Annotated in this window: 52 protein-coding genes and 1 pseudogene (1 of these 53 cut by a window edge); 35 read left to right on the forward strand and 18 right to left on the reverse strand. The window is 69.2% G+C overall.

The genetic code is table 11. The features are described 5' to 3' along the window. Positions 1–108 precede the first annotated feature (108 nt). From larC to ABZ796_RS01535, 3 genes are read right to left on the reverse strand one after another with little or no spacing between them, the layout of a single operon-like run. Positions 109–1,302 carry a nickel pincer cofactor biosynthesis protein LarC gene (gene larC / locus ABZ796_RS01525; RefSeq protein WP_357334017.1) on the reverse strand — a complete coding sequence of 398 codons (1,194 nt, stop codon included), beginning with the start codon at positions 1,300–1,302 and terminating at the stop codon, positions 109–111. After that, positions 1,299–1,976: a nickel pincer cofactor biosynthesis protein LarB gene (larB, locus tag ABZ796_RS01530; RefSeq protein WP_357334019.1), complete on the reverse strand. Its 678-nt coding sequence runs from the start codon at positions 1,974–1,976 to the stop codon at positions 1,299–1,301. The genes larC and larB overlap by 4 nt, the downstream gene beginning before the upstream one ends. 4 nt (positions 1,977–1,980) lie before the next feature. After that, positions 1,981–2,820: a prephenate dehydratase gene (locus ABZ796_RS01535; RefSeq protein WP_357334021.1), complete on the reverse strand. Its 840-nt coding sequence runs from the start codon at positions 2,818–2,820 to the stop codon at positions 1,981–1,983. Between the two features lie 24 nt (positions 2,821–2,844). Here ABZ796_RS01535 and ABZ796_RS01540 point away from each other — a divergent pair, with 24 nt between their 5' ends. Then, positions 2,845–3,255 (forward strand): DUF4446 family protein, encoded by a 411-nt coding sequence (locus ABZ796_RS01540; RefSeq protein ID WP_357334023.1) that lies wholly within the window; start codon positions 2,845–2,847, stop codon positions 3,253–3,255. A gap of 397 nt (positions 3,256–3,652) precedes the next feature. Here the strand turns inward: ABZ796_RS01540 and ABZ796_RS01545 are convergent, their stop codons facing one another. Continuing rightward, the gene (locus ABZ796_RS01545) at positions 3,653–5,224 is read right to left on the reverse strand and encodes a YegS/Rv2252/BmrU family lipid kinase (RefSeq protein WP_357334024.1); all 1,572 of its coding nucleotides are present in this window, start codon (positions 5,222–5,224) and stop codon (positions 3,653–3,655) included. 1 nt (position 5,225) lies between these two features. Here ABZ796_RS01545 and ABZ796_RS01550 point away from each other — a divergent pair, with 1 nt between their 5' ends. The 7 genes from ABZ796_RS01550 to ABZ796_RS01580 all read left to right on the forward strand — a co-directional run bounded on the left by ABZ796_RS01550 (position 5,226) and on the right by ABZ796_RS01580 (position 12,875). Beyond that, complete coding sequence (locus ABZ796_RS01550; protein WP_357334027.1) at positions 5,226–7,946, forward strand: hypothetical protein; 2,721 nt, start codon at positions 5,226–5,228, stop codon at positions 7,944–7,946. Positions 7,947–8,058: 112 nt separating this feature from the next. Next, the gene (locus ABZ796_RS01555) at positions 8,059–8,733 is read left to right on the forward strand and encodes a peptidoglycan-binding domain-containing protein (RefSeq protein ID WP_357334028.1); all 675 of its coding nucleotides are present in this window, start codon (positions 8,059–8,061) and stop codon (positions 8,731–8,733) included. A 52-nt stretch (positions 8,734–8,785) separates the two neighbouring features. Continuing rightward, positions 8,786–10,072 (forward strand): serine--tRNA ligase, encoded by a 1,287-nt coding sequence (gene serS / locus ABZ796_RS01560; RefSeq protein ID WP_357334030.1) that lies wholly within the window; start codon positions 8,786–8,788, stop codon positions 10,070–10,072. Then, positions 10,069–10,926 carry an HAD family hydrolase gene (locus ABZ796_RS01565; protein WP_357334032.1) on the forward strand — a complete coding sequence of 286 codons (858 nt, stop codon included), beginning with the start codon at positions 10,069–10,071 and terminating at the stop codon, positions 10,924–10,926. The genes serS and ABZ796_RS01565 overlap by 4 nt, the downstream gene beginning before the upstream one ends. A 28-nt stretch (positions 10,927–10,954) precedes the next feature. Continuing rightward, positions 10,955–11,467, forward strand: coding sequence for a GNAT family N-acetyltransferase (locus ABZ796_RS01570; RefSeq protein WP_357334034.1), 513 nt, complete (start codon positions 10,955–10,957; stop codon positions 11,465–11,467). Next, positions 11,464–12,264: an HAD family hydrolase gene (locus ABZ796_RS01575; RefSeq protein ID WP_357334036.1), complete on the forward strand. Its 801-nt coding sequence runs from the start codon at positions 11,464–11,466 to the stop codon at positions 12,262–12,264. Before ABZ796_RS01570 ends, ABZ796_RS01575 begins: the two co-directional genes overlap by 4 nt. Beyond that, complete coding sequence (locus tag ABZ796_RS01580) at positions 12,261–12,875, forward strand: hypothetical protein (protein WP_357334037.1); 615 nt, start codon at positions 12,261–12,263, stop codon at positions 12,873–12,875. Before ABZ796_RS01575 ends, ABZ796_RS01580 begins: the two co-directional genes overlap by 4 nt. Before the next feature lie 58 nt (positions 12,876–12,933). Here the strand turns inward: ABZ796_RS01580 and ABZ796_RS01585 are convergent, their stop codons facing one another. Then, the gene (locus tag ABZ796_RS01585; protein ID WP_357334039.1) at positions 12,934–13,824 is read right to left on the reverse strand and encodes a sterol desaturase family protein; all 891 of its coding nucleotides are present in this window, start codon (positions 13,822–13,824) and stop codon (positions 12,934–12,936) included. A 71-nt stretch (positions 13,825–13,895) separates the two neighbouring features. Between ABZ796_RS01585 and ABZ796_RS01590 the strand changes: the two genes are divergently transcribed. The 7 genes from ABZ796_RS01590 (at position 13,896) to ABZ796_RS01620 (ending at position 21,447) form a co-directional block, all read left to right on the forward strand. After that, on the forward strand, positions 13,896–14,570 hold the full coding sequence (locus ABZ796_RS01590; RefSeq protein WP_357334041.1) for a TetR/AcrR family transcriptional regulator: 675 nt from the start codon (positions 13,896–13,898) through the stop codon (positions 14,568–14,570). Between the two features lie 10 nt (positions 14,571–14,580). Continuing rightward, positions 14,581–15,849, forward strand: a complete 1,269-nt coding sequence (locus ABZ796_RS01595; protein ID WP_357334043.1) for an alpha-hydroxy-acid oxidizing protein — start codon at positions 14,581–14,583, stop codon at positions 15,847–15,849. A gap of 74 nt (positions 15,850–15,923) precedes the next feature. Further along, entirely contained in the window at positions 15,924–16,862 is a 939-nt protein-coding gene (locus ABZ796_RS01600; RefSeq protein WP_357334045.1) for a carbohydrate kinase family protein, read from the forward strand. Then, entirely contained in the window at positions 16,859–17,767 is a 909-nt protein-coding gene (locus ABZ796_RS01605; RefSeq protein ID WP_357334047.1) for a pseudouridine-5'-phosphate glycosidase, read from the forward strand. Before ABZ796_RS01600 ends, ABZ796_RS01605 begins: the two co-directional genes overlap by 4 nt. Before the next feature lie 74 nt (positions 17,768–17,841). Then, a complete protein-coding gene (locus tag ABZ796_RS01610; RefSeq protein ID WP_357334049.1) occupies positions 17,842–19,230 on the forward strand; it encodes a metallophosphoesterase family protein in 1,389 nt (462 codons plus the stop codon). 56 nt (positions 19,231–19,286) lie between these two features. Beyond that, complete coding sequence (locus ABZ796_RS01615) at positions 19,287–20,354, forward strand: glycosyltransferase family 2 protein (protein WP_357334050.1); 1,068 nt, start codon at positions 19,287–19,289, stop codon at positions 20,352–20,354. 196 nt (positions 20,355–20,550) lie between these two features. Continuing rightward, complete coding sequence (locus tag ABZ796_RS01620; protein WP_357334052.1) at positions 20,551–21,447, forward strand: alpha/beta hydrolase; 897 nt, start codon at positions 20,551–20,553, stop codon at positions 21,445–21,447. On the opposite strand, the gene ABZ796_RS01625 is transcribed toward ABZ796_RS01620, so the two are convergent. Next, the gene (locus ABZ796_RS01625; protein WP_357334054.1) at positions 21,361–22,683 is read right to left on the reverse strand and encodes an MFS transporter; all 1,323 of its coding nucleotides are present in this window, start codon (positions 22,681–22,683) and stop codon (positions 21,361–21,363) included. The genes ABZ796_RS01620 and ABZ796_RS01625 overlap by 87 nt on opposite strands. 150 nt (positions 22,684–22,833) lie before the next feature. Here ABZ796_RS01625 and ABZ796_RS01630 point away from each other — a divergent pair, with 150 nt between their 5' ends. From ABZ796_RS01630 to ABZ796_RS01655, 6 genes are all read left to right on the forward strand, one after another. Further along, a complete protein-coding gene (locus tag ABZ796_RS01630) occupies positions 22,834–23,208 on the forward strand; it encodes a YciI family protein (protein WP_357334056.1) in 375 nt (124 codons plus the stop codon). A gap of 7 nt (positions 23,209–23,215) precedes the next feature. Further along, positions 23,216–24,463 (forward strand): RNA polymerase sigma factor, encoded by a 1,248-nt coding sequence (locus ABZ796_RS01635; protein WP_357334057.1) that lies wholly within the window; start codon positions 23,216–23,218, stop codon positions 24,461–24,463. 100 nt (positions 24,464–24,563) lie between these two features. After that, positions 24,564–24,926, forward strand: a complete 363-nt coding sequence (locus ABZ796_RS01640) for a YciI family protein (protein WP_357334059.1) — start codon at positions 24,564–24,566, stop codon at positions 24,924–24,926. A 71-nt stretch (positions 24,927–24,997) separates the two neighbouring features. After that, entirely contained in the window at positions 24,998–26,926 is a 1,929-nt protein-coding gene (locus tag ABZ796_RS01645) for a M3 family metallopeptidase (protein WP_357334061.1), read from the forward strand. Positions 26,927–27,128: 202 nt separating this feature from the next. Continuing rightward, positions 27,129–28,397 carry a mechanosensitive ion channel gene (locus ABZ796_RS01650; RefSeq protein WP_357334063.1) on the forward strand — a complete coding sequence of 423 codons (1,269 nt, stop codon included), beginning with the start codon at positions 27,129–27,131 and terminating at the stop codon, positions 28,395–28,397. Between the two features lie 154 nt (positions 28,398–28,551). Continuing rightward, a complete protein-coding gene (locus ABZ796_RS01655; RefSeq protein ID WP_357334064.1) occupies positions 28,552–29,394 on the forward strand; it encodes a PadR family transcriptional regulator in 843 nt (280 codons plus the stop codon). On the opposite strand, the gene ABZ796_RS01660 is transcribed toward ABZ796_RS01655, so the two are convergent. Then, positions 29,395–30,627 carry a low temperature requirement protein A gene (locus ABZ796_RS01660; RefSeq protein WP_357334066.1) on the reverse strand — a complete coding sequence of 411 codons (1,233 nt, stop codon included), beginning with the start codon at positions 30,625–30,627 and terminating at the stop codon, positions 29,395–29,397. It abuts the gene before it with no gap. A gap of 39 nt (positions 30,628–30,666) precedes the next feature. Between ABZ796_RS01660 and ABZ796_RS01665 the strand changes: the two genes are divergently transcribed. After that, positions 30,667–31,341 (forward strand): SIMPL domain-containing protein, encoded by a 675-nt coding sequence (locus ABZ796_RS01665; protein ID WP_357334067.1) that lies wholly within the window; start codon positions 30,667–30,669, stop codon positions 31,339–31,341. On the opposite strand, the gene ABZ796_RS01670 is transcribed toward ABZ796_RS01665, so the two are convergent. After that, positions 31,299–32,489 (reverse strand): ROK family protein, encoded by a 1,191-nt coding sequence (locus ABZ796_RS01670; RefSeq protein ID WP_357334069.1) that lies wholly within the window; start codon positions 32,487–32,489, stop codon positions 31,299–31,301. The genes ABZ796_RS01665 and ABZ796_RS01670 overlap by 43 nt on opposite strands. Positions 32,490–32,596: 107 nt before the next feature. On the opposite strand from ABZ796_RS01670, the gene edd reads away from it, so the two are divergent. Then, entirely contained in the window at positions 32,597–34,477 is a 1,881-nt protein-coding gene (gene edd / locus ABZ796_RS01675; RefSeq protein WP_357334070.1) for a phosphogluconate dehydratase, read from the forward strand. Next, entirely contained in the window at positions 34,470–35,099 is a 630-nt protein-coding gene (gene eda / locus ABZ796_RS01680; protein WP_357334072.1) for a bifunctional 4-hydroxy-2-oxoglutarate aldolase/2-dehydro-3-deoxy-phosphogluconate aldolase, read from the forward strand. The genes edd and eda overlap by 8 nt, the downstream gene beginning before the upstream one ends. A 79-nt stretch (positions 35,100–35,178) precedes the next feature. Here eda and ABZ796_RS01685 read toward each other — a convergent pair whose 3' ends face one another. Continuing rightward, positions 35,179–36,492, reverse strand: a complete 1,314-nt coding sequence (locus ABZ796_RS01685; protein WP_357334074.1) for a DUF1343 domain-containing protein — start codon at positions 36,490–36,492, stop codon at positions 35,179–35,181. 181 nt (positions 36,493–36,673) lie between these two features. Here ABZ796_RS01685 and ABZ796_RS01690 point away from each other — a divergent pair. The 3 genes and pseudogenes from ABZ796_RS01690 to ABZ796_RS01700 all read left to right on the forward strand — a co-directional run. Continuing rightward, positions 36,674–37,447, forward strand: a pseudogene (locus ABZ796_RS01690) (hypothetical protein); the annotation flags it as partial. Between the two features lie 76 nt (positions 37,448–37,523). After that, positions 37,524–38,078 carry a hypothetical protein gene (locus tag ABZ796_RS01695; protein WP_357334151.1) on the forward strand — a complete coding sequence of 185 codons (555 nt, stop codon included), beginning with the start codon at positions 37,524–37,526 and terminating at the stop codon, positions 38,076–38,078. 373 nt (positions 38,079–38,451) lie between these two features. After that, positions 38,452–39,141 carry a hypothetical protein gene (locus ABZ796_RS01700; protein ID WP_357334076.1) on the forward strand — a complete coding sequence of 230 codons (690 nt, stop codon included), beginning with the start codon at positions 38,452–38,454 and terminating at the stop codon, positions 39,139–39,141. 80 nt (positions 39,142–39,221) lie between these two features. Here ABZ796_RS01700 and ABZ796_RS01705 read toward each other — a convergent pair whose 3' ends face one another. Next, complete coding sequence (locus tag ABZ796_RS01705) at positions 39,222–39,836, reverse strand: YceI family protein (protein WP_357334078.1); 615 nt, start codon at positions 39,834–39,836, stop codon at positions 39,222–39,224. 188 nt (positions 39,837–40,024) lie between these two features. Further along, positions 40,025–40,156, reverse strand: coding sequence for a hypothetical protein (locus tag ABZ796_RS01710; protein WP_357334080.1), 132 nt, complete (start codon positions 40,154–40,156; stop codon positions 40,025–40,027). A 214-nt stretch (positions 40,157–40,370) separates the two neighbouring features. Between ABZ796_RS01710 and ABZ796_RS01715 the strand changes: the two genes are divergently transcribed. From ABZ796_RS01715 to ABZ796_RS01730, 4 genes are all read left to right on the forward strand, one after another. Further along, a complete protein-coding gene (locus ABZ796_RS01715; RefSeq protein WP_357334082.1) occupies positions 40,371–40,634 on the forward strand; it encodes a hypothetical protein in 264 nt (87 codons plus the stop codon). A 14-nt stretch (positions 40,635–40,648) separates the two neighbouring features. Further along, on the forward strand, positions 40,649–42,472 hold the full coding sequence (gene glmS, locus ABZ796_RS01720) for a glutamine--fructose-6-phosphate transaminase (isomerizing) (RefSeq protein WP_357334083.1): 1,824 nt from the start codon (positions 40,649–40,651) through the stop codon (positions 42,470–42,472). A 23-nt stretch (positions 42,473–42,495) separates the two neighbouring features. Then, the gene (locus tag ABZ796_RS01725) at positions 42,496–43,308 is read left to right on the forward strand and encodes an MOSC N-terminal beta barrel domain-containing protein (protein ID WP_357334085.1); all 813 of its coding nucleotides are present in this window, start codon (positions 42,496–42,498) and stop codon (positions 43,306–43,308) included. 82 nt (positions 43,309–43,390) lie between these two features. Further along, a complete protein-coding gene (locus ABZ796_RS01730) occupies positions 43,391–45,247 on the forward strand; it encodes a DEAD/DEAH box helicase (RefSeq protein WP_357334086.1) in 1,857 nt (618 codons plus the stop codon). Positions 45,248–45,355: 108 nt separating this feature from the next. Here the strand turns inward: ABZ796_RS01730 and ABZ796_RS01735 are convergent, their stop codons facing one another. Continuing rightward, positions 45,356–45,994, reverse strand: coding sequence for a permease prefix domain 1-containing protein (locus ABZ796_RS01735; RefSeq protein WP_357334088.1), 639 nt, complete (start codon positions 45,992–45,994; stop codon positions 45,356–45,358). A gap of 122 nt (positions 45,995–46,116) precedes the next feature. Beyond that, positions 46,117–46,437: a helix-turn-helix transcriptional regulator gene (locus ABZ796_RS01740; RefSeq protein WP_357334090.1), complete on the reverse strand. Its 321-nt coding sequence runs from the start codon at positions 46,435–46,437 to the stop codon at positions 46,117–46,119. Positions 46,438–46,524: 87 nt separating this feature from the next. On the opposite strand from ABZ796_RS01740, the gene ABZ796_RS01745 reads away from it, so the two are divergent. The 3 genes from ABZ796_RS01745 to ABZ796_RS01755 all read left to right on the forward strand — a co-directional run bounded on the left by ABZ796_RS01745 (position 46,525) and on the right by ABZ796_RS01755 (position 51,788). Beyond that, positions 46,525–48,615, forward strand: coding sequence for an MMPL family transporter (locus tag ABZ796_RS01745; RefSeq protein WP_357334092.1), 2,091 nt, complete (start codon positions 46,525–46,527; stop codon positions 48,613–48,615). Between the two features lie 125 nt (positions 48,616–48,740). Beyond that, positions 48,741–49,793, forward strand: coding sequence for an SGNH/GDSL hydrolase family protein (locus ABZ796_RS01750; protein ID WP_357334094.1), 1,053 nt, complete (start codon positions 48,741–48,743; stop codon positions 49,791–49,793). 195 nt (positions 49,794–49,988) lie between these two features. Beyond that, on the forward strand, positions 49,989–51,788 hold the full coding sequence (locus ABZ796_RS01755; RefSeq protein WP_357334096.1) for a penicillin-binding transpeptidase domain-containing protein: 1,800 nt from the start codon (positions 49,989–49,991) through the stop codon (positions 51,786–51,788). Positions 51,789–52,061: 273 nt separating this feature from the next. Here ABZ796_RS01755 and ABZ796_RS01760 read toward each other — a convergent pair whose 3' ends face one another. The 3 genes from ABZ796_RS01760 to ABZ796_RS01770 form a co-directional block, all read right to left on the reverse strand. Further along, positions 52,062–53,564 (reverse strand): SPFH domain-containing protein, encoded by a 1,503-nt coding sequence (locus ABZ796_RS01760; RefSeq protein ID WP_357334098.1) that lies wholly within the window; start codon positions 53,562–53,564, stop codon positions 52,062–52,064. 15 nt (positions 53,565–53,579) lie between these two features. Then, the gene (locus ABZ796_RS01765) at positions 53,580–54,110 is read right to left on the reverse strand and encodes a hypothetical protein (RefSeq protein WP_357334100.1); all 531 of its coding nucleotides are present in this window, start codon (positions 54,108–54,110) and stop codon (positions 53,580–53,582) included. 79 nt (positions 54,111–54,189) lie between these two features. Then, positions 54,190–54,873, reverse strand: coding sequence for a pirin family protein (locus ABZ796_RS01770; RefSeq protein ID WP_357334101.1), 684 nt, complete (start codon positions 54,871–54,873; stop codon positions 54,190–54,192). Positions 54,874–54,918: 45 nt separating this feature from the next. Here ABZ796_RS01770 and ABZ796_RS01775 point away from each other — a divergent pair, with 45 nt between their 5' ends. Next, positions 54,919–56,139 (forward strand): family 1 glycosylhydrolase, encoded by a 1,221-nt coding sequence (locus ABZ796_RS01775; RefSeq protein WP_357334103.1) that lies wholly within the window; start codon positions 54,919–54,921, stop codon positions 56,137–56,139. Positions 56,140–56,141: 2 nt separating this feature from the next. On the opposite strand, the gene ABZ796_RS01780 is transcribed toward ABZ796_RS01775, so the two are convergent. Then, positions 56,142–56,561 (reverse strand): HIT family protein, encoded by a 420-nt coding sequence (locus ABZ796_RS01780; RefSeq protein WP_357334105.1) that lies wholly within the window; start codon positions 56,559–56,561, stop codon positions 56,142–56,144. A 97-nt stretch (positions 56,562–56,658) separates the two neighbouring features. After that, positions 56,659–56,759 carry the 3' portion of an NADPH-dependent 2,4-dienoyl-CoA reductase gene (locus ABZ796_RS01785; RefSeq protein WP_357334107.1) on the reverse strand. The gene runs 1,900 nt beyond the window's last position, so 101 of the gene's 2,001 nt are visible here — the last part of the coding sequence; the start codon falls outside the window, past its right edge; the stop codon is at positions 56,659–56,661.

The raw sequence follows: 56,759 nt of genomic DNA on the forward strand, positions 1-56,759 counted from the left end.
CCTTGTGGCCCCCCGGCGGCCCGCGGTGGGTGGTGGGTTCTCCACCCCCCCACGGCCCGGTCGCGCTCGATGGGGCTGTGTTGGTCTCGACACGGATTCGTTCGTACCTCACGAATCCGGCTCGACCAGCGGGCGGGTGAGGGCCGTGGCTTTCGCTTCGGTGAGTACGTCGATGGCGGGGCGGTCGAGGGCGGCGGCCGCGCGGGCGACGTCGTCCCACTCGGGCTGCAGGTTGACGACCTCGCCGTCGAGGCGGGCTGCCTTGACGGCGATCGGATGGCCGCCGACCGCGACCGTCAGCATCTCGCGGGGCAGGGCGTGCTTGAGGACCTCGTGCTCGCGTACGCCGATCGTCGAGGTCTCCCGGAAGAACACCCGCCGGACCGCGTCGGCGGCATCGGGACGGGTGAGAGCGTGGAGCGTGTGGGCCGGGCGGCCCTTCTTCATCAGGATCGGCGTGACCCAGGCGTCGCGCGCGCCGGCCGCCAGCAGCGCGTCGAGAGCCCCCGGGATCAGCCGCGGGTCGAGGTCGTCGATGTTCGCCTCGATGACGAGCTCAGCTGCGCCGGGCGTCGCAGCGGACTCACCGACCAGCAGCCGGATCGTGTTCGACCAGCCCTCGGGATCCCTACCGCCGGCCCCGACCCCGACCGCGCGGGTCATCATCGGCGGCTGGTCGCCCCACGAGGTGGCGAGGGTGGTGAGCAGGGCGGCCCCGGTCGGGGTACACATCTCCATCGGCGGATGTCCCGGAGGCCCCGCGAAGGAAGGTACGCCGGTCAGCAGCCGCGCCACGGCCGGCGGCGGCACCGGGAGGGTGCCGTGAGCGGCCCGGACAGAGCCTGACCCGACCGCGACGGGAGAGACCACGACCTCGTCGGCGCCGAGGTGCACGAAGCCGGCGCAGACCCCGACGACGTCGGCGATCGCGTCCAGTGCCCCGACCTCGTGGAAGTGGACTTCCTCGGGAGAGATCCCGTGGACGGTCCCCTCGGCGACGGCAAGGCGCTCGAAGACCCGCAGTGCCAGGTCGCGCACGCCGTCGTCCAGCGCGGCGCCGGTGAGCAGCGCGCGGACGTCGGTCCAGGTGCGGTTATGGACCGAGTCGGCGATCTCCACATGGCACCGGGTCGCGGCGAGGGCGCCCCGGGTCACCTGCTCAGCAGCGAGATCCACCGGCTCGGGGGCGACCGCAGCCACCGCGGAGGCGATCACTGAGATCGGGACGCCGACGCCGACGAGCGCCCCGAGCAGCATGTCCCCGGACGCTCCGGCCGACGCATCGACCCAGACGACACTCATCGAGCCCGCCGCGCGATCCGGGCGGCGGCGACCCCGGCACCGTAGCCGTTGTCGATGTTGACGACGGTCACGCCGGGAGCACACGAGTTGAGCATCGCCAGCAGCGCGGCGAGCCCGCCGAAGGACGCGCCGTAGCCGACGGAGGTCGGCACCCCGATCATCGGCACCCCCACCAGACCGCCGACGACCGAGGGCAACGCGCCCTCCATCCCGGCGACGACGATGAGGCAGTCGGCGGCATCGAGCTGCTCGCGTACGGCCAGAAGGCGGTGGATCCCGGCGACACCGACATCGGTGATCCGCTCGACCCCGGCACCGTGGACCCGACATGCCAGCGCCGCCTCGGCCGCGACCGGCCCGTCGGAGGTCCCGGCGGCGACGACGCACACCCGACCGTGCGGGGTCGGCAGCGGTCCGAGCGTGATCGCGCGGGCCTCGGCATCGTGGACGGCGCTCGGCAGCTCGGCCGCGACCCGGGCGGCCGCCTCGGCGGAGACCCGGGTGGCCAGGACCGCGCGCGAGGGATGCGCCTCGTGCAGTCGGCGGAGGATCGCGACGACCTGCTCGGGGGTCTTGCCGTCGGCGTACACGACCTCGGGGTCACCCGTGCGGCGCTCCCGGTCGAGGTCGACGCGGGCGAACCCGAGGTCGGCGGTCGGCTCGTCGTCCGGCATTCGCTCAGAGCCGGGCCGGGTCGGCGGGGTAGACCCCCAGCAGCTTCACGTCGGTGGTGAAGAAGGCCAGCTCCTCCAGGGCCCGCTTCAGCCCCGGCTGGTCCGGGTGACCGTCGACCTCGGCGAGGAACTGGGTGGCGGTGAACTTACCATCCACCATGTAGGACTCCAGCTTGGTCATGTTGACGCCGTTGGTCGCGAAACCGCCGAGCGCCTTGTAGAGGGCCGCCGGGAGGTTGCGTACGTTGAAGATGAACGAGGTCACCACCGGCCCCTGATCGGCGGGCGCCTGGATGAAGTCGGGTGAGAGCACGACGAAGCGGGTGGTGTTGTGGTCGGCGTCCTCGATGTCGGTGGCGAGGACGTCCAGCCCGTAGATCGAGGCGGCCAGCGGCGGGGAGATCGCGGCCATCGTCGGGTCGCCGGCCTCGACCACCTCGCGCGCGGCACCGGCGGTGTCGCCGGAGACGACCGGCGTGAACCCGTGCTCCCGGATGATGTTGCGGCACTGGCCCAGCGCGTGGACGTGGGAGTGGACCGTACGGATGTCGTCGAGATGGGCGCCCGGAAGGCCGAGCAGGTGGAACCGGATCCGCAGGTAGTGCTCGGCGATGATGTGCAGGTTGGACTCGGGCAGGAAGTGGTGGATGTCGGCCACCCGTCCGGCCAGGGAGTTGTCGATCGGGATCATCGCCAGCGACGCCTCACCCGCCTCGACGGCCGCAAAGACGTCCTCGAACGAGGCGCACGGCACCGACTCCAGCTCGGGGTAGTGCCGTTGGCAGACCATGTGTGAGTTGGACCCTGGTTCGCCCTGATAGGCGATGCGATGTGGCTCGGACACATCGACAGTCTAGATTCGCCCGTTGTGCTCGCTCTTGCCATTCTCAGTCTGCTGACAGCAATCGCCGCTCTGGTCCTCGCCGGAGCGGCCTGGCAGAAGACGAAGGACGTACGCCGCCCCGACCCTGCCGCCGTCGAGTCGCTGCCGACCGACGTCGCCGGTCTGCGCGCCGAGGTCGCGGCCCTGCGCGCCGAGTCGGCGATGGATCTGCGCCACCTCGCGGTGGTGCGCTTCGACGCCTTCGGAGACGCCGGCGGCCATCTGAGCTGGTGCCTCGCGCTGCTCGACGACAACGGCGACGGGGTCGTGCTCACCTCGATCCACGGCCGCACCGAGGCGAGGTCGTACGCGAAGAGCATCAGCGGCTGGAAGTCGTCCCAGCTGATGTCGCCCGAGGAGACCGAGGCCGTCCAGCAGGCGAAGCCCAAGGGCTGAGCGGGGCGAAAAACGACGCCGGCACGCTCGGGCGTGGCGGGGGAACCGTTCCGAGCGTGCCGGTTTCAACCCGGGCTGCGGGTGGGACGGCCCGGGAGTCGACCACTGGTCGCGGGGGATTTCCGACCAGTGTGTGGGTCATGCCACGTCATCCGCCGGAGTCAGGCTTGAGCCCAGCCGAAGACGCCGACTCGGCTGACGCCGAGTCGTGTCAGACACCTTATGAACATTTACTCGTCAACAAGACATCTGAATCGGCGAGTCGTCCTGGATCGACACGAGAATCGATGCCAAACGCGCTGAAAGGACGCGGAAACCGGGACTTTGGGCTCTGATTACCGGGACGTTCGGCCCCACCGCGTGTCGCGGGATTCGGGACCGAATCGGGACAGGGCCGTCAGCGTGGCACGCGGACGAGCAGACGCCCGGGAAGGCACTGCATCCGCAGCTCCCGGCCCTCGGAGATCGTGTCTCCGTCGAGCTGACGCGGCTGATCGTGGTTGGTCCGGATCACGACGCTGGCGCCGGTCATCCGGTTGATCAGATTGTCGGTGCGCGGCCGCTTGCTCAGCACCCGGACCGCGAGCGGGAGCCAGGACCAGAACCGCTGCGGATAGAGCAGCACCACGTCGATGAGGCCGTCGTCGAGCGCGGCCGCCGGCAGCAGCGGCATGTTGGCCTGGAGGTAGCCGACGTTGCCGACCACGACCGTGCGCGCCCGGTGCCGGGTGAACTCGCCGTCGTCGACGGAGATCTCCAGCCGCATCGCCGGGAACATCAGGCTCTTGAAGGCGGAGAGGACGTACGCCATCCAGCCGATCCGCTTCTTGATGTCCTCGTTGACGCCGCTCATGATCGCGGCGTCGAAGCCCATCCCGGCCATCACCAGGAAGTTGGTGTCCTCGAGGTTGTCGCCCGAGACCTCGACCAGGTCGATGGCCTGGTCCTGCCCGGTGAGCGCGACGTCGATCGCGGCGCGGATGTAGAGCGGGATCGACAGGTTGCGGGCGAGCAGGTTGCCGGTGCCGCCGGGGACGATCCCCACCGCGATGCCGGTGCCGGCGAGGGCGGAGCAGACCTCGCGTACGGTGCCGTCGCCGCCGCAGACGAGGACCAGGTCGGCGCCCTCCGCCTGAGCGGCTTGCGCCATCCCCTTGCCGGGGTCGTCGACCGTGGTCAGGTGCCAGGTCGGCGTCTTCCAGCCGGACTCCTTGGCCATCGTGGTGACCATCGTCTTGAATTGCTCGACCGACTCGACCTTGATCGGGTTGAGGACGACCGCGATCCTCCGGTTGCCGCGCACCGAGTCGACCAACGGCCGTCGCCCCAGTGCGTGCGAGGTCGGCAGCGGCGTGTAGATCGCCATGCCGAGGAACACGGCCCCGGCGGCGAAGAGGACCCCGCCGAGCACGTCGGAGGGGTAGTGCCGGCCGAGGAAGACCCGGTCGGCGACGACGAGCACGACCAGCAGGATGAGGCCGGTGTAGGCCAGTCGACGGATGCCGCGGCGGCGTACGAACATCGTCACGACCACCGCGATCACACCCGCCAGCACCGCGATCCCGGTCGCATGACCGGACGGGTACGACGGTGACTCGTGCAGCCACGACGTCAGCTGCCACGCGGGCCGGTCCCGGTCGACGAGCAGCACCACCCCGCGGCGTACCACCAGGGTGATCACCACGACGCCGAGCACGTAGAGCGCGGCGCGGGGATACTTCCGGAACAGTCCCGCGGCGACGAGGAGGGCGACACCGACGGGGAGATACCAGTCCGTGCCCACCTCGACGATGTGCCAGAAGTCGAGCATCCAGCCGTGCTCCGCCGTCAGCGCTGTCGCGTCCCGGCCTAGCTCGTCGATCGTCGAGACCGGCGGCCACCCGCTGATCCCCGCGATCCCGATCAGGGCGCACAGAGCGAACAGCGAGGCCGCCCAGAGCAGCAGGGCACGGCGCGAGAGATCAAGCACGATGAGTCAGTATGCGCGAAACGTGATCCACACAGTGAATGAACGGGCCGTCCAAAACCGCGCGCGGGGCATGACGGAAAGCGCTATCGTTCCCTCTCCGCGCATGATTCGGGTCGGCGCCGGCATCCCTCGGTCCCTCGTCGTTGTGAGGTCTCTCATGCGCTCGCGCGTCTCCTCGTACGCCCTCCTCGGGCTCTTGTCCGTCCCTGCCGTCGCCCTCGGCGTCGGTGGCCTCCTCGCCGGCTCCGCCGCCGCGGCCGATGGTGAGTGTGGTGGCAAGCGCGTCACCGTCGACCTCGCGGTCGAGGGCCAGGTCACGACCGAGGGCGACGACGTGATCTGGGTGCCGGACGATCACTCGGTCGATGCGCTCGGCGGTAACGACATCATCTGCGTCGCGGGGTCGGGCACTGCCACGATTGCGGCGGGCGGAGGCGATGATGTCGTGTACCCCGTCTTTGGGAACCGGGTCGAGGCGGGAGACGGGAACGACACGATCGTCGGTGAGAGTGGCTCCATCGACGCGGGACCGGGGAATGACGTCATCCGCTCCACGAGGCAGCAGTTCGCTGCCAATGGCGGCGCGGGCGACGACGTTCACTACGTGGAGTCTGGTGCGGGCTGGTTCGAGGGCGGCGACGGCAACGACGCCTTCTGGGGCGGCGACGGTGATGACATCGCGCGCGGCGGCGCTGGGAATGACGTAGTCCATGCCGGCGCCGGTGACGACACTGTTCACAATGAAGCCGGTGACGACCAGATCTACCTGGGAGACGGCGACGACCTTGCATCCTCGAGCAGCAACGGGCTCGGCGCGGACGTCATTCAGGGCGGGAACGGGGCTGACGTCATCCATGTAAGGGCGATTGGTGCGGGCGGTGACGTCATCGACGCCGGTTCGGCTGACGACGCAATCGACACCCTCAGCCTCTCCGGCTCCAGGATGGGCATCAACCTCGACATGGCGTCAGGTGGCACCGATTGGGACGCCACCTTCGCGGGGTTCGAAGCGGTGGAGGCGACGGACTTCGCCGACGTGATCACCGGCACGAGCGGCGACAACACCTTCGATGTCGGCAACGGCGCCAACCGTGTCGTCGCTGGTGGCGGCAACGACACGATCGACGGTGGGCGCGACGTCGACCAGGTTGATGCGGGCGCGGGTGATGACAGAGTCCGGGGTTGGGGCGGAAACGACGAGCTCCTCGGCGGCGCAGGTGCCGACACGATCGAAGCTGGTGCGGACAATGACGCTGTCAGCGGTGGCGACGGCAACGACATCCTGAGTGATGGCGGCGGTGATGACGTGCTTCGTGGCGATGAAGGCGATGACACGATCACCCCGAACCCGTATGGCGGAGACGACTCCGACGCGTTCTACGGCGATGCCGGCAACGACAACATCACGGGCGGGCGGTTCGGCCACGACACCATTGACGGCGGTGATGGCACCGACACCTTGACTGCTGTCGAAGCGGGCGCCGTCATCAGGGGCGGGTTGGGTGACGACACCATTCACCTCGGTGACTCGGAGACCTGGGCTCAGAGTGCGTACGGCCAAGATGGCAACGACACGATTCGAGTCGGACCGTTTGGCGCCGACGTTTCCGGCGGCAACGACAACGACGTCATCTATGGTGGCGTGGGTTCGCTCAGCGCAGAGGGTGGAGCCGGCGACGACAAGATCTACGGTGCCGCGGAAAGCAACCGCATCAACGGCGGTTCCGGCAGCGACCACATCGAGGGTGGCGCTGGGCGTGACTACCTGACCGGCGGCGCGGGCACGGACTCGATCCTCGGCAAGGCAGGCGTGGACGAGATCTACGGCGACGAGGACTACTACAGCCCCACCGTCGGATCCGCCGACAGCATCGATGGCGGGGACGGGAACGACACGATCAAGGCCGGCCCTGGCAACGACACCGTGAGCGCCGGGGAGGGCGCGGACACCGTCGCCGGTGAGGCCGGCAACGACCGAGTCCTCGGCGGAGGCGGAAACGACCGGCTGAAGGGCGACGCAGGCAACGACGTGGTCGAGGGTGGCAGCGGCAACGACACCTTGGAGGGCGGAAGCAACACCGACTCCCTGCGCGGCGACAGCGGCGACGATCTGCTGGCGGGCAACGCCGGCGACGACTCGCTGAACGGCGGCACCGGCGTCGACACGGCCTCGTACTTCACTGCCGACAATCCCGTCACCGCGACCATGTCCCGCGCGACCGGGGGTGGCGGCAGCGACACCCTCACGGGGATGGAGAACCTGACGGGCAGCCCGTACGCCGATCGTCTCGTCGGAGACGGGGGCGCCAACGTACTTCTCGGTGGAGGCGGCAGCGACACGATCTTCCCCGGCCTCGGCAACGACCGCGCGGAGGGTGGCTCGGGCACCGACACCGTCGCGTACTCGAACGTACGCAACGGGGTGAAGGTCGCGCTCAACACCACCGCAACCCAGTCGACCGGCGCGGGAGCGGATCGCCTGCTGACCTTCGAGCGGCTGACCGGCACGAACTACGCAGACGTCCTGCGGGGCAACGGCGGGGCCAACAAGCTGGTCGGACTCGGTGGTGCGGACCGGATCGAGGGCGGTTCGGGCAACGACTCCCTCTACGGGCACTCCGGCAACGACCGGCTCGTCGGCGGCTACGGACGCGACTACGGCGACGGTGGCACCGGCAGCGACAGCAGCTCGTCCGTCGAGCGGCGCGTCCGCATCCCGTAGCCGCACGGGTACGGGAGAGGTACGGGTTCCGGCGGCATCACTGCTCCGGGAGACTGCCCCTTTCGAGTTCTGAGCAGATGAATCGAGAGGGACCCCTACAGTGAAGACAGCGATGCGGTTGCGCATTGGTGGCATGGTCGCGGCAGTGGCCGTGGCGACGGGCGGCCTGGTGGCCGTGGACGCGGGCACGGCGCCTGCGGAGGCGGCGGTCAGCTGCACGATCAGCAGCCCGAAGACCGTACGTCCCGGCAACACCGGCAGCTGCGTGAAGCTGCTGCAGAAGGTGCTCGGTGGGCTCAAGCCGGACGGTTCGTTCGGGTCGTCGACCACCGCCCGGGTGAAGAACTACCAGCGCGCGAAGGGGCTCTCGGCCGACGGCATCGTCGGATCGCGTACCTGGTCGAAGATCAAGGCGGGCATGCCGGCCGCCGGCACGCTCATCACCTCGGGGAGCAACGCCAACTGGTACGCCTGCCTCATCGTCCGCGGCGGGTCGTCGATCCGCTACACGGTGACCAACAAGCGCAGCACGTCGTGGAAGCAGGCCTACCTCTACGCCACCAGCGCCAGCGGACTGGTCCGGGGCACGATCGCCAGCAAGAAGTCCCGCTCGACCGCGTCGAACCCCTCGGGCTTCCCGAAGACCTACAACACGACGGCCACGTACGTCACCTATACGAAGGCCAACTTCTTCACCAACGACAGCTACGGCTACAACTTCACCGACGTGAAGGTCTACCGCTCCTGGCTGCGCCCGTGCGGCAAGACCCGCCCGGTCTACTGGTGACCGGCCGATTACTGAAGTGAGATCTGGTGGCCCGGTCGACTAGCCTTGCCGCATGATCGACCCGCGCATCCTCCGCGAAGACCCCGACCGCGTACGTGCCTCGCAGGAGCGCCGTGGCGCGTCCTCCGACGTGGTGGACCGGGCGCTGTCCGCGGACAGCGCCCGGCGCGCGGCGATCGCTGACTTCGAGGCCAAGCGGGCCGAGCAGAAACAGATGGGCAAGAAGGTCGCCCAGGCCAAGGGCGAGGAGAAGCAGCAGCTGCTCGCCGAGGTGAAGGACCTCGCGGCCGCGGTCAAGGCGGCCGAGGCGGCGCAGGGCGTTGCCGAGGAGGAGTGGAAGAAGGCTCTCAAGGCCATCCCCAACCTCGCCGACGACGCCCCGGCCGGCGGCGAGGACGACTTCGTGCTGATCGAGAAGGTCGGCAAGCCGCGTGACTTCGAGGCCGAGGGCTTCGAGCCGCGTGACCACGTCGAGCTCGGCAAACTGCTCGGCGCGATCGACCTCGAGCGCGGCGCGAAGGTCTCGGGCAGCCGCTTCTACTTCCTGACCGGGGTCGGCGCGGAACTCGAGTTCGCGCTGATCAACCTCGCGATGGAGCAGGCCCGTGAGGCCGGCTTCACCCAGGTCATCGCGCCCGCGCTGGTGCGCCCGGAGGCGATGGAGGGCACCGGCTTCCTCGACCAGGTCGACGACGGCGTCTACAAGATCGAGGACGACGACCTCTACCTCGTCGGCACCTCGGAGGTGCCGATGGCGGCCTACCACTCCGACGAGATCCTCGACCCCGACACGCTGCCGCGCCGCTACGCCGCCTTCTCGTCCTGCTTCCGCAAGGAGGCCGGCTCGGCGGGCAAGGACACCAAGGGCATCATCCGGGTCCACCAGTTCGAGAAGGTGGAGATGTTCGTCTACACCACCGTCGAGGAGTCGTACGCCGAGCACCAGCGTCTCCTCGAGTGGGAGAAGTCGTTCCTGGACAAGCTCGAGCTCGCCTACCAGGTCATCGACGTCGCCGCGGGCGACCTCGGTCCTTCGGCGCTCAGAAAGTTCGACTGCGAGGCGTGGATTCCCACCCAGGGGAAGTACCGCGAGCTCACCTCGGCCTCCAACTGCACCACCTTCCAAGCGCGCAGGCTCAACATCCGCGCGCGGACCGCTGCGCCGGATTCTGGGGCAGGCACCACGCCGGTCGCCACCCTCAACGGCACGCTGACCGCGATCACCCGCGCCATCGTCGCCGTCCTGGAGACCCACCAGCAGGCCGACGGCTCGGTGCGGGTGCCGAAGGCGCTGCAGAAATGGCTCGGCCGCGAGGTGCTGGAGCCGATCCAGAAGTGAGCACGACCGACAGCACCACCGCACGTCCCGGTGAGGGCGCCTGGCAGCCGAGGCTCGTCGCGCTCGACATCGACGGCACCCTGCTGCGCTGGGTCGACGGCACCGGGACCACCTCCGAGGCGCTCTCGGACAAGGTGCGCGACGCGGTTCGCCGGGCCTATGACATGGGTGCCCAGGTGGTCCTCTCGTCAGGTCGTTCGATCCACGCGATGACCGGCATCGCCGACCTCATCGGCATCCCCGACGCCGGTGCCGACCGGCTGTGGATCGTCGCCGCCAACGGCGCGGTCGTCTCGCGCTACCCACCGGCCGAGGTCGTGCACGAGGAGACCTTCGACGCGCGGGCTGCCGTCCAGGCGATCCTCGAGCGCCGGCCGAACGTGCTCGTCGCGGTCGAGAACCGCGGCGTCGGTTACCGGATGAACCGTCCCTTCCCGGAGGGCGAGCTGGGCGGTGACCGGACCATCACCCCCGTCGAGGAGATGGTGGCCGAGCCGGTCTCCCGGGTCATCATCCGCGACCCCGACGCGACCCCGGAGGACTTCCTCGCGCTCGGTCGTGAGCTCGGACTGCACGGCATCGACTACGTGGTCGGCTACACCGCCTGGCTCGACCTCACCCCGGTCGGCGTCTCCAAGGCGTCCGGCCTCTCCTACGTCTGCGACCAGCTCGACCTCGAGCCCGGCGACGTACTGGCCATCGGTGACGGCCGCAACGACGTCGAGATGCTCGAGTGGGCCGGCCGCGGTGTCGCCATGGGCAACGCCCCCGACGAGGTCCAGGCGATCGCTGACGCCGTGACCGCCCACGTCGCCGACGACGGCGCGGCGCTGGAACTCTCCCGCTGGTTCTGAGAGTGCTGTTCTGAGAGTCTTGGCGCTCGTGACTCTTCCCACCACCATCATCACCGAGCGGCTGACACTGCCGTTGTGGTCCCGCGCCGACGTCGACGCGATCCGTGATCCCGACGGCGGGATCGGGCGGCCGCAGAGCTGGCACCCACAGTTCCCGCGCGAGGACGACCGCGACGCGGCGACGATGTGGGTCCAGGGCGACCGGTGGAGCTCCCGCTACATCATGCGCAACGGCACCGTGCTCGGCTCGATCGGCTTCTTCGGGCCGCCCGACACCGCCCCTGACGGCACCCCGGAGACCGAGGTCGGCTACGGCCTGATCGAAGAGGCACGCGGGTGGGGATTCGCGACCGAGGCGCTCAAGGGTCTGCTGGTGTGCGCGGACGAAGAGGGCGTACGCATCCGGGCCTCTGTCGAGCCGACCAACTCGGCCAGCCTCCGAGTGCTCGCCAAGTGCGGGTTCACCCAGCTGCGTGGCGCCGACGAGGACGGGCATCTGGTGATGGCCAGGCCGGTGCCCGGTGGCAGAATGGAAGAATGAGGACGCCGAAGCTCGTCGCCACCGACCTCGACGGCACCCTGGTCAGAGCGGACGGTTCGGTCTCGGACTTCACCCGCGGCGTGCTCGTCAGGCTCGAGGAGCTCGGCGTGCCGGTCATCTTCGTGACCGGGCGGCCGCTGCGCTGGACCCGCGAGCTCTTCGAGCACATCGGCAGCGTCGGGCTGGCGATCGTCTCCAACGGGGCCCTGGTCTGGGACGTCGCCGCCGATCAGCCCCGTCTGACCCGGCTGATCGAGCCCACCTTGACCGCCGAGGTGGCGGCGGCGCTGAAGTCGAGGCTTCCCGGCCTGACCTTCGCGACGGAGTCGCTCGAAGGATGGTCCTGCGAGCCGGCGTTCACGGCGCACGTGTCGGACGCCAGGCGCCCGGCCAGGCGCAGCGCGCCGATCGAGGAGCTCGCCGACGAGCCGCTGATCAAGCTGCTCGCCCGTCGCCATGCCGACGATGACGCCGACGAGCTGCTCGCGGCCGCGGAGGCCGTCGTCGGTGATCGGGTCAACGTCACCCACTCGTCGTTCCCGCTGCTCGAGATCAGCGCTCCAGGGGTCACCAAGGCCTCCACGCTGGAGCTGGTCTGCACCGAGCTCGGCATCTCCGCCGCGGATGTGATCGCCTTCGGCGACATGCCCAACGACCTGCCGATGCTGACCTGGGCCGGCACCTCCTACGCCATGGCAGACGCCCACCCGAGCGTGGTCGCGTGCGCGTCGCACCTGGCGCCCGGGCATCAAGATGACGGTGTCGCGCGGGTCCTGGCTGGAGTCTTCGGCCTGTGACTGGTTTGATCTTCGCCATGCGCCGCGTCCCCCAGTTCCTCGCTGCCCTCGCTCTCGCGGTGGCAGCGGTGGTCATGACGAGCCCAGCCCCCGCCTCGGCGGCACCTGTCACGGCTCCCGCGAAGTGCCCCGCGTTCAAGCTCGCCGACGCGGTCAAGGAGCCGTTGGTCTTCCACGCACGGGTGACCGGCCCCGGAAAGGCCACCAAGAATGGTGGTCCGGTGGTCTACCCGGTGACTGTCGTCAAGGCGCTCAAGGGTGTCACCGGCGGCAGCAACCTCGAGGTCGCGCTCAACCCCGGTGTGTGCCAGAAGAAGTCGCTGACGGCCAACGAGGACTACTACTTCTTCGCGCAGAAGAAGGGCGACACGATCCTCGCTGCCGGCAGCGCGCCGCGCGTCGAGGAGTACACCGACAAGCTCCAGGCCGAGATCGCCAAGGAGTTCCCCGAGGTGATCGCGCCCGAGCCTCAGCAGGTGAGCTTCAGCGAGCCCTCGTCGCCCGAGGGTCAGAAGCTCGTCGAGGTCGCCGCCCCGGGCGTCGTACTCGTCGTCGTCGGCCTCCTCGGTCTGATCATCGTGATGATTCTGGGGCGACGCCGCTCGGCCTGACGGGCTGGATGTTCGTCTAGGTATGCAGCCGAACCCTCACATCCCTAGCGGATCTCCGCTAGGGATGTGACGACTGGCCTGCATACCTAGACGAACCGTCGCCCTCCGGCGCCCACCCCGGCGGCCGGAAGACGTAGCTCAGCCTGAGCCGCCAGCCGTCGGCGCTGCGTACGTCGTTCCAGAGCTCACGGAAGGCGCCGTACTCCAGCCGGAGAAGGTTGTAGGTGTCGACCTTGTAGGTCAGGCCGTACGTCGGGCGCTGGCGTTCCTGCTGGAACGTGCCGAAGAGGCGGTCCCAGACGATCAGGATGCCGGCGTAGTTCTTGTCCAGGTATTCCGGGTCGGAGCCGTGGTGGACGCGGTGGTGCGACGGCGTGTTGAGCACGAGCTCCAGCGGCCGCCAGAGCTTGCCGATCGTCTCGGTGTGCACGAAGAACTGGTAGATCAGGTTGATCGAGAAGGCGATGTAGATCGCCGCCGGGGAGATGCCGAGGAACGGCAGCGGCAGGAAGAAGAAGAACTCGAACCACGGGTTCCACTTCTGCCGCAGCGCGGTCGCGAACGTCATGTACTCGCTCGAGTGGTGCGCCTGATGGGCCGCCCAGCCGACTCTCGTGCGGTGCACGAAGCGATGGTTCCAGTAGTAGGCGAGGTCGACGACCACGACCGAGATGGCCAGGCCCCACCACGTCTCCGGGATCTGCCACAGCGAGGCGTAGGCGAAGATCGCCGCGTAGACCGCGAAGGTCAGCACCTTGAACACGGTCATCGACACGATCGACCCGAGGCCCATCAGGACCGAGGTGCGCGCGTCCTTGAAGACGTAGCCGGTCAGGTTGTCGTCGTGGTCGAGCCACTTCAGCGCCGCGAGCTCGATGAGGATCGAGATCACGAAGAACGGGATCGCGTACGTCAAAGGGTTCTTCAACGGGTCGAGCATGTCGTTCATGGGGACCTCCCGGGGATATGACCTTTGAGTAAGTTACCTCAAGGTCATATGCCGCCGCTAGACTCTTGGGCATGTCACGGGTCAACGCTGGAACCAAGGGCGTCCCACGCGCCGACCGCGAGCTGCAGATCCTGCGTGCCGCCTGCGAGGTCTTCGGCACCATGGGGTTCGCCAAGGCGTCGGTCGCCGGGATCGCCGCCGACGCCGGCATCTCGAAACCGCTGGTCTACCAGTACTTCGGCTCCAAGGAGGGCCTCTTCCTGGCCAGCTTCAACTACGGCGCCGAGACGCTCGCCGCCGAGATGGAGCGGGTCGCCGCCGACGACTCGGTCGGCCTCGAACGCGGTCTGCGCACGCTCGACGGTCTCTTCCGGACCCTCGAGCCCCAGCCGTGGTTGTGGCGGCTCCTCTTCGACCCCTCAGCGCCCGACGACGGCGAGGTGGCCGCCGCCCGCGCCGTCTACACCGACCGGATAACCCGTCTCGCCGTCGAGGGCGTCGGCGAGCTGATGAGGCTCGTCGGTGATGACGACCCCCTCGACGCCTCCGCGCTGACCGCGGTCTGGATGAACGCGGTCGATGCGCTGATCACCTGGTGGCTCGACCACCCGGGAGTCACCCCGGCCGAGATGACGGAGCGGTGTCACCGGCTGATCACCGCGATCTCCGGCGCCGCGCTGCCGCCGCAGCTTGCGGCTCACCTCGGCGCAGAACTCCCCGTCGTATCTCCAGGCCGGACCCAGTAACCTACGCCGCGTGAGCATCGGCAGAGACCTGCAGTCCGCGATCTTCCGCAAGGGCCTGTTCGGCCACCGTCCGGTGGTGCCGACCGAGCCCTCGGCGCTCGCCGAGGCGGCCCGTCGCGCGATGAGCAAGGAGGCCTGGGCGTACGTCGACGGCGGCGCCGGCCAGCAGCGCACCGTCGTCGCCAACACCGCCGCCTTCGACCACTTCCGGCTGGTGCCGCGCATGCTGACCAACGTGGAAACCCGCGACCTGCGCACCACGCTGTACGGCGTGGACATGCCGGCGCCGCTGATGCTCGGCCCGGTCGGCGTCCTCGAGCTCGCCCACCCCCGCGCCGAGCACGAGGTCGCCGCCGCGGCCCGCGCGACCGGCATCCCGATGGTGATCTCGACTCAGGCCTCCGTCCCGATGGAGGAGGTCGCCGAGGACCTGGGCGACACCCCGCGGCTCTACCAGCTCTACTGGTCGAAGGACGAGTCGATCGTCGAGTCCTTCGTACGCCGCGCCGAGGCCATCGGCTCCGACGCACTGGTCGTCACGCTCGACACGCACATGCTCGGGTGGCGTACGCGTGATCTCGATCTGGGCTACCTGCCGTTCGCGCGGGGTCTGGGGATCGCGCAGTACACCTCCGACCCGGCCTTCCGTGCCCTCGTCGAGGAGCGCCTCTCCGGTGGCAGCGGGACGAGCGTGCGACCCGGACTCCGGGAGATCCCCTCGGCCCTCGCCGCGGTCGCCTCGATGGCACAGCACCACCCCGGCAAGCTCGTCGACAACCTCCGCTCCGGCCACGCCCGCGCCGCGGTCGAGACCTTCCTCGACGTCTTCTCCCGCTCCGACCTGATCTGGGACGACCTCGACCGGCTGCGGGAGATGACGGATCTGCCGATCGTGCTGAAGGGGCTCCAGGCGCCCGAGGACGCCCGGCGCGCGCTCGATCACGGCGTCGACGGGATCATCGTCTCCAACCACGGCGGCCGTCAGGTCGACGGCGCCATCGCCTCCATCGACGCCCTGCCGAGCATCGTCGACGAGGTCGACGGCCGCATCCCGGTCCTGTTCGACTCCGGCATCCGCTCCGGCGCCGACATCCTCAAGGCCCTCGCCCTCGGCGCCGACGCGGTCCTCCTCGGCCGCCCCTACGTCTACGGCCTCGCCCTCGCCGGGGCCGCCGGCGTCCAGGCCGTCCTGGAACACATGATCGCCGAGCTCGACCTCTCCCTCGGCCTCGTCGGCTGCCGCTCGGTCGAAGAGATCGGCCGCGAGCTCCTCGGCTGAAAGCCGGGCGGTACGCACCAAGTTCATACTTTATGAGGGGGCGCTATCTGTGAACCCCACTTACGATGCAGGTGATGAACCCGCAATCTCCGCCAGACATCGTCGTGATCGGCGGCTCCAACATGGATCTCCACGCTCGGGCGCACGAGCAGGTGGTGATGGGTTCGAGCATGTCCGGGTCCGCCGGCCTCTCGCCCGGCGGCGTCGGCCGCAACGTCGCGGAGAACCTCGCCCGGCTGGGTGACTCGGTAGCGCTGGTGTCGGTCGTCGGAGACGACCCGATCGGCGACGAGGTGATCAGCTACACCGAGGACGTCGGCGTCGACTGCACCTACGTCCGACGCCGAGCAGACGTACGCACCGGCACCTACAACGCCGTGCTCGACTCCTCCGGTGAGCTGGTGGTCGCGGTGGCCGACATGGCCGCGACCGACGAGTTCTCCCCGCTGGTCGTGGAGGCGGCCCGCGACCTGATCAAGAACGCTCTCGGTGTGCTCGTCGAGGGCAACATCCCGGTCCGCACGGCCGACGTGGCGATCGATCTCGCCCGCGAGTTCGACGTGCCCGTCGGGTTCGACCCGGTCTCGGTGCCGAAGGCGAGGCGGGCCCGTGACCTGATCCGGGCCGATCGCGAGCTCTATCTCGTCACGCCCAACCGGGCTGAGCTGGCCGCGCTGACCGACCTGCCCGCCGGCACCGACGCGGAGATCGAGAAGGCCGTGCATTCGCTGCACGACCGTGGTGTCGGCGTCGTCTGGGTGCGTCTGGGCTCCCGTGGCTCGGTGATCAGCTACGACGACGTCTACGAGGATCTTCCCGCCGTACCGACCGAGGTCGTCGACGTGACCGGCGCGGGCGACGCGATGCTGGCGGCGTTCACCCACGAGCTGCTCCGCGACGTCGACCTGGTCGAGGCGGCGCGCTTCGGCCACGCCGCGGCCGCGCTGACCTGCGGCACCCACGACACGGTGCGGATGGACCTCAGCGAGAGCCTCGTCCGGGAGCTCGCGTGAAGGTGAGGCTCACCGAGGAGGTCGCCACGGCGCTTGCCGAGGGCCGTCCGGTGGTCGCGCTGGAGTCGACGATCATCAGCCACGGCATGCCCTATCCCGACAACGTCAAGATGGCCACCGAGGTCGAGCAGATCGTGCGCGACAACGGCGCCGTCCCGGCCACGATCGCGCTGCTCGACGGCATCCCTCGCGCCGGCCTCGACCACGACGACCTCGAGCTCCTCGCCTCCGACCCCGAGGTGACCAAGGTCAGCGTCCGCGACCTCCCCTACGTCGTCGCCCGCGGCCGCCACGGCGCCACCACGGTCGCGGCCACCATGCGCCTGGCGGCGATGGTCGGGATCAGGACGTTCGTGACCGGAGGGTTGGGTGGCGTACACCGCGGGGCAGCGACGTCCTTCGACATCTCCGCCGACCTGACCGAGCTCGCGCGGACCCAGGTCGCGGTGGTGAGCGCCGGGGTGAAGTCGATCCTCGACATCGGCCTGACCCTGGAGACCCTGGAGACCTACGGGGTCCCGGTCCTGGTCAACGGGAGCGACGAGTTCCCGGCGTTCTACTCCCGCAGCTCCGGGTTCGCGGCGCCGCTGCGCATCGACGGCGCCGACGAGGCCGCCGCGGTCATGAAGGCCAACTGGGACCTCGGTCTCCCCAGCGGCCTGGTGATCGCCAACCCCGTCCCGGCCGCCGACGAGATCCCTGCCGAGGTGATCGGGAAGCACATCGACCAGGCTCTCGCCGACGCCGACGCCCGCGGCATCCACGGCAAGGACATCACGCCGTTCCTGCTGGCCAGGATCGTCGAGCTGACCGGTGGAGACTCGCTGGCGACCAACATCGCTCTGGTACGCGACAACGCAGCCTTCGGGGCGCAAATGGCCGCATCCCATGCTGCAAGCGTCTAACTCCTCACCACTCGTTCACCCCGGAGACACCGGACGTGGCCTAACGTCTCGTCTCCCTATGCGTTGATCCTCCCGTGACCGTCAGCCCCCACTCCGGCCCCGCCAGAATCGGCCCGTCCAGGCGCACCGTGCTCAGAGCCGGCCTGATCGGTGGTGCGGGTGTCGTCGCCGGCCCGATGCTGTGGACGCAGGCCGCCAGGTCGGCCGCACCGGCCACCGGCGTACATCTGTCCTACGGCGCCGACCCGGTGAGGCAGATGAACGTCTCCTGGTCGACCGCAGGGTCGGTGCAGGCGCCGCGGCTCGATCTGGGCGTGACGCCCGACTACGGCCTCACCGTGCGACCCGAGTCGCTCTCCTCGATCCGGGTCGACAGCGTCTACCACCACGTCGACCTCGGCGACCTGAAGCCCGGAACCCGCTACTACTACCGCCTCAGCCACGATGGCGGTGCGCCGAACAGGGGCTCGTTCACCACCGCGCCGAAGGGCAAGGAGAGCTTCCGCTTCGCGGCCTTCGGCGACATGGGCGTGGCCGAGGACGCGGCGCGCAACGTGAATCTGATCCGTCAGCAGGGCGCGGAGTTCGCGTTCGTCGTCGGCGACATCGCCTACGCCGACACCGGCGGCCAGGGCAAGAGCCGAGAGGCGCAGCAGGACTTCGGCGTCTGGGACGAGTTCCTGACCCAGATCCAGCCCAGCGCCAACGCGATCCCGTGGATGACCGTCGTCGGCAACCACGAGATGGAGAACGGCAACGGCGAGCTCGGCTACGACGGCTACCGCGCTCGCTTCCGTCACCCCGGCAACGGTGCCGGTGGCGGTGAGGAGACCTACTCCTTCGTCCGCGGCAACGTCGCCTTCATCGCCCTGGACGGCAACGACGCGACGTACGAGTACACGCGGAACGCGGGCTACCTCGGCGAGACTCTGGACGGCTGGCTCGAGCAGCGGCTGGCCGCCTTCCGGGCCCGTGACGACATCGACTTCATCCTGGTCGGCTTCCACCAGTGCGCCTACTGCACCAACGTCGCGCACGCCTCGGACGGCGGCATCCGCGACCGCTGGGAGGCGCTCTTCGACCGCTACCAGGTCGATGTCGTGATCAACGGCCACAACCACTGCTACGAGCGCACCCACCTGATGCGCGGCGGCAAGCCGGTCCAGGAGGCGCCGCGCGGCTCGACGGTCGACACCCACCAGGGGACCATCTACATCACCGCCGGCGGCGGTGGCGGATCGACCTACCCCGACGTCCTGCCGGTGCTCTCCTACTACACCGGCAAGAACGGCCTGAAGATCCCCGAGCCGACCACCTACCGCGCCGTCGGCGACGCGACCCACTCGGTCGCGTTCTTCGATGCGCACCCGCGCGACGCCCACGGGCGGGCGAGGCTGGACCTCGAAGTCATCGCCACCGACGGCTCCGAGGTCGACACGCTCACCATCTCCAGGTCGCGTTGATGCGCACCCAATTAGAGTTGATGCGCGTGGGGGGATTCAGAAGGAGGAAGCCGAGGTTGCTCAGCGTCGTCGTGCCGGTCTACAACGTGGCCGACTATGTCGCCGAGAGCCTCGACAGCATCCTTCATCAGCCGTTGCGTGAGGTCTGTGCGATCGAGGTGATCGTCGTCGACGACGGCTCGACCGACCGGTCGGCCGACATCGTCAAGGAGATCGCCGCGAAGGACCCTCGGGTCACGCTGATCACCCAGCCCAACTCAGGTGTCTCCATCGCCCGCCATGCCGGGATCGCGGCCACCACCGGTGACTTGCTCACCTTCGTCGATCCCGATGACATCCTGCCCCGCGACGCCTGGAGCTCGATGGTGAAGACGCTGCGGCGTACGGGCTCCGACTTCGTCGTCGGCTCCGCCGAGCGGGTCACCCTCGTGAACGGCGAGGAGCGGAGGTACGTCACCCCGCTGATGCGCCGCAACCACACCCGGACACGCCTGAGATGCCAGATCGAGGACGCCCCGCTGATGCTCGCGGACGTGTTCGTGTGGAACAAGATCTTCCAGCGCACCTTCTGGACCGACAACGAGATCACCTTCCCCGAGCGCACCCGGTACCAGGACCAGGTGGCCCTGACCCAGGCCTTCCTCGCCGCCAAGACGTTCGACGTGCTCACCGAGGTCGTCTACGACTGGCGGGTGCGCTCCGACCTGTCTTCCGCGACCCAGAAGCGTGCCCAGATCGCCAACCTGATCGAGCGGATCACCACCAAACGCCAGACCGTCGAGCTGGTGGCTGCCTCGGGCTCGGGGAAGCTGATGCGGACGCTGCGCACCGAGATCCTCCCGATCGACATGTGGGAGCACTTCCGCGCGGCGGTCAACCCCACTACGGAGGACCCCGACCGCTACTGGTCGCTGCTGCGCGACGCCGTCCACGAGTTCTGGTACGACGCCGGCGTCCCCTTCGAGGAGACGACCGTCCCGCGTGGCCAGCGCCTGATGGCCTGGCTGGTCTCGCAGGACCGCCGCGACGATCTCTCCGCTCTCATCGAGATGATCGACGAGCGGGGCCCGGCCAAGGGGATCGAGGCGTTCGCCGCCGCCGAGGAGCTTCCGGTCGGGCTCTGAGCGCGCCGTGATCCCGCTTTCCGGTGGCCTTCACCACCAGAAGCCCGGGGGCGTATCACACGGCCCTAGTGGCTCAGGGACTTAAGGCCTGCGAAGTACCCAGATGCATGGGGAATTGGGCGATTCCCGTTGCACGGGTGTTCCCCGGGGGGCAAGGTGTGGGCACCCCACGTCATTGCTTCGAGGAGCCCACTGAATGCCCAGCGTCGAGCTGTCGGCCGGTCCGATCGATTTCGAGGATACCGGCGGTGACGGGCCTGTCCTCGTACTCCTCCATGGAGTCCCGATGGACGGCCGGCTGTGGCGCCGTGCGCTGCCCTACCTGGGTGGCTTCCGGGTGATCCGGCCGACGCTGCCGCTGGGTGGTCACCGGCAGCCGATGCATCCCGACACGGACCTCAGCCAGCAGGGTGTGGCGAGCATCCTCGGCGACTTCCTGGACGCGCTCGACCTGCACGACGTCACCCTGGTCCTCAACGACTGGGGCGGCGGTCAGTTCCTCATCAACGCCGACCGCACCGACCGCATCGCGCGGCTGGCGCTGGTCGCCTGCGAGGCCTTCGACAACTACCCGCCCAAGGCGGCCAGGCCGCTGGCGGTGCTCTCGAAGGTGCCGCCGCTGTTCACCGCCGCGCTGCAGCTGCTCCGCCTGGAGAGCTTCCGGCAGATGAGCTCCGGCTACGGCCGGATGTCGGTCGACAAGAGCTACCACCTCTACGACGACCTCGTTCACGGCTGGTTCGCGCCGGCGCTGACCGACCGAGCGATCCGCCGTGACTTCGTCAAGTTCGCCGGCGGCGCGCCTGGTCGCGACGAGCTGCTCGAGCTGGCCGAGGGTCAGCAGAAGTTCACCAAGCCGGTGCTCGTCGTCTGGGCCGACCAGGACACGATGATGCCCGCCGAGCACGGTCCGCGCCTGGCCGCGCACTATCCCGACGCGCGCCTGGAGATCGTCAAGGACTCCTCCACGCTGGTGCCGATCGACCAGCCCGAGGTGCTCGCCGGGCTACTTCGAGCCTTCGTCGGCGAGCAGAGCGTCCTCGGTGGGAGCGCTCCGGTTGACCCGGTACGCGAGGAAGCTCGGGACGAGTAGCGCACACAGCGCGATCCCGAGGAGGTTCAGCAGGCCACCTCCGGTGGTCGCGATCGCGGTGCCCACCACGGCCGCCGCGCCCCCGTGCAGGACGTCGGCCACCCGCGGGCCACCCGCGACGACGACTGTGAAGACCCCTTGCAGCCGGCCGCGTACGTTGTCGTCGGCCGCCGACTGCAGGATCGACATCCGGATGGCCGCCGAGGCGACGTCGGCGGCGCCGGCGACCATCATGAAGAGCACGCCGAGCCCCAGCATCAGGGCGGTGAAGTGCTCGGCGAACGCGACCGTGACCCCGAACAGGGTGATCCCGAGGGCCCACACGCCGATGCACCAGATGACCACCCGTCCCTGGGCCTCGATGCGCGAGACCCAGCCGGAGAAGATCCCACCGATCACCGCGCCGGCCGGGATCGCCGCGAAGAGCAGCGCGAACGCGATCCCGCCCTCCGAGGGACCGCCGAAGGACTCGTGGGCGATCTGCGGGAACAGCGCCCGCGGCATCGCGAAGACCATGGCGATCAGGTCGACGACGAAGCTCATCAGCAGCACCGGCTGATGGCGCAGGTAGGCGAAGCCGTCCCACACCGACCGGAGGCCGGGCACCCTGCTCCCGGCACCCTCGACCGGGATCCGGGGCAGCAGCACGACCGCGTAGAGGGTCGCGAAGAGCGTGACGGTGTCGATGGCGTACAGCCAGGTGAACCCGGTGAAAGGCAGCATCACGCCGGCGACCAGCGGGCCCGCGATCGCGCCCGCCTGGAAGACCGTCATGCTCAGCGAGTTGGCGGCCGGGAGCAGGTGCGCGGGCAGGATCTTCGGCAGCAGCGAGTTCCGGGTCGGCTGGTTGACCGCGAAGAAGGCCTGCTGCACCGAGAAGAGACACAGCAGCGCCCACACGTTGGTGTTGCCGAGCGCGGACTGGAGCCAGAAGAGCGCGCTGGTGCCGATCAGCCCGGTGGTCGAGACCATCAGGATCGTACGCCGGTCGAAGTGGTCCGCGAGCGCGCCGCCGTAGAGGCCGAAGACGATCAGCGGAACCAGTCCGAAGACACCGGTGAGCCCGACGTACGCCGACGAGCCGGTGTCCGCGTAGATCTGGGCCGGCACCGCGACGACGGTCAGCTGCGCGCCGACCATCGTGATGATCCCGGCGATCCACAGGCGCCGGAAGTGGGGCTCCTGGAGGGGGCGGGTGTCGGCGACGGCACCTCTGAGCTTTGCGGCGATGCTCACTTCTGCGGGGCCTTCAACATGGTTACTCATGCTAAGCGAATGAATTTACCTGGAGAAATTCTGATGTCAGGTGTCGGATACCGATGTAGATGTTCGTAGCAAGGGTGAGAGGCCGTCACCGAGGCTGCCCGACACGAAGGAGTGAGCACCATGGCCAAGTACCTGCTGTCCGTCTGGGGTCCCGACTCGGACTACGAGAAGGAGAACTACGGCTACGCCTCCGAGGAGGAGATGCTGAAGTCGTTCGAGGCGACCGGGAAGTTCAACGACAAGCTCCAGGAAGAGGGCTACTTCGTCTTCGCCGACGGCCTCGATGCCGCCAAGACGGCGACCGTCGTCGACGGCCAGGGCGAGAAGCCGGTCATCACCGACGGCCCCTACGCAGAAGCCAAGGAGTACATGGCGGGCTTCTGGATCATCGATGTCCCCGACCTCGACGTCGCTCTCAAGCTGGCCACCGAGGCGTCGGCGGCGTGCCTCGGCAAGGTCGAGGTGCGCCCGATGCAGACCGGCCCCGAGGCGTGATCCGCCGTTGATCGAGGTCGACGAGGCGATCACCCGGGCCCACCAGGGGGAGTGGGCACGGGTGGTCGCCAGCCTCGCCAAGCGCTTCGGCGATCTCGACATCGCCGAGGAGGCCGCGGCCGAGGCGTTCACGGTCGCGGTCGAGCGCTGGCCGCTCGACGGCGTACCCCCCAACCCGGGCGCCTGGCTCACCACCACCGCCAACCGCCGCGCGATCGACCGGATCCGCCGCGAGTCCAAACGTGACGACAAGCAGAAGGAGGCCGTCGCGATGCACGATGACACCCCGCACGAGCCTCTCGGCGCCATCGAGGACGACAGGCTCCGACTGCTGTTCACCTGCTGCCACCCCGCGCTCGCGCCCGAGGCCCGGATCGCGCTGACGCTGCGTATGGTCGCTGGTCTGACCGTGCCCGAGATCGCGAAGGCCTTCCTGGTCCAGGAGACCACGATGGGCCAGCGGATCACCCGCGCGAAGACCAAGATCAAGGCCGCCCACATTCCCTATCGGGTCCCCGAGACGGCCGACCTCCCCGAGCGCGTCTCGGGTGTCCTGGCGGTCCTCTTCCTGGTCTTCAACGAGGGCTATCTCTCCTCCGGTGACCACGAGAACTCCGTACGCGGCGACCTGACTCGCGAGGCCATCCGGCTGACCCGGCTGGTCCGTGCCCTGCTGCCCGACGACGGCGAGGTCGCCGGCCTGCTGGCCCTGATGCTGCTGATCGAGGCGCGGCGTGCGGCCCGGATCTCGGCGACCGGCGAGCTGGTCCGGCTCGACGAGCAGGACCGCGGCTCGTGGGATCTCGCGTTGATCGCCGAGGGTCACGCGCTGGTGCGCGAGCGGCTCAGCGTCGTCGCGAACGGTGGTCCGCGGCCCGGGCGCTACCAGATCCTGGCCGCGATCAACGCCGTCCACACCTCGGTGCGCGACGCCCGCGACACCGACTGGTCCCAGATCGTCGCGCTCTACGACCAGATGATCCGGGTCGACGGCTCACCCATCGTCCGTCTCAACCGAGCGATCGCCGTCGCGGAGCTGGACGGTCCCGAGGTCGCGCTCGCCGAGATCGACCGGCACCTGGGCCCCAGCCTGGACGACTACCACGCCTTCCACGCCACCCGGGCCGATCTGCTGCGCCGCCTCGGCCGCAGCGGCGAGTCCCGGGCGGCGTACGACAAGGCCATCGAGCTCGCCGAGAACGCCGCCGAGGTGGCGCTGCTGACCCGGCGCAGGGACCAGCTCGGACGGAGCTGAGGAGATTTTTGGCACGAGGCTGTCGGATCGGCCCAGCAGCGTTCGTAGAAGGAGTGAGAGGCGGTCACCGGACCGCCCCGGAGACGAGGAGACGAAACGAATGCCCGAGTACATGATCGCGTTCAACGACGAGTGGGTGGCCGAGCACACGACGGACCAGCTGCGCGAGAAGAGCATCGCCTCGAAGGCCGTGCTCGACGAGATGAAGGCAGCCGGAGTCTTCGTCTACGCCAACGGCGGGATCGACGCGTCGACCGCGCTCTTCAGCGTCGAGGCCGACAACGGCGAGGCCGTCTTCAGCGACGGTCCCTTCGTCGAGACCAAGGAGCACATCGGCGGCTTCACGGTCATCGACGTGGCCGATGACGAGGCCGCGCGCTACTGGGCCGGCAAGGTGGCGGTCTGCCTCGACTGGCCGCAGGAGGTCCACCGCTTCCCGAACGAGTATTCCTGGGAGGACTGAGCCTCGGACCTGATCCGACGCTTCGCTGGATCTCGGCGGCGAAGCGGTTCAGGTCGTGGCAGGCTTGCCGCATGACGCCAGAGCCGCTTGCCCTGCCCGAGACCGAAGCCGCGGAGAGCTGGGTCAAGGAGCGTACGTCGGAGACGCTGACCCACGTGCGCGAGCTGGCCGAGCAGCTGCGGACAGCGCCGCCGAGCGAGGCGATCGAGGTGCTGAAGGCCTGGGACGAGCTCTCCTTGGCGCTCGGTTCGCTCGGCGGGCTGGCCGGTCTGCTCGCCAACGTCCACCCCGTCGAGGCGGTCCGCACCGCCTGCGAGGACACCGAGGTCGAGGTCGACCGGCTGCGCACCGAGCTCACCCAGGACCAGACGCTCTACCGCGTCTTCGCCGACCTCCCCACGGAGCAGACCGAGGCGCTCGACCCGCTCGCCGCGAGGCTCCTGGCGAAGACCCTGCAGGACTTCACCCGCGCCGGCGTCGACCGCGACGACGCCACCAGGGCCCGGCTCACCGAGATCAACGAACGGCTCACCGAGCTCAACCTCGAGTTCTCCCGGGTCACCCGGGACGACGTACGCATCACCGTGGCGACGCCCGAACAGCTGGACGGGATGCCGGCCGACTGGCTGGAGGCGCACCCGGTCAACGACAAGGGGCTCGTGGAGATCACCACCGACTACCCCGACGCGCTCCCCGCGCGGATGTTCGTGAAGGATCCCGCGATCCGTCGCGCCGTCACCGTGGCTGGGCTCGAGCGCGGCTGGCCGCACAACGAAGCGGTCCTGAAGGAGATGTTCGCGCTGCGCCACGAGCTGGCCACCCTGGTCGGCTACGACGACTGGCCCGCCTTCGACGCCGCAGTGAAGATGATCGGCGAGGGGCCGGCGATCCCGGAGTTCATCGACAGGATCGCCGGCGCCGCCGAGGGGCGGATGAAGCGCGACCTCGAGGTGCTTCTGGACCGCTACGCCCGCGATGTCCCGGGCGCCAGCGCGGTCTCCGCCGCCGACGCCCTCTACTACGAGGAGCTGGTGCGGCAGGAGAAGTACGACGTCGACAGCCAGGTGGTGCGTACGTTCTTCGACTTCGCGAAGGTGCACCAGGGGCTGCTGGATGTCACCGGGCGACTCTTCGGGCTGCGCTACGAGCCGGTCTCCGACGTCGTCACCTGGCACGAGGACGTGAGCGTCTTCGACGTCTACCAGCAGGACGGCGACGAGGTCCTCGGCCGGATCTATCTCGACCTGCATCCCCGCGACGGCAAGTACAAGCACGCCGCGCAGTTCGACCTGGCCACCGGCGTGAAGGGTCGACAGCTGCCCGAGGGCGTGCTGGTCTGCAACTTCTCCCGCGGTCTGATGGAGCACGACCACGTGGTGACGCTCTTCCATGAGTTCGGCCATCTGATCCATCACGTGCTCGGCGGGCAGGGTGAGTGGGCGCGGTTCTCCGGGGTCGCGACGGAGTGGGACTTCGTCGAGGCGCCGAGCCAGATGCTCGAGGAGTGGGCCTGGGACGCCGACGTGCTCCAGACCTTCGCCACCAACGCGGCCGGCGAGCCGATCCCGGCCGACCTGGTCGCACGGATGCGGGCCGCGGACGACTTCGGCAAGGGCTATCACGCGCGGCAGCAGATGTTCTACGCCGCGATCTCCTACTGGTTCCACAAGGAGCAGCCCGAGGACCTCACCAAACGGCTGCAGGAGCTGCAGGCGGCGTACTCCCCCTATCCCTATCTCGACGGCACCCACTTCTTCGCCAACTTCGGCCACCTGGGTGGCTACTCCTCGGCCTACTACACCTACATGTGGTCGCTGGTCATCGCGAAGGACCTCTTCAGCGCCTTCGACCCCGACGACCTGTTCGACCCCGAGGTGGCGGGTCGCTACCGCGATCTCGTGCTCGCCCGCGGTGGTGAGAAGGACGCCGCCGACCTGGTCGCCGACTTCCTCGGCCGGCCCTACTCCTTCGATGCGTACGCGGCCTGGTTGGTCTCTTAGGGAACGTTTCACGGCGTTTCTTACAGGAGGCGCGTGATTGTAAATCATTTGCCTATTTGCGTCCGCTGGAGCGCCAAACTTGCTTCACGGCTCCATCTGGACGAACGTCTCTGGAAGCAGAGGTGCCTGTTGCGTGCATCACTCGGGCTGCTCGTCGATCTCAGGCACCTCCTCAACTGAACCCTATTGAGGGGAGAGACAAATGGATGCCGTGAAGGACATCGACTGGGTGGGTCTCGGGAGCAAGGTGCTCGCCGCGATCGTCATCCTCGTCGTCACGTGGATCATCGCGAAGATCGTCGCTTGGGCGTTCGCGAAGCTGACCTCGAAGATCCCGGTGCTCCAGAAGGCTGGAAATGACGGCGACAGCATCGGCAAGAGCCTCGGTTCCGTGGCCGCCCTGCTGGTGTGGCTCTTCGGTCTGATCGCGCTGCTGGACCTGTTCGAGCTCAGCGCCGTGCTGACCCCGATCCAGGGCCTGCTCGACGGTGTGATGGGCTTCCTGCCCAACCTCATCGGCGCGGTCTTCGTCTTCATTGTCGGCGCGCTGGTCGCCAAGGTCGTCCGTCAGCTCGTCGAGACCGCGCTCGGTGCGGTCCCGTTCGACAAGTGGATCGGCAGCGGCAGCAAGCTCTCCGGCCAGGTCGACGCGACGGTGGGCGTGGACACCACCGCCAACCCGTACGACGCACCGGCTGCGCCCTCGGGGGCTGCCGCGCAGATCGTCAAGGTCATCGGTCTCGTTCTCTACGCGATCATCATGATCGTGGTGGCCATCGCCGCGCTGCAGATTCTCGGGATCAGCTCGATCTCCGAGCCTGCCGAGGGCATGCTCAACATGATCCTGGCAGCGATCCCGAAGCTCATCGCCGCTGCGATCCTGCTCGGCATCGGCGTGCTCATCGCCCGCTTCGCTGCCGACATCCTGGGCCAGATCATCGACGGTCTCGGCTTCGACAACGCGCTGCGCTCGGTGGACGTGCTGCCGGCCGACAAGAGCGCGACTCCGGCGATCACCAAGGTGATCCAGATCGGCATCGTGCTCTTCTTCGCCGTGATGGCGGCGCAGATGCTGGAGTTCCCGCAGATCACCGCGTTCATCAGCGAGGTGCTCGAGCTGGGTGGCCAGGTCATCTTCGGTGGCGCGATCATCGCCGCCGGCGTCGTGATCGCCGGTGTCATCGCGAAGCTGGTGCCCGGGTCGGCCTCGCAGATCCTGAAGTACGCCACGATCGTGCTCTTCGTCGCGATCGGGCTGAAGTTCATGGGTCTGGCCGACTCGATCATCAACCTCGGCTTCGGCGCCGTGGTCGTCGGTGGTGCCGCCGCTGCGGCGCTCGCCTTCGGTCTCGGTGGTCGCGAGGCTGCCGCCCGGCAGTTGGAGCGCCTGCAGGCTGAGGGTGGTGGCACGCGTTCGGCTGCGACGCCGACCGCGCAGAACCCGACGCCGCCGCAGACGCCCGGCGTCTGATCGCACCCATGACCCTCAGGGTCTGACTCAGGGGGCCCCCGGATCTTCCGGGGGCTCCCTTGCTTTTGGCTTGAATCGCCCAGATCATCGGCGTAAGATCACGATATATCGCGAAGGAACGCGATCTAGTCTTCCGAAAGTTGGCGAGAACCTGATGACGTATAACAACAGCAACCCTTGGGGTGAGTGGATCGACCAGATGGGTCGAGAGTTCGGCAAGGGCGGCCCGCGCCGCTCCCATGGCTGGCAGGGTGGTCCCGGTTGGGGCGGCCCCGGTTGGCAGGGCGGTCACCACGGCCGCGGTCGTGGACCGGCTGGCCCGCCGCCGTGGATCGCGGCGCTGCTCGGCTTCGAGAACCAGCCCCCGCAGCGGCCCGGTCCCCGGGTCCGTCGTGGTGACGTACGCTCCGCGATCATCTACGTCATGGCCGAAGCGGCCGAGCAGGGCCAGGTGATCAACGGCTACCAGGTGATCCAGCAGATCTCCGAGCGCAGCTCGGGCGAGTGGCGGCCGAGCCCCGGCTCGGTCTACCCGACCATCCAGCAGCTCGAGGACGAGGGTCTCGTGGAGTCCGACGACGAGCACGGCCGCCGGGCGATCCGGCTGACCGAGACCGGCAAGACCTACGCCACCGAGCACGCCGACGAGCTGGCAGCCGTCTGGAAGCCGTTCGACAAGGCCGTCGACAACGCCCGCGGCGAGGGTCGCGGCGGCCGTGGTGGTCCCAGCGGACTGGGTGACCTGGCCGGCTTCGGAGTCCTCGGCGGCGAGCTCGCCCAGGTCCTCCCGGCCGTGTGGCAGCTCGCCACCTCCGGCACCGACGCCCAGCGTCAGGCCGCCGCCGACGTCCTCGCCGACACCCGGCGCAAGCTCTACGGCATCCTTGCGGCCGGCGACGATGAGACCGTTCCCGGGGAGGGGGCGGTCACCGCCGAGCAGGTCGACGAGGTCGAGGAGACCGGCGACGGCGAGCCCGGCCCCGACCCGAAGCCCTGATCAGAGGGTCTCGAGGTGGTCGGCGATGTGCCGGTGGCCGACGACCTCGTAGCCGACGATGGTGACCACCGGTGTCAGCGCCACGACCACCAGGCACCAGGCCACCGGCACGCCGGCGACCGCCATCAGGACGCTTGCGATCAGCACGGCGACGGTGAGGACGACCAGGACGATGTGGAACAGGTCGATCACGTGCATGAACGAGTTGTAGAGGAGGTAAAGGACCAAGGCGTACGCCCCGACGGGGATGGCGACGGAGAGCACCGTGCCGACCTCGCCGAGCTTGGATTCGTGCTCGAGCAGGTAGGCAGCGACGTGGAGGCCGGCTCCGGTGGCCGCGATCGAGGCGAAGACCAGGATGTGCCCGTAGCCCCACAGGAACGACCGGTCGCGGTGCCGCTCGAGCATGGTGGCCCAGGGAATGATGAAGTAGGTCCACCACTGCCCGAAGGTCAGGCCGATACCGGCGGCGAGCAGCAGGATCGCGTCGAGGCTCCACCCCAGCTCCGGCTCGTGGACGATCGCGGACATCACCGCGACGGTGCCGATGACGCCCTCGCCGAGGGTGATGATCGTCAGCAGGCCATAGCGCTCGGCGATGTGGTCGGCGTGCCAGGGAGTGCCGCCGAAGCGGCGCTCGGCGATGAACGGGCCGACCAGCTCGATCACCAGTGGCAACAGCATCGCGGCGAACGCGGTCGGCACGTCGAGCGGCAGGATGGCGATGATGCACCAGAGCACCTGCGCCGTGAGGATGGTGATCAGGTAGACCTGGTGCGCGCCGCGCCGGGCGGGATCCTGGCGCCAGGCGCGCAGCCACTGGCCGCAGAGCGCGACCCGCATCACGACGTACCCGGCGATGAGGATCTCGTTGTGGAGCCGGTGCCCCTCGTGGACACTCTCGAACATCTCCGGCAGGCCGAGCGCCATGATGATCACGCCGACCATCTGCACCATCGTGAGCAGCCGGAACGCCCAGTCGTCGGTGTCGTAGGCCGAGGCCATCCAGGAGTAGTTGATCCACGCCCAGCAGATCGCGAACGAGGCGAAGCAGAAGGCCACGATCCCGGCCACGACGTGCCCCTCCGCGAGCTGGTGGGCCAGCTCGTTGCCGCTCACACCGAAGGCCACCACGAAGGTGAGGTCGAAGAGCAGCTCCAAGGGAGTCGCGGTCCGATGCTCCTCGTGCGGGTCGCGTCCGGTCATCTGGCGCAGGCGGCTGGTTGCGGTCACCCTGGTGAGGATAGGTCCTCGCCGCGTACGTTTCTCGGCATGAGTGAGGTCTTGATCAAGGTGCGCGGGTCGCACAGCGTCGAGGTGCCGCCCGAGCGGGGAGTGGTGGCTGCAGAGGTGCGGTTCGACGGGCCCGCTCCGGAGCCCGTCATGGAGCGCCTGCAGCGGAGCCTGCACGGAGTGCGAGCGGAGCTCGAGCGGCTCGAGCAGGAGGGCGCGATCGAGCGGTTCGTCGTGCAGCGGGTACGCACCTCCGCCGAGCGGCCCTGGCACCAGGAGGGCAAGCGGCTGCCGCTGGTTCATCGGGCATCGGTCGGACTCGTGGCCGAGTTCCTCGACTTCCCGGCGCTGGCGACCTGGGTCGGCCGCACCGCCGGCGACGACGGCCTCGCGATCCACCAGGTGTCGTGGCAGCTCACCAAGGTCAGCCGCCTGAAGGTCGAGCGTGAGGTACGTCAGGAGGCGGTGCGCCAGGCGAAGGTGCGCGCGCAGGACTACGCCGACGCGCTGGACCTCGGCCCGGTCGTCGTCCGGAGCATCAACGACGTCGGCGTCAGTCACGAAGTGGCGTACGCGTCGGCGCCGATGGCGTTGTCGGCGCAGGCCGGCAACGCGTGGGGTGCGGACGAGGCCGCCCCGGACCTGGCCTTCGACCCCGATGACATCACGGTCTACGCCGAGGTGGAGGCCGCTTTCACTGTCGCCGCGTCCTGACTCAGCTGGGCGTCGAGGCGCTCGGGGGAGAGCAGGTGGTTGATGACCACCGCGGCGCAGCCGACCATGCCGGTGGAGTCGGCGTGGGTGGAGGGGACGAAGGTCAGGTCCCGGGTGGCCAGTGCGGTCGAGCGGGAGTAGACGGTCTCGCGCACGCCTGCGGTGTAGAGGTCGAAGGCGCCGGCCATGTCGCCGCCGATGACGACGACCTCGGGGTTGAGCAGGTTGATCGCGATCGCCAGCACCTCGCCGAGCTGGCGACCGGCCTCGCGCAGCAGGCCGCGGGCGATGGCGTCACCGGCGAGCGCGGCAGCGACGAGGTCCCGGATGTGTCCGGCGGAGACGCCGGAGTCGACCAGTCCCTGGGTCAGCGCCCAGCCGGCCGCGACCGTCTCCAGGCATCCGGTGGCCCCGCACCGGCAGGGCCGCTCGCCGGCGGACTCGACCCGGGTGTGGCCGATCTCGCCGACGGCGCCGGCGTGGCCGCGCAGCACCCGGCCGTCGGCGATGACCGCCAGGCCGAGGCCGGTCGATGCCTTCACGACGAGGGCGTCGCGCGGGTGCAGCCCGCTGCCGAAGAGCTCGGCCGAGGCCAGGGCGTCCGTGTCGTTGACGAGCACCAGCGGGCCGTCGGTGAGCCGGTCGAAGTAGGGGTCGAGCGCGACGCCGTCCCAGCCCCGCATCACCGGTGAGTCGACCGAGACCAGGCGGACGGGGTCGACGACGCCCGGCAGGCTCATCCCGACGCCGAGCACGGGCGGCTCGATGCCCTCCAGGAGTCGCTCGAGCCGGTCGGTCACGTCGGGCATGAGGTCGTCGGCGGCGATGCCGACCTCATGGTCACGGGTGTCTCCGGCGAGCTCGCGGCCGTCGAGGTCGAAGACGGCGAGCTGGCTGCGCGAGCGTCCGATGGCCACGGCCAGAACCACCCCGGCATCGGCGTTGAAGCTCAGCGAGCCCGGTGGCCGGCCGCCGGTGGAGGCGAGCTCCTCCCCGGTGAGGATCAGTCCGGCATCGACGAGAGCCGAGACCCGGGAGACCACAGCAGTGCGCGACAGACCGGTCGTCTTCTGCAGATCGCTGCGGGTCAGGGCGCGTCCGGAGCGCACCAGAGCGAGGACGTCGGCGGCGGTTGTCATCTCGGGCATGGGGTGCAGCGTACGCTCCTTATGTCTTTCATGTACCAAAGATTTACTTGTATCGATCCAAAGATCGTGTCAAGGTGTGCCAAAGCACACTGCCTTTTGGAGGACCCGTGACCGCCGTATCCCCCACCGTCGCTGACGTCACCGCCCGTCTCATCGAGCGTTCCGCGGCCACGCGGGCCGACTACCTGGCGCGCATCGCGTCCGCCCGCGCGACCGGTCCTGCCCGCGGCCGGCTCGCGTGCAGCAACCTGGCGCACGGTTTCGCGGCCTCCACCGCGCCGACGAAGGCCGAGCTCAAGGTGATCACCCCCGCCGCGAAGCCGAACGTCGCGATCGTGACCTCCTACAACGACATGCTCTCCGCGCACGCGCCCTACGAGACCTACCCGCCGCTGCTCAAGGCCGCGGTGATGCGGGCCGGCGGGCTGGCACAGGTCGCCGGCGGCGTACCCGCGATGTGCGACGGCATCACCCAGGGCCGCGACGGCATGCAGGTCTCCCTCTTCTCCCGCGACGTGATCGCGATGTCCGCCGGGATCGCCCTCTCGCACGACATGTTCGACGCGGCGCTGATGCTCGGGGTGTGCGACAAGATCGTGCCCGGCCTGCTGATCGGGGCCCTCTCGTTCGGTCACCTGCCGACCGTCTTCGTGCCGGCCGGTCCGATGTCCTCCGGCCTCCCCAACAAGGAGAAGGCCCGCGTCCGCCAGCGGTACGCAGCGGGTGAGGCCAGCCGCGAGGAGCTGCTCGAGGCAGAGGCCGCCAGCTACCACTCGCGCGGCACCTGCACCTTCTACGGAACCGCCAACTCCAACCAGCTGCTGATGGAGGTGCTCGGCCTGCACCTGCCGGGCTCCTCGTTCGCCTCCCCGGACACGCTGCTGCGCGCAGCGCTCAACCGCGCCGCCGCCGCCCGCGCCACCGAGCTCGCGCTCGCCGGTGGTCCTGGCATCGGCGAGATGGTCGACGAGAAGTCGATCATCAACGCCTGCGTCGCGCTGCTCGCCTCGGGCGGCTCGACCAACCACACCATGCACCTGGTCGCCATCGCCCGCGCCGCCGGGATCCAGCTGACCTGGGCCGACATCTCCGACCTGTCGCCGGTGGTCCCGCTGCTCACCCGGATGTACCCCAACGGCTCCGCCGACGTGAACCACTTCCACGCGGCCGGCGGCGTCAGCTTCCTGATCCGCACCTTGCTCGAGGCCGGGCTCCTCCACGAGGACGTCACCACGATCCTCGGGCCGGGCCTCTCGGCCTACACCCAGGAGTCGCGGCTCAACCGCGACGGCGAGATCGAGCTGGTCGAGGGCGCCCCGGTCTCCGGTGACCTCGACGTGCTGCGCCCGGCCGACGACCCGTTCTCACCCGACGGTGGTCTGCGGGTGCTGACCGGCGAGCTCGGCAGTGCGGTCATCAAGACCTCGGCGGTCGCGCCCGAGCACCGGGTCGTCTCCGCCCCGGCGATCGTCTTCGACGACCAGGCCGACTTCCTCACCGCCTTCTCGGAGAAGCGCCTCGACGGCCGCGACTTCGTCGCAGTGATCCGCTACCAGGGCCCCGCGGCCAACGGGATGCCCGAGCTCCACAAGCTCACCCCGGCTCTCGGGGTGATGCAGGACCGCGGCCAGCGCGTCGCCATCGTCACCGACGGCCGGATGTCGGGCGCGTCCGGCAAGGTGCCCGCTGCCATCCACCTGACCCCCGAGGCCGCGCTCGGGGGACCGCTCGCCCGGGTGCAGGATGGTGACGTGATCACCGTCGACGCCGTCGCCGGCACGCTCTCGATCGGCGTCGACCCGGACGAGTTCGCGCACCGCCCGACTACCGGTCGGGCACCGCTCGACGCCGAGTGGCGCGGCACCGGCCGTGAGCTCTTCGCCGCCTTCCGTGCCACCGTCGGCTCCGCCGACACCGGCGCCTCTGTCTTCCCCTTCGCTCAAATCCAGAGCGCCGCATCGTCCCAGGAGAGCCCCGTCCATGTCTGACCTGAAGTCCACCGACCTGCTCGACCTCTCCCCGGTGATCCCGGTCGTCGTCGTCGACACGATCGACCAGGCGGTGCCCGTGGCCCGCGCCCTCGCCGAGGGCGGCGTGCCCGTGGTCGAGCTGACCCTGCGTACGCCGGTGGCGCTGGACGCGATCCGCGCCATCGCCGAGGAGGTGCCGGAGGTCCTGATCGGCGCCGGCACCGTGACCACGCCCGTGCTCGCCAAGGAGGCCGCCGCGGCAGGCGCCCAGTTCCTGGTCTCGCCGGGTGCGACCCCGACGCTGCTCGGCGCGATGCGCGACACCGGCCTGCCGTTCCTGCCCGGCACCGCCACCGTCTCCGAGGCCCTCGCGGTGCTCGAGACCGGCCACACCGCGATGAAGTTCTTCCCGGCAGAGGCCTCCGGCGGCGCCAAGTACCTGGGCTCGCTGCCCTCCGTGCTCCCCGACGCGCGCTTCTGCCCCACCGGCGGCATCTCGCTCGCCACCGCGCCCAGCTACCTCAGTCTCGGCAACGTCGGCTGCGTCGGCGGCTCCTGGCTCACCCCGGCCGACGTCCTCGCCTCCGGGGACTGGGACCGCGTCACCGCGCTCGCAGCCGCCACCGCCGCCCTCCGCTGATCCAACCCCCCGCCGAGTCGGCGCGTTTTAACGCGCCGACTCGGCGTGATTTTCGGTCAGAACGCGCCGACTCGGCGGGTCAGCGGTAGAGGAGGTAATGGCGGCGAGTCCTGTCGAAGGCGGCCAGCTCGTCGCGCCAGGCCGTCTCGACCTCGTCGCCGGAGGCGCCGGCGTCGATCTGCGTACGCAGCCTGGTCGATCCGGTGAGCTTGTCGATCCAGAACGGGCGGGCGGTGTCCCAGGAGTCCTGGCGCCAGGCGAACTCGGGGTAGAGGGACTTGGCGGTGACCAGCATCTCGACACCGGTGCGGACCTGGTCGAACCGGTCGCGGTCCTGGATCGTGACCTGCACGCCGCCGCAGACCTGGCCGGCGAACTTGTTGACCGAGGGATTGAAGTACGCCTCCCGGAACGTCACGCCGGGCAGTCCGGCCTCCTCGAGCGTCGCGGCCCAGCGGTGGTCGACGAACGGGGCCCCGATCAGCTCGAACGGCTTGGTGGTGCCACGCCCCTCGGACAGGTTGGTGCCCTCGAACATGCAGGTGCCGGGGTAGGCCAGCGCCGTATCGGGGGTGGGCATGTTGGGGCTCGGCAGGATGAAGTCGAGCCCGGTGTCGGCGTACAGCGTGCTCCTCCGCCACCCCGAGACCTGGACGATGTCGAGCTGCGCCAGCCGGCCGCCGGCGTGCTCCTCGAGGAACTCCCCGTCGAAGAATCGGGCCAGCTCACCGACCGACATCCCGTGCTGCTGGACGATCTCTCGGGCGCCGACGCCCGAGGTGTACGCCGCGGTCATCATCGGTCCGCGGGCGGTCCCGCCCACGGGGTTGGGCCGGTCGAGGACCACGAAACGCTTGTCGGTCGCCACGGCCGCCTGCATCGCCGTCCACATCGTCCAGATGTAGGTGTAGAACCGGGAGCCGACGTCCTGGATGTCGAAGACGACGGTCTCGACGTCGGCGGTCGTGAACAGCTCGGTCATCTTCGCCACGTTCGCCCCATAGGCGTCGTAGACGGTCAGCCCGGTGCGCTCGTCGACGAAGGTGCCCTCCGAGCCGCCCGCCTGAGCGGTGCCGCGGAAGCCGTGCTCCGGACCGAAGACGCCGGCGATCCGGACCGCGCCCGACTCGTGCATCTCGTCGACGATGTTGCGCAGGTTGCGGAGCACGCCGGTGGGGTTGGTGATGATGCCGACCCGCTCGCCGGCCAGCACCGACCAGCCGTCGGCCGCGGCGCGTTCGGCGCCGGTCCTGACGGCATGCGCTCGCCCGAGCGGCTCGAGGGCAGTGCTCGCCGAGCCGGCCGATGCGGTGAGAAGCGGAGCCGCCGCCGCGCCGGCCGCGGCCGCGCCGAGCAGACGGCGCCGATCGATCCTGGGGACTTCAGTGCTCATGGGGGCGCTCCTGTGCCGAGGGGGAGGATCACCTTGCAGGCTAGCCCTGACGCCGCCGGTTGGAAGCCGAATTTCCCGGGTCGTCGCGGCTGGATGACATCAGACCCTTCGACCGTTCGTCCCGGCAGAACGACCGTTCGTCGTCGTGTGTGTCGAATTGGGCTGGACACCGCCCTCGATTGTGACCAAGGTCACAGGTCGTCCGAACCCCACTTCGACAGATCTCGGAGGTGACTCATGCCGTCCTCGTCCAAGGGCTCGTGGATACGTCACCCCGGTCGACTTCGTCGTCGGCCGCTACGGGTCCAGGTCCCTGGGGCTGGCCGTCGCGGTCACCGGCCTGCTGGCCACCATGCCCTACATCGCGCTGCAGCTGGTGGGCATGGAGGTCGTCCTCGAGGTGATGGGGCTGCAGGGCGACTCCTCGAACTGGTTCATCCGTGACTCGCCGCTCTTCATCGCGTTCGCGGTGCTGGCCGCCTACACGTACTCCTCCGGGTTGCGGGCGCCGGCGCTGATCGCGTTCGTGAAGGACTCGCTGATCTACATCGTGATCATCGTGGCGATCATCTACATCCCGTCGCAGCTCGGTGGCTGGGCCAACATCTTCGACACGGTGCAGAACAGCTTCGACACGTTCAACACCGAGAACGCCGACGCGATCGCCGCCGGCGACGCCGCCCCGAAGGCGCTGTTCCCGGCGCAGGCGGCCGGCCAGTGGGCCTACGCCTCCCTGGCGCTCGGCTCGGCGCTGGCGCTGTTCATGTACCCGCACTCGATCACCGGCGTCCTCTCCACCCGCAGCCGCAACGTGATCCGCCGCAACGCCTCGCTGCTGCCGGCGTACTCGTTCCTGCTGGGGCTCCTGGCGCTGCTCGGGTTCGTCGCCCTCGCGGCCGGGGTGATGGTCGGGGACCCGCCGAACCCCCAGCTGGCGATCCCGCAGCTCTTCGAGGACCAGTTCCCGGCGTGGTTCGCGGGCGTCGCGTACGCGGCCGTCATCATCGGTGCGCTGGTTGCCGGCGGCGATCATGTCGATCGCAGCCGCCAACCTGTGGACGCGCAACATCTACAAGGCCTACCTGAAGCCCGACGCGACCCCGCAGGACGAGGCCAGGCAGGCCAAGATCGTGTCTCTGATCGTGAAGTTCGGAGCGCTGATCTTCGTGCTGGCGCTCTCGAAGTCGTACGCCATCAACCTGCAGCTCCTCGGCGGTGTCTGGATCCTGCAGACGCTGCCGGCGATCGTCGTCGGGCTCTACACCCGGTGGTTCCACCGCTGGGCGGTCCTGGCCGGCTGGGCGGTCGGGATGGCGTACGGGACGTACGTCGCGTACGGCGTCTCCTCGCCCACGCAGGAGCACTTCGGTGGACCCCTGGCGCCGTTCCCGGGCACGGAGACACCCATCTACATAGCGCTCACCGCGTTCCTGCTCAACCTCGTCGTGGTCGTCGTCCTGACCCCGATCCTGAGGGCGCTCAACGTGCCCGACGGTGAGGACGCCACCGTGGCGTCGGACTACTCGGTCGATGCCGGAGACGAGGGTGTCGTCGAGGAGCTGAGCTCGACGACGGAAGTGCGCTGAGGTCCGCTGAGCACGTCGCAAAGTCCCGCAAACACGTCTTCACGACGTGTTTGCGGGACTTCTCAGATTTTCGACGAAGAACTGCAACGTCAGCGCAACGACGTACGTAACAAGTACTGAAGGCTCTGATTCGGACGACTCGGGAGTGTCCATGGTGAGCAATGAGGCTGTGACGGCCTCGACGAGCAGTCGAGGCCACGGCGTACGCCGTGCCGCGATGGCCCGTGCCGCGACGATCGAGCGTCGAGATGAGCAACGGATCCATGTGGGCGATTGGACGCCGGGGGGCGTCGCCCTGCATGGATCTACCACCGGGCGTGAAGCTGGCCAGTCGACTCAGGCTGCCGATCCGTCCGGTCCGATGGGTGGGGCTATGAGCGGGACCAGGACCTCGCTCGCCCCGCTCGGCGGGACCCCGTCCGCGTCAGCCGCGATCCCCGAGCGCTCGGGCGCCGGGTGCAGGCGCCGGCGGGGTCCCGCATTCCCGCAACACCCGAACACCTCCGTCTGGAGCAGCTCGGAGGCCTGCGGCCACGAGCCGTACGACTCACGTCAGGAGAACGCGATGAACTCGAAGGTCCTCGGGGGACTTCGGCGGTCGGTGGCGGTGACGCTGGTGGCAGGTGGCCTGACGGTCGCCGGCGCCGCGGTCGCCCACGCCGACTCGCAGTCCGTTGGGCAGGCTGACGGCCGGGCCGCCTCGGCGGCCCAGCAGCCGATCAAGGCACCGGATCGTGGACCCGCGGGTCCGGTGACGGTCTCGGGAGCGGTCGCCGGCAACGACGGGGCGGTGACGGTGGCGACCGACGGGACGACGGTCGTGGTCAGCGGCCGCGCGCACCTCGAGTCTCCGGTTGACAACGCTGCCGGTGGTGGCGTCGTCCACCATGATGACGATGCCCGCTCCCCGCTGGGTCGCGGTGCCGATCTCGGCACGGATCAGCTCGGCTTCGCCGGGGGAGCGACCGGTGACTCCTCGTCCGTGGACGCCGTCGGCACTGCCCGTGTCGGGGCGGAGAAGCACTACTACGTTCAGGACGTCACGGGGCCCGACGGTTCCTGAGCGAGGCGCGAAAAAGATGCGTCGGGCCACCGGGAGATTCCCGGTGGCCCGACGCATGATGGGTCAGATCGACCTCAGGATCAGGCAGCCTCGTCCGCGTTCTTGATCGCGGAGATGTCGAACTCGAGCTTGATCTTCTCGGAGACCAGGACGCCGCCGGTCTCGAGGGCGGCGTTGAAGGAGAGGCCCCAGTCGGTGCGGTTGATCGCGACGGCACCCTCGAAGCCGACGCGGGTGTTGCCGAACGGGTCCTTGGCGGAACCGGTCTGCTCGAAGGGGACGGTGACCGACTTCGTGGTGCCCTTGATGGTCAGGTCGCCGGTGATGTTCCAGGTCTCGCCGTCGAACTCGACATCGGTCGACTCGAAGGTGATGTTGGGGTGGTTCTCGTTCTCGAAGAAGTCACCGGAGAGCAGGTGGCCGTCGCGGTCGGCGTTGCCGGTGTCGACGGAGTCGGCCTTGATCGTGAGCGAGACCTTGGACTTGGACGGCTCGGCGGTGTCGATCGTCGCGCTGCCCTCGAACTCCTTGAACGAGCCGCGGACGGTGGTCACCATCGCGTGGCGGGCCGAGAAGCCCAGGCGGGTGTGGGCCACGTCGAGCGTGTAGTCACCCGAGATGTCCTCGATGGCGGAGGTCGGGGTGTCGAACTCGGTCTCGGCGGGTGCCGCGTCCTTCTTGCTGAAAATGCCCATGGCGGTTCTGCTCCTGGAAGAATTGGTTGAAACTGCAAGCATCATAACGGGGGAATCTGTCCCAATGTTCCCGCTCGCGTGGCCTTTCCTGACGCCGGCGGAAGATTGGTTGCAGTGACAACGCTATCCCTAAACGCACGAGGCCCGCTCCCCTGTCGGGGGCGGGCCTCGGAAGCGTTGAGCGGTTGTCAGGCAGCGTGACGCGTGGTCGCGGGTGCACTGACTTCGACCCAGCGGGCCTCCATGTGCTTACGGCCGCGGCGGTCGACGACGGGGAGCCAGCGGAGCTCGAGCTTGTTGGTCACTTCATTTCCCTTCATCAGACACCTCTTGTTCACCTTGTGTTCACCTAAGGTACCGCACCCCCACTCGGATGTCCAAGCAGTTCGTCAGGTGACGTGTCTCGCTCCACTTCGAGACCCGGAACCGTGCGTTGCGGACGTGCCTCGCCCCACTTCGGTCGAATTAGAAGGATCTGCCCGAAATCGGGCAGAAATTTGAATGTCGCTGGGCGGGTGGCTCACAGTTGGTGAGATGGATGCCGAGCAAGCGCTGATCGACCACCTGGTCGCCACCACCGGGCTCCGGCCCGCGGAGGCGGCGCGGGTGATCGAGGACGTGGTGGCGTACTTCGACGAACCGGTCGAGACCTACGTACGCCGTCGGCATGCACAGCTGAAGACCTACGGCGCGAAGAACGACGCGATCTTCGCGCAGCTCGCCGATGAGCTTCGGGCGCGGGTCGTTGCCGCGCCGCAGCTGACCGAACGCCAGCTGCGACGGCTCATCTACGGATAGAACGGACAGGACACATGTGCGGAATCGTCGGCTACATCGGACCCCAGCAGGCCGCGGGCCTGCTCACCGAGGGACTGGCCCGGCTGGAGCACCGCGGCTATGACTCGGCGGGCGTTGCGGTGCTGGGCAGCAGGCTCCAGGTGGTGAAGAAGGCCGGACGCGTACGCGATCTGGTCGATGCGCTGCCGAAGCGGTTCGCCGGCAAGGTCGGCATCGGCCACACCCGGTGGGCGACCCACGGCCCTGCCAACGACACCAACGCCCACCCGCACGCCTCCGCCGACGGGCGCGTGGCCGTGGTCCACAACGGGATCGTCGACAACGCCGCCTCGTTGCGGGAGCGGCTCACCGAGGCGGGCGTCGAGCTGGTCAGCGACACGGACACCGAGGTCTTCGCCCATCTCATCGGATCGTCGGCCGCGGACACGCTGGAGGCCAAGGTCGTCGACGCGCTCTCCCAGGTCGAGGGCACCTGGGGACTCGCCGTCGTGCACGCCGACTTCCCCGACCGCATGGTCGTCGCCCGCAACGGCTCGCCGCTGATCGTCGGCGTCGGCGACGGCGAGATGTACGTCGCCTCGGACCTGGCCGCGGTCGTCCGCCACACCACCACCGTCGCCCACCTCGACGACGGCGAGCTCGCGACCGTCACCGCCACCGGCTTCACGACGTTCCGCCAGGACCTGACGACGACCACCACGACCGCTCGCGAGGTGGACGTGGACCCGTCGGCGTACGAGTACGGCGAGCTCGCCGACGAGCCGCGGATGTTCACCGAGATCCTGGAGCAGCCGTCCTCGGTCGAGCGGGCGCTGCGTGGCCGGCTCGACGAGCGGTTCGGAACGGCCCACCTCGGCGGGCTCAACCTCGACCCGCGCGAGCTGCGGGCGATCCGCCGGGTCAAGATCCTCGGCTGCGGCTCCGCCTACTACGTCGGCCAGATGGGTGCCGGGCTGATCGAGGAGCTCGCCCGGGTCCCCGCCGACGCCGAGGCGGCGTCGGAGTTCCGCTATCGCAACCCGATCATCGAGCCCGACACCCTCTATGTCGCCGTGTCCCAGTCCGGCGAGACCATCGACACCCTGCTCGCCGTCCAGGAGATCAAGCGCAAGGGCGGCCGGGTGCTCGGTGTCGTCAACGTCGTCGGTTCCGCGATCGCGCGTGCGGTCGACGGCGGCATCTACCTGCACGCCGGGCCGGAGATCGCGGTCGCCTCGACCAAGGCGCTCACCAACATGTACGTCGCGTTCTCGCTCCTGGCGCTTCAGCTGGGCCGCGTGCGCGACCTCTCGATCGCCGACGGGAAGCGGCTCATCGCCGGCCTGCAGGCGCTGCCGACCCAGATCGAGGAGATCCTCAAGAGCGAGTCCCACCTCGAGGAGGTCGCGGCCCGCCTGGCCGAGGCCGAGTCGATGTTCTTCGTCGGTCGCGTACGCGGCTACCCGGTCGCGCGTGAAGGCGCCCAGAAGCTGAAGGAGATCTCCTACCGGCACGCCGAGGCGTATCAGACCTCCGAGCTCAAGCATGGTCCGCTCGCGCTGATCTCGGAGTCCGTGCCGACCGTGGCGATCGTGCCCCAGGACGAGCTGACCGACCGCAACGTCGCGGCCCTGCACGAGATCAGCGCCCGCCGCGGGCCGCTGGTCGTCGTCACCCACCCCGACGTCGACCTCGGCGAGCTCGACGCGCTGCGCGTGGACGTACCGAAGAACGAGGTCGAGCTCGACCCGATCCTGCTGACGATCCCGCTCCAGCTGATCGCCTTCCATGCCGCCAAGGCCCTCGGCCACGACGTCGACAAGCCGCGCAACCTCGCCAAATCGGTCACGGTCGAGTAGCGGTGTCCGCTTCAATGGGCTCCATGCGCCTGGCAGGGATCAACATCCATCCGGTGAAGTCGACGGCGATCAGACCGGTCCAGGAGGCGTACGTCGGCAGGGCCGGGATCGTCGGCGATCGCGAGTGGATGGTCGTCGACGGCAGCGGCAAGCTGGTGACGGCTCGTGAGGTGCGGGAGCTGTTCAAGGTCGTGGCCGACACCCCCTCGACCGGCGGGCCCGCGGGCGTGGACCTGCTGCTGAGCGGGCCCGAGATGGACCCGTTGGAGGTGGCGGTGCCCGATCGGACGGCGCCGGCCGTCGGCGTACGTTTCTTCGGGAAGCCGCTCACGGCGCAGGCCGTCGGGGAGCCTGCCGACGCGTGGCTGAGGAAGGCGCTCGGCCGCGACGACCTGAGGCTGATGTGGTGTGCCGACCCGACGAAGCGGGCGATGAACCCGACGAAGTACCGGCCCGGTGAGTTCGCCGCCTTCCAGGACTCCTCGCCGGTATCGCTGATCACGGACGCCTCGGCCGACCAGATCGACGCGTGGGCCGAGGGCGAGGTCCCCGCGGAGCGCTTCCGCGCCAACCTGCTGATCGAGGGATCCCCGGAGGCGTTCGCCGAGGACGGCTGGAGAGAGGTTGCGATCGGCGGCGCACGATTCCGGGTCGCGGCACCGATCGACCGGTGCGTGATGACGACCATCGATCCCGACACGCTGGAGTCGGGCAAGGACCCGCTCCGTGCTCTCGCCCAGCATCGCCGCTGGGACGGCAAGGTCTGGGCGGCCGTGCATCTCGCCGTCGCCCATCCCGGCGAGATCGTGGTCGGCGACGAGGTCATCGTCTCCTGAGCGACCCCGAGTGACCCTGAGTGACGGGGGCCACCGCGCCGAGGAATGCTGAGATCGTGCTATAAGGGCCTACCGTTGGAGGGTGAGCACCGACGCTGATTCTGCCGTATCCACCACTCCCGCGCCCGAGGAGCCGAGCGCGCCCAGCGGCGGGTCCAGCGTGGAGGCTGAGCAGGGTCCGACCTTCGACTCACTCGGTCTTTCCGCCGGCGTCCTCGAGGCCGTCAAGGCGCTCGGTTACGAGACGCCGAGCGCGATCCAGGCCGCGACGATCCCCTCGCTGCTCGAGGGCCGCGACGTCGTCGGCCTCGCGCAGACCGGCACCGGCAAGACCGCCGCGTTCGCGCTGCCGGTGCTCTCGAACCTCGACGTCTACCAGAACGCGCCCCAGGCGCTGGTGCTCGCGCCGACGCGCGAGCTGGCCCTGCAGGTGTGCGAGGCGTTCGAGCGTTACGCGTCCAACCTCGACGGCGTACGCATCCTGCCGGTCTACGGCGGGCAGGGCTACGGCCCGCAGCTGACCGCGCTGCGTCGTGGCGTCCACGTCGTCGTCGGCACCCCCGGCCGGATCATGGACCACCTGGAGAAGGGCACGCTCGACCTCTCCCAGCTGCGATTCCTGGTGCTCGACGAGGCCGACGAGATGCTCAACATGGGCTTCGCCGAGGACGTCGAGACCATCCTCGCCGACACCCCCGAGGACAAGCAGGTCGCGCTCTTCTCGGCCACGATGCCCGCGCAGATCCGCCGGCTGTCGAAGAAGTACCTTCGCGATGCGAAGGAGATCTCGGTCAAGGCGAAGACCCAGACCGCCGCCAACATCACCCAGCGCTACCTGATGGTGTCCTACCCCCAGAAGGTCGACGCGCTCACCCGCATCCTCGAGGTCGAGAACTTCGAGGGCATGATCGTCTTCACGCGCACCAAGTCCGAGACCGAGTCGCTGGCCGAGAAGCTGCGCGCGCGTGGCTTCGCCGCGACCGCGATCAACGGCGACATCGCCCAGGCCCAGCGCGAGAAGACCGTCAACCAGCTCAAGGACGGCTCCCTCGACATCCTGGTCGCGACCGACGTCGCGGCTCGCGGTCTCGATGTCGAGCGGATCTCGCACGTGGTCAACTACGACCTGCCGACCGATGTCGAGGCGTACGTCCACCGCATCGGCCGGACCGGCCGCGCGGGCCGCACCGGCGACGCGATCTCGTTCGTCACCCCGCGTGAGCGGTGGCTGCTGCGCGCGATCGAGAAGCACACCAAGGCATCGCCGACGCAGATGCAGCTCCCCTCGGTCGACGAGGTCAACGCGACCCGCCTCTCCCGCTTCGACGACGGCATCACGGCCGCTCTGCAGGAGGGCGACAAGATCGAGTTCTTCCGTGACGTGGTGCGTCACTACGTCGACGAGCACGACATCCCCGAGGTCGATGTCGCCGCTGCTCTGGCCGCCGTGCTCCACGGCGAGGAGCCGCTGCTTCTCGAGCCGGAGCCCGAGAAGCCCGCCTACGAAGACCGGCGCGGACGTCGCGACCGCGATGACCGCGGCGGCGACCGTGGACCTCGCCGCGAGACCGGCACGTCGCGTCACACGGGGCAGCCGCTGGCCACCTACAAGATCCAGGTGGGCAAGCGCCACCGCGTCGAGCCGCGCCAGATCGTCGGCGCCATCGCCAACGAGGGTGGCCTGCGCCGCGCCGACTTCGGCAACATCTCCATCCGCAACGACTTCTCGCTCGTCGAGCTCCCCGCGGACCTGGCTCCCGAGACCTGGAAGGCGCTCGAGTCGACCCGCATCTCCGGCAAGCTCATCGAGCTCTCCGAGGACTCCGGCGGTGGCCCCGTGCGTCGCTCGGGTGGTCGCTTCGACAAGGGCGGCCGTCAGGGCAGCTCCGACTTCGGCGACCGCCCCCGCAAGCCGCGGCAGAAGCGCAAGTTCGACTGACTGACCCCCGCTGGTCGAGACCAGCACATTCCCCGCGAGCGCGACAGGGGACCGTGTTGGTCTCGACACGCCTTCGCCCAGCGGCTCCGGCGGCTCGACCAGCGTATTTCAGCAGGCGGCGAGGGTGCGCTGGGCGGAGAGCGCGACCAGTGCGAACGGGGTCGCCATGAACGCGATCGCGGCCAGCGCAACGATCACGGTGAGACCGCCGGTGAGGACCAGCATCGTGAAGCCGATGACAGGGATCACGAGCGCGATGGTGAGGGCCCAGGTCGCGGTCAACCGTGCGGCGCGCCGGCCGACGGGGAGCCAGCGCTGACCGATCGCGGTCACCACGAGCGCGATGACGGCGCCGAGTGCGCCGATCGTGCCGACGTACTCGATGATTCCGTCGAGCACGCTGAACAGTCCTGCATCCGGGGCTGTCAGGTGCGCGCTGGAAGCCAGGTCGATGCCGCCGTCCCACAGGAACGCCTGAGGGATCATGACGAGGACGAGCATGAGGGCCGTACGTCGCGCGGCACCGATCGCGACGGTGTCGCGGAATCCGGGAGCGATGTCGTCGACGGACCCGAAGTCGCGCAGAGCGAGCGCCTCGGCCTCGGTGGTCGTGTAGCCCGCGGCGGTGTAGGCGCCGGTCGCGTCCTCGAGATGGTCGCCGGCCTCGCGCAGGAGGTCGCGCCGGGTCCAGCTCGGGCCGGGGATCGCGGCGCGCAGGTCCGCAAGGTAGACGTCAACGGCGCTCATGCGCTCATCTTCCGTCCTCGGCTGCGTCGGCCACATCAGGGAACTCCCTGAATGACACGCCAGAGGTGCCGACTCGGTCGACGGGAGTGACGGCTCGGCCGACCGGGGTGGCGGCTCGGCGGTCAGGCTTCGCCGAGTACGCCGGAGACGACCTTGGCGAACGTGCGCCACTCCTGGCGGTGGGTGGCGAGGGCGGTGCGGCCGGCGGAGGAGAGCTCGTAGGTGCGGCGCTTGCGGCCGCCGACCTCGGACCAGGAGCTGTCGAGGTAGCCGGCCTTCTCCAGGCGACGCAGCGCGGGGTAGATGGTGCCGGTGGGGAGGTCGAGCTCGCCGCCGCTGCGGGCGCTCAGGGCCTCGATGATCGCGTAGCCGTGGAGGGGCTGCTTCTCGACGACGGCCAGGATCAGCGAGTCGAGGTGGCCACGGAGGGCGTCGGCTTTCATGTAGACAGCCTACACAGTCCGGCGTACATTGCCTCCATACATGTTGTCTGGCTACCTATAGCCAGACGAGATACGACAGGAGACATGATGACCACGCAGACGATCACGAGACCTAGCCCGCTGCGGCGGCTGGCGTCCTTCTCCCAACGCCATCACTGGACCGCGCTGCTGCTGTGGGTGGTCGTCCTGGTGGGGGTGACGGTGTCGGCACAGAGCATCGGCGACGACTACCGCAACTCCTTCGACATCCCCGGCACCCAGTCGCAGGAGATGGCCGACCTACAGGCGAAGCATGGCGGGTCGACCGGGGACGAGGTGCGCGCGGTCATCCACGACGAGCGCGGCTGGGACACCGACCAGAAGGCCGTCGACCAGCTGCTCGCCGACCTCGCCGAGGTGCCTCACGTCGAGACCGTCGAGGCGGCCGATCCGCAGCGCGGGTCGGTGAGCGAGGACGGTACGACCGCGCTGGTCACCGTCGTGATGGACGCGGAGGCGGGCGAGCTACCGATCAGCGCCTACGAGCCCTTCCTCGACCTGGCGGACGAGACCTCGACCGGCGACCTTCAGATCGAGATGGCAGGCGACTCGATGCGTGAGGTGAACGAGGGCGAGGGCGGCAGCTCCGAGGGCATCGGGATGCTGGCCGCCCTGGTGATCATGCTGTTCATGTTCGGCTCGTTCCTGGCCGCGAGCCTGCCGCTGATCACTGCGATCTTCGCGGTCGGCACGACCTTCGGCGTGGTTACGCTGCTCTCACACCTGACCACGATCCCGGACTACACCGTGCCGATGCTGATGATCGTCGGGCTCGGCGTGGGCATCGACTACGCGCTGCTGGTCTTCTCGCGCTACCGCAGCGAGCTGCTCGGCGGCGCCACTCGAGAGGATGCCACGGCGACCGCCATCGACACCGCCGGCCGCTCGGTCCTCTTCGCCGGGGTCAGCGTGATCCTGGCGCTCTGTGGCCTGTACGTGCTGCAGCTGACCTCGATCCAGGGCGTCGTGCTCGGCGTCGCCCTCACTGTCCTGATGACCATGATCGCCGCGGTCACCCTGCTGCCGTCGCTGCTGACCCTTTTCGGCAAGCGCCTGGAGAAGTCCGTACGCAGGCACGCGGCCCGGTCGCGGCGCGAGCCCGGCCAGCGCTGGCGCGCCTGGGCCTCCGGCGTCCAGCGGCACCCGTGGGCCGCGCTGGTCGTCTCCCTGGTCACGCTCGGCGTCCTGGCCGCCCCGGTCCTCGGCCTCCAGCTCGGTTTCGCGGATGCCGGCAACGACGACGCCTCCTCGACCACGCGGAAGGCGTACGACCTGGTGGGCGAGAAGTTCGGGCCCGGTGCCAACGGCCCGCTCGTCGTCATGACCGAGGGCCCCCAGGAGCAGGCGGGTGCTGCGTACGAGCAGGTCCAGGGGTACGCCGGCGTGGCCGCCGTGACGCCGCCGCAGCCGTCGGCCGACGGTGCGGTGTTCACCTCCATCGCCTTCCCGGAGACCGGGCCGCAGGACGCCGGGACCACCGAGCTGGTGAAGGACCTGCGCGCCGACCTCGGCGACGACGTCCTCGTCGGTGGGTCGACCGCGGCGCTGATCGACTACTCCGACGCGGTCGGGAAGAAGCTGCCGCTCTTCATCGGGATCGTCGTCGGGCTCTCCGCGCTGCTGCTGATGTGCGTCTTCCGCTCGGTCGCGGTGGCGATCAAGGCGGCGATCCTCAACGTCCTCTCGATCGCCGCCTCGATGGGCGCGATGACGTACGTCTTCCAGGAGGGTCTGCTCGGGGTCGAGCCGGGTCCGATCGAGGCGTTCCTGCCGGTGATGACCTTCGCGATCGTCTTCGGGCTCTCGATGGACTACGAGGTCTTCCTGATCTCGCGGATGCGCGAGGAGTGGCTGCGCAGCGGCGACGCCCAGGAGGCGGTCCGGGAGGGGCTGGCGCACACCGGCGGCGTCATCACCGCCGCGGCCGCGATCATGGTCGTGGTCTTCGGTGCCTTCTGGTTCAGCCCGGACCGGATGCTCCAGGAGATGGGGTTCGTGATGGCGGTGGCGGTGCTGCTCGACGCGGTCGTGGTGCGGTGTCTCGTCGTGCCCGCGGTGATGCGGCTGCTCGGCGCCCGCGCCTGGTGGCTGCCGCGCTGGCTCGACCGCATCCTGCCTCGCCTGCAGAACGCCGAATGAACCCGGCTGAGCGGGTTCCGGACAGTTACTTGGACGTGAAACAAATTTCCTGCGGGCGGGAGCAAGTGCGCGTACAACCGTAGAGAAGGGCCGCCCCCAGCGGCCCCTGGCTTTCGGGAGTTGCCATGAACGGTTCGACCTTCCGCCTGTCCAAAGTCCGCCTCGCGGTCTCCCTCACATCCATCGCCCTTCTCGGTGCCGGCCTCGCCGTCGCCCCCGGCTCCCCAGCCTCCGCGGATCCGATTGCTTCGGGCTTCGCTTCAGCGGCTGGGGAGCCCTACGTCGCCCTCGGCGACTCCTACTCCTCAGGAGTCGGCACCCGCAGCTACATCAACGACGGCAGCCAGTGCATGCGGTCGACCCTGGCGTACCCGAGCCTGGTCGCCGCCGCGAAGGGCTACAACCTCAACTTCCGCGCCTGCTCGGGCGCGGTCGTCGCCGACGTGACCAACAGCCAGCTCAGTGCGCTGTCCAGCTCGACCCGTTACGTGACCATCTCCGTCGGTGGCAACGACGCCGGCTTCGCCGACGTGATCACCGAGTGCGCTCTCCCCGCCTGGGCGAGCGACTGCGCCGGAGCGGTCGCGGGTGCGCAGAACTACATCCGCAACACGTTGCCGGCCAGCCTCGGGACGCTCTACTCGAGGATCCGGTCGGCCGCTCCCAGCGCGAAGGTGGTGGTCGTGGGCTATCCGAAGCTGTTCATGGGTGAGGACTGCAACGCGCTCACCTGGTTCAGCCCGTCGGACGAGGCGATCCTCAACGACACCGCGGTGCTCCTCAACAACACCACGGCCTCGCGGGCGAGCGCTGCCGGATTCAGCTACGTCAACCCGATCAGCCGGTTCACCGGACACGCGGTCTGCGACAACCCCGAGTGGGTCAACGGGCTCTCCAACCCGATCGAGGAGTCCTACCACGCCAACACCGCGGGCCATCGGGACGGTTACACCCCTCTGGTGAGCTCGCCGCTCACCGGCGCCGCGGTCACCGCGACCCCGGCCGTGGTCACCGCCGCCGAAGCGACCGGTCCCGCGCAGGCCTCCAGGCAGCGGAAGTACGCCGCCCTCGACCGTCACATCGAGCCGAAGGTGGTCCAGCCGCCGACCCGTGAGCGTCTGGAGAAGCTCGCCGACCAGCGCGGCGTCGACCTGGACGCCTGGCTGGCGACGCACTGATCCGGACGGTTGTGAAGCCGGGCGTGTCCACGGCCACGCTCGGCTTCACAACCTCCGCGTTGGACAGGTGTAACCCAATCTTGGGGGCGAGGCTGATAGAACCGTTCCATGCGAGTCTCCCGGGGCATAGCGGCCCTTGCTGTTGCCTTACCGCTGCTTGCTGCCTGCGGTGGGGCCAAGGAACCGGGTCCGAGCATGTCGACCCTGACGACCGCGCTGGAGACCGGCTCCTTCACGAAGGTCGACTTCGTGACGAAGACCGATCCCAAGGCCGTCGCCACCGACTACAGCGATCTGACCGGCAACCTGTTCGGGAAGCTCGGCGCGCCCGACGTGACCGCGACCAAGCCGGTCTTCTCCGGCCACGGCACCGACAGCGCGAAGTCGACACTCACCTGGGCGTGGGGACTGCCGGGCGGCCGGTGGACCTACGAGTCGGAGGTCGAGCTCCGCAAGACCGATGAGAAGTGGGAGTTCGTCTGGGAGCCGACGGTCGTCGCCCCGACGCTCGCCGAGGGACGCAGCCTCCACGTCGAGACCGTCCAGCAGCAGCGCGGCGAGATCCTGAGTACGTCGGGAGCGACCCTGGTCGCGGATCGGCCGGTCGTCACGGTCGGCATCGACAAGACCCTGATCGACCCGGTGGCGGCTCCCGCGGCCGCCCGCGATGTCGCCGCGATCGTCGGCATCAACCCGAAGCGCTACGCCAAGCGCGTCAGAGCGGCCGGTGACAAGGCGTTCGTGGAGGCGCTCTCGATCCGTAAGCCGATGATGACGAAGGCCAAGTCCGCGAAGATCGCCAAGATCAAGGGCGCCGCGATGCTCAACCGGACCCTCCCGCTCGGCCCGACCAAGGAGTTCGCCTCGCCGGTCGTCGGCATCGTCGGTGAGGTGACGGCGGAGATGATGAAGAAGAAGCCCGGGACCTACCTCCCGGGTGACCTCGCCGGGCTCTCCGGCCTGCAGGCGCGCTACGACGAGCAGTTGCGAGGGAAGCCCGGGCTCCGGGTCGCGGTGCTCGGCGACGAGGGGGAGGTGCTCAAGAGGCTCTACAGCACCGACCCGATCGACGGGAAGTCGCTGACCGTCACCCTCGACGCGCGGCTGCAGAAGAGCGCCGAGAAGATCCTGAAGCGCGTCAAGCCCGAGAGCGCCCTGGTCGCGCTCCGGCCCAGCGACGGTGCCGTGCTGGTCGCCGCCAACGGCGAGGACAACAAGATGAACCTGGCCACCTACGGTCAGGCCGCGCCGGGCTCGACCTTCAAGACCGCGACGACGCTGGCCCTGCTGCGCAAGGGCCTCAACGCCAAGAGCCAGGTGACCTGCCCGGCCAAGGCCACCGTCGACGGCAAGACCTTCAAGAACGACTCCTGGTACCCGAAGTCGGCCCTCGGCGAGATCACGCTCGCCCACGCCGTCGCCGAGTCCTGCAACACCGCCATGATCGGTGCGGCCGGCGAGGTCGGCCACGCCGAGATCGCCTCCGCCGCCGCCTCGCTGGGCTTCGGGATCGACCGCGACGCCGGCTTCACCTCCTACTTCGGGGAGATCCCCGAGCCGGCCGGAGACACCGAGCACGCCGCCGACCTGATCGGGCAGGGCAAGGTGCTCGCCTCACCGCTCGTGATGGCCACTGTCATCGGCTCCATCCAGGCCGGTCACACCGTGGTCCCGACCCTCGTCCAGGGCCAGGTCGCCAAGCCGTCGGGTGTCGAACCGCTCGCCGCCGACGAGGCCGAGCAGCTGCGTACGATCTTCCGGGGTGTGGTCACCGACGGCACCGGTGGCGGCCTGGCCGACGTGCCGGGCAAGCCGGTGATCGCCAAGACCGGTACGGCCGAGTTCGACCGCAACGGCAAGCGCCTCACGCACACCTGGATGATCGCGGCACAGGGCGACCTGGCAGTGGCCGTCTACGTCGACGAGGGCGAGAACGGTGCCGCCACCTCGGGCCCGCTCGTCGAGGCCTTCCTCCGGATGGTCAACGAGCGCTAGAGGCCGCGGGGTTCTCGGTCGCAAATGAGAGGTGGCCCGGCCGTGAGGCCGGGCCACCATCAATTTCCCTCGGTGCTTCTCTACCGACGGGGGGAACAGTAGAGAAGCTCAAGGGGCGAGCCTGGCGGCCTTGCGGCCGCGAGGCCCGGTCGAGGCTTGGAGTGCTCCCTCCCTACGTCGACGTGGATACATAACCAGACTTGTTCCTGGCTGTCACGTTTATGTCCCTTTTCCACACGATTGGTGACCGGATGTTGGCAAGGTGTGGACCGGTCACTGCCCGGCCGGGATCTCGGCGGTGCCGTTCACCGAGGTCGAGTCGGAGGCCTTGCGGAGCATCGCGCCGAGGTCGACGCCGGTCGCGGTCTTGAGCATGTTGAGGGTCTGGACGACGTTGTCGTTGACCTGCTTCGGCAGAGCGCCGGCGCCCTCGGTGGAGAGCACGGTGAGGTTGTCGATGGCGCTGATCGGCGCGGCGACCTCCCGGGCGACCTGGGGCAGGACCTCGATGAGCATCTGCAGCACGGCGGCGTCGTTGTAGGACGCGAACGCCGCGGCCCGCTTGTCCATCGCCTCGGCCTCGGCGTGACCGACGGCCAGGGTGGCGGCAGCGCTCGCCTCACCCTCGGCCCGGGTGGCCTCGGCACCGGCCAGACGCAGCGCCTTCTGCGCGTCACCGCGCTTGGCGCCCTCGATGGCCTCGGCCTCGGCCAGCGCGGCACGACGGGCCTTCTCGGCCTCGCCGGAGAGGCGCGCCTGCTCGGCGTCGGCCTCGGCGGCGGCGATGGTCGCCGCCTTACGGGCCTCGGCGGCGGCGATCTCGGAGTTGCGGCGGCCCTCGGCCTCCTGCTCGACGCGGTAGCGCTCGGCGTCGGCGGGCTTGCGCACCTGAGTCTCGAGCTGCCGCTCGGTCAGCGCCGCCTGGCGTACGGCGACCTTCTCCTGCTCGGTGAGGATCGCCTGGTCGCGGTCGGCCTGGGCCAGCGGGCCGGAGGCGGCGGCGTTGGCGGAAGCCGCGTCGGTCTCGGCCTTGATCTCGGCCTGCTTGAGCGCGAGTGCGCGCTGGGCGACCGCGATCTCCTCCTCGGCCTTGATCCGGGCCTGCTCGGCGGCACGACGGGCCTCGGCCTCGGCGATCGAGGCGGCCTGGGTGATCCGGGCGGCCTCCGGGCGGCCGAGGTTGGCGAGGTAGGAGCCGTCGTCGGTGACGTCCTGGATCTGGAAGGTGTCCAGGATCAGGCCCTGGCCGGTCAGCGAGGACTCGGACTCGTCGGCGACCCGCTGGGCGAACGCGGCCCGGTCACGGATGATCTGCTCGACGGTGAGGCCACCGACGATCGAGCGCAGCGCACCGGCGAGCACCTCCTGGGTGAACGGCTCGATCTCCTGCTGCTGGGAGAGGAAGCGCTGCGCGGCCAGTCGGATCTGGTCGGCGTTACCGCCCACCTTCACGATCGCGACACCCTCGAGGTTGAGCTTGATGCCCTGCCCGGAGACCGCGCCGCGGATCTGGACCGAGATCCGGCGCGAGGAGAGGTCCATGGTCGCCAGCTTCTGGACGAACGGCACCACGAAGACGCCGCCACCGAGCACGACCTTCTGTCCCGACAGGTCGGTGGTGAGCTGGCCGGTCTCGGGGTTGAGCACCGCCTTGCCCTTGCGGCCGGTGACGATGAAGGCCTGGTTGGGGCCGGCGACCTTGTAGCGGCTGGTGACCAGCAGCAGAAGCAGGATGAGAAGTACGACAAGGCCGGCGATCGGCACCAGCAGTTCCATGGGGACCCCTTCAGGTCAGGAGGTGATCTCGCGCCAGGTCGGCGCGACGGTGACTGCCGTCGGTGAGATGACGCCGGTCACGTGCACGGCGGTGCCGGGGGTGATCGCCTCGCCGGTGTCGGGCGCCTTGGCGTTGTAGGTCACCGTGTGGCCCCCGAGTGCGACCCGCACCACGCCGAACCCGTCCGCCGGGATCGTGGTGATCACGGCGGCGTCCAGACCGACGGCTGCCTCCCCCGAAGGTGCCGCGTCGGTGTGCTCCTCCTTCAGCAGGCGGGTCAGCCACAGTGCGAACCAGGCAAAGAGCGCTCCGACGACGGAGCCGATCAGGATGGACGGCAGCAGGCCGAGGCCCAGCGGCCCGTGGGCGATGGCACCGCCGAACCCGAACGCCGACACGAATCCGGCCAGCGCGGCCGTGGAGAACCAGTCGCTCGCCAGCCAGTCCAGCAGGCCGCCGAGGAAGCCGTCGAGGAGGTCGCCGATCACCAGCGACACCAGCAGGAGGCCCAGCCCGACGGCTCCGATGATCAGGAACGTCGTCACACCAAACCTTTCGGCAGAGCTCCACACGGAGCAGCAGTCAAGAGCGGACTTTAGCCGCCGGGCCTGCGCCTTGTCCGCCCTATTCGAAGGTCCAGAGCAGAAGCTCCGTCGGTACGCCCGCAGCGACCGTGAATTCCGGCGGAAGATCATCCCCGGCGGTGATCTCGAAGGCGTCGCCTGCGGTGAGCGGCTCGGCCATCCCGCTGCGCAGGAGGGCGCCGGAGGCGACATGGAGATGGCGGAGCGGGCCCGGCGGGAGGGTGATCTCAGCGGGGCCGTCGGTGCCGACACGGCCGACCCGCAGCGACCCTTGGTCCAGGTGGACCGCTTCGACCCACTCGCCCTCAACCGGAGTGACGTCGTGGACGGCGTACGCCGGCGCGCCCGTGCTGCCCGCGATCCATACCTGGATGAACCGGGTGCCGGCGGCCGAGGCGAACTCGGAGTGGTCGACCCCGTCGCCGGTGGTGAAGACGCCGACCTGGCCGGGTGAGACGGTCCCGGTGGCGCCGGTCGAGTCGGTGTGGGTCACCTCGCCGGACACCGGCCAGGTGACGATCGTGACCCCGGCATGGTGGTGGTTCTCGAACCCCTCACCGTTGCGCAGCAGGTGCTCGTCGTAGGCCACGATCGGGCCGAAGCCAACCCTGCTGGGATCGTAGTGGGGTCCGAAGGAGTAGGTGTGCCAGGTGATTTTTCCTGGCCGGAGGCCGGGTGGACGTTCCGTGAATCGGGCGTTTCCTCGGCGGATCTGGGCAGTCACAGTCATGATTGTGCCGTGGCGTTTCCCAAGTTCCCGACTGGCTTCGTGTTCGGCACTGCAGACGCCACCCGGCCGGGGGGCGAGCAGGATGTTGCGCTGCTCCAACGTCTCGGTGCGCCGGGATACCGGTTCGCGGTCTCCTGGCGTGAGCTTCAGCCGGGTGGGCGCGGTGCCTTCGATCGCGATGCCCGCGCTCGTTACGACCGCCTGGTCGACGAGCTGCTCGAGGCCGGTCTGCGCCCGTCGGCCACGCTCTACGCCGGCGAGCTGCCGGAGCCGCTGGCCGCCGACGGGGGCTGGCTCAACCGCGCCACCGTCGATGCCTTCGGGGAGTACGCCCAGGCGGTCGCGGACCTGATCGGCGACCGAGTCCCGGAGTGGGTGCCGGTCCAGGACCCGAACGTGGCCGGCTACCTCGGCTACGGGCTCGGCACGATCGCGCCCGGACGCCGCGCGGGCTGGGGCGTCGTCGCGGCGATGCACCACCTGCTTCTCGCCCACGGCCGCGGTGTGCAGGTGCTGCGCGCCGCCGGGGTCGAGTCTGTCGGGTGCGCCAACCACCACGAGCCGATCTGGCCGCTCTCGGAGGATCCCGCCGACGTCGGCGCGGCCAAGCTCATCGACCTGGCCTGGAACGCGGTGCCTCTCGAGGCGATGCTGATGGGCCGTTACCCCCGGGACATCGCCGGTCTCGCCGACGAGGTCGCGATGCCTGGCGACATGACCGTGATCCGTTCACCCCTCGACTTCTACGGGGTCAACTTCTTCGCGCCGCAGCGCATCGGCGCCTCCGCCGAGGGCGACGAGATCCCGTTCCGGATGGTGCCGCTGGTCGGCTACCCCGCCACCGACACCGGCTGGGGCGTGGTGCCCACCGCCCTGCGGGAGTGGCTGATCATCACCCGATCCCGCTATCGCGCCGCGATGCCGCCGATCGTGGTGACCGAGTGCGGTGCTGCGTACGACGCCCCGGTGGTGGACGGCGAGATCGACGACCAGGCCCGCATCGACTACCTCGAGGCGCACCTGGAGGCGGTCTCGGCCGCGATCGAGCGCGGTGTCGACGTCCGCGGCTTCTACGCCTACACCCTGCTCGACCGGGACGGCTGGGAGGCGCCGTTCACCGGCAAGGACTGGGAGGACGGCGTCGGCGGGAAGTACGGCCTGGTGCACGTCGACGCCGCCGGCGTACGCACGCCGAAGCGGTCCTTCGGGTGGTACGCCGACATGGTCGCCGCCCACGCCGAAGGCGCTCCGACCGGCTGAGCCTAGAAGGCGAGCTTCTCGCCGATCGCCTTGATCGCGTCCAGGTCGCCCGGGCGCGGCACCCACGGGAGGGTGAGCGAGTCCCTGGTCTTGTCGGTGTAGCGCGGGATCACGTGGAAGTGCAGGTGGAACACCGTCTGCCAGGCGGCCGGCCCGCAGTTGTTGAGTACGTTGACCCCGTCCGCCTGCAGCACGTCGACCGCCCGCTTCGCGACCGCCTGGGCGGCCCTCGCAGTCGAGGCGTACACCGCCGGGTCGGCCTCCAGGACGTCCTTGGTGTGCGTCTTCGGCACCACCACCGCGTGCCCTTCAGCGGCCGGGGCGATGTCCATGAAGGCGTACGTCTCGTCGTCCTCGTAGATCTTCGTCGACGGGATGTTGCCCGCGACGATGTTGCAGAACAGGCAGTCGGGATCGCTCATGCCGCCGCCTCCGTCGGGCAGATCGAAGAATACGGAACCGGCGGCCTGAGGCCTATTGTCACTCGCTGGCGCTCGCTCATGCTCCGAGGCTATCGGGTCACAAGCCGGCCGCGACCTCGGTTCCCTGCTTGATCGCGCGCTTGGCGTCGAGCTCGGCGGCGACGTCGGCGCCGCCGATGAGGTGCCAGTGCTCTCGCT

Origin of the sequence: Nocardioides sp. NPDC047086 (assembly GCF_040643685.1) — a bacterium.
Lineage (GTDB): Bacteria > Actinomycetota > Actinomycetes > Propionibacteriales > Nocardioidaceae > Nocardioides.

Excerpts from the sequence above, each read along its gene's own strand:
- larC (WP_357334017.1), bottom strand. The coding sequence starts at position 1,302 with ATGAGTGTCGTCTGGGTCGATGCGTCGGCCGGAGCGTCCGGGGACATG.
- ABZ796_RS01600 (WP_357334045.1), top strand. The coding sequence starts at position 15,924 with ATGAACCCGCAATCTCCGCCAGACATCGTCGTGATCGGCGGCTCCAAC.
- ABZ796_RS01620 (WP_357334052.1), top strand. The coding sequence starts at position 20,551 with ATGCCCAGCGTCGAGCTGTCGGCCGGTCCGATCGATTTCGAGGATACC.
- ABZ796_RS01740 (WP_357334090.1), bottom strand. The coding sequence starts at position 46,437 with ATGAAAGCCGACGCCCTCCGTGGCCACCTCGACTCGCTGATCCTGGCC.
- ABZ796_RS01715 (WP_357334082.1), top strand. The coding sequence starts at position 40,371 with ATGGATGCCGAGCAAGCGCTGATCGACCACCTGGTCGCCACCACCGGG.
- ABZ796_RS01590 (WP_357334041.1), top strand. The coding sequence starts at position 13,896 with ATGTCACGGGTCAACGCTGGAACCAAGGGCGTCCCACGCGCCGACCGC.
- ABZ796_RS01750 (WP_357334094.1), top strand. The coding sequence starts at position 48,741 with ATGAACGGTTCGACCTTCCGCCTGTCCAAAGTCCGCCTCGCGGTCTCC.
- ABZ796_RS01650 (WP_357334063.1), top strand. The coding sequence starts at position 27,129 with ATGGATGCCGTGAAGGACATCGACTGGGTGGGTCTCGGGAGCAAGGTG.
- ABZ796_RS01705 (WP_357334078.1), bottom strand. The coding sequence starts at position 39,836 with ATGGGCATTTTCAGCAAGAAGGACGCGGCACCCGCCGAGACCGAGTTC.
- glmS (WP_357334083.1), top strand. The coding sequence starts at position 40,649 with ATGTGCGGAATCGTCGGCTACATCGGACCCCAGCAGGCCGCGGGCCTG.
- ABZ796_RS01700 (WP_357334076.1), top strand. The coding sequence starts at position 38,452 with ATGAGCGGGACCAGGACCTCGCTCGCCCCGCTCGGCGGGACCCCGTCC.
- ABZ796_RS01755 (WP_357334096.1), top strand. The coding sequence starts at position 49,989 with ATGTCGACCCTGACGACCGCGCTGGAGACCGGCTCCTTCACGAAGGTC.
- serS (WP_357334030.1), top strand. The coding sequence starts at position 8,786 with ATGATCGACCCGCGCATCCTCCGCGAAGACCCCGACCGCGTACGTGCC.
- ABZ796_RS01780 (WP_357334105.1), bottom strand. The coding sequence starts at position 56,561 with ATGAGCGATCCCGACTGCCTGTTCTGCAACATCGTCGCGGGCAACATC.
- ABZ796_RS01550 (WP_357334027.1), top strand. The coding sequence starts at position 5,226 with ATGAGTCAGTATGCGCGAAACGTGATCCACACAGTGAATGAACGGGCC.
- ABZ796_RS01645 (WP_357334061.1), top strand. The coding sequence starts at position 24,998 with ATGACGCCAGAGCCGCTTGCCCTGCCCGAGACCGAAGCCGCGGAGAGC.
- ABZ796_RS01695 (WP_357334151.1), top strand. The coding sequence starts at position 37,524 with ATGTCGATCGCAGCCGCCAACCTGTGGACGCGCAACATCTACAAGGCC.
- ABZ796_RS01760 (WP_357334098.1), bottom strand. The coding sequence starts at position 53,564 with ATGGAACTGCTGGTGCCGATCGCCGGCCTTGTCGTACTTCTCATCCTG.
- ABZ796_RS01685 (WP_357334074.1), bottom strand. The coding sequence starts at position 36,492 with ATGAGCACTGAAGTCCCCAGGATCGATCGGCGCCGTCTGCTCGGCGCG.
- ABZ796_RS01670 (WP_357334069.1), bottom strand. The coding sequence starts at position 32,489 with ATGCCCGAGATGACAACCGCCGCCGACGTCCTCGCTCTGGTGCGCTCC.
- ABZ796_RS01725 (WP_357334085.1), top strand. The coding sequence starts at position 42,496 with ATGCGCCTGGCAGGGATCAACATCCATCCGGTGAAGTCGACGGCGATC.
- ABZ796_RS01745 (WP_357334092.1), top strand. The coding sequence starts at position 46,525 with ATGACCACGCAGACGATCACGAGACCTAGCCCGCTGCGGCGGCTGGCG.
- ABZ796_RS01640 (WP_357334059.1), top strand. The coding sequence starts at position 24,564 with ATGCCCGAGTACATGATCGCGTTCAACGACGAGTGGGTGGCCGAGCAC.
- ABZ796_RS01665 (WP_357334067.1), top strand. The coding sequence starts at position 30,667 with ATGAGTGAGGTCTTGATCAAGGTGCGCGGGTCGCACAGCGTCGAGGTG.
- ABZ796_RS01630 (WP_357334056.1), top strand. The coding sequence starts at position 22,834 with ATGGCCAAGTACCTGCTGTCCGTCTGGGGTCCCGACTCGGACTACGAG.
- ABZ796_RS01575 (WP_357334036.1), top strand. The coding sequence starts at position 11,464 with ATGAGGACGCCGAAGCTCGTCGCCACCGACCTCGACGGCACCCTGGTC.
- ABZ796_RS01735 (WP_357334088.1), bottom strand. The coding sequence starts at position 45,994 with ATGAGCGCCGTTGACGTCTACCTTGCGGACCTGCGCGCCGCGATCCCC.
- ABZ796_RS01585 (WP_357334039.1), bottom strand. The coding sequence starts at position 13,824 with ATGAACGACATGCTCGACCCGTTGAAGAACCCTTTGACGTACGCGATC.
- ABZ796_RS01710 (WP_357334080.1), bottom strand. The coding sequence starts at position 40,156 with ATGAAGGGAAATGAAGTGACCAACAAGCTCGAGCTCCGCTGGCTCCCC.
- larB (WP_357334019.1), bottom strand. The coding sequence starts at position 1,976 with ATGCCGGACGACGAGCCGACCGCCGACCTCGGGTTCGCCCGCGTCGAC.
- eda (WP_357334072.1), top strand. The coding sequence starts at position 34,470 with ATGTCTGACCTGAAGTCCACCGACCTGCTCGACCTCTCCCCGGTGATC.
- ABZ796_RS01555 (WP_357334028.1), top strand. The coding sequence starts at position 8,059 with ATGCGGTTGCGCATTGGTGGCATGGTCGCGGCAGTGGCCGTGGCGACG.
- ABZ796_RS01655 (WP_357334064.1), top strand. The coding sequence starts at position 28,552 with ATGACGTATAACAACAGCAACCCTTGGGGTGAGTGGATCGACCAGATG.